We start from the raw sequence: 57,671 nt of genomic DNA on the forward strand, positions 1-57,671 counted from the left end.
ACGTCAACCCCAGCTTTACCGCCATCACCCAGTACAGTTCCGACGAAGTGCAGGGGCACAAGCTGTCGGAACTGCCCGCACTGGAGAACCTCAGCGATCTGCTGTTTGATGCGCACTCAAGCCTGAGCAAAGGCAATAGCTGGCAAGGCGAATTCAAAAGCCGGCGCAAAAACCTGGAGCCCTACTGGGGCCAGATGTCGATCTCCAAGGTCTATGGCGACAACCGCGAACTGACCCATTACATCGGCATTTACGAAGACATCACCGACTCCAAACTGGCACAGCAGCGCATCGAGCGTCTGGCCTACACCGACAACCTGACCAATCTGGGCAACCGCCCGGCGTTCATTCGCAACCTCGATGAGCGCTTCGCCCGCAACAGCACCACCCAGGTATGCCTGCTGCTGGTAGACATCGACAACTTCAAGCGCATCAATGACAGCCTCGGCCACCAGACTGGCGACAAACTGCTGATCAGCCTGGCCAGGCGGTTGCGCAACAGCCTCAACCCCAGCGACAACCTGGCGCGCTTCGCCAGTAACGAATTCGCCGTACTGCTCGATGACACGGGCCTGGAGACCGGGCAGAAAATCGCCAGCCAGCTGCTGATGACCCTCGACAAGCCGATGTTCGTCGACAACCAGCTAATCAGCGTTACGGGCTCGGTTGGCGTCGCCTGCTCGCCCTTGCACGGGCGCGACCCGCAAACCCTGATGCGCAACGCCGGGCTGGCACTGCACAAGGCCAAAGCCAACGGCAAGCACCAGGTGCAAGTGTTCACCGAAGCCCTGAACGCCGAAGCCAGCTACAAACTCTTCGTCGAAAACAATCTGCGCCGGGCCCTGACGCAAAATGAACTCGACGTGTTCTACCAGCCCAAACTCTGCCTGCGCAGCGGCCGGCTGCTGGGCATGGAAGCCCTGCTGCGCTGGAACCACCCGGAAAAAGGCATGATCCGCCCTGACCAGTTCATCAGCGTGGCCGAGGAAACCGGGTTGATCATTCCGATTGGCAAATGGGTCGCGCGCCAGGCCTGCCGCATGAGCAAACAGCTGGCCGGCGAAGGCCTGGGCAACCTGCAGGTGGCAATCAATTTGTCGCCCAAGCAGTTTTCCGACCCGGATCTGGTGGCCTCGATTGCCAGCATCCTCAAGGAAGAACGGCTGCCCGCCTCGCTGCTGGAGCTCGAACTGACCGAAGGCCTGCTGCTGGAAGCCACCGATGACACGCGCCTGCAACTCGATCAGCTCAAAAAGCTCGGCCTGACCCTGGCCATGGACGATTTTGGCACCGGTTATTCATCGCTCAGCTACCTGAAAAAATTCCCGATCGACATCCTCAAGATCGACCGCAGCTTTATCAATGACATCCCGGACAACCAGAACGACATGGAGATCACCTCTGCCGTGATCGCCATGGCCCACAACCTCAAACTCAAAGTGGTTGCCGAAGGCATCGAAACCGCTGCACAGTTGGCGTTCCTGCGCCGCCATCGTTGCGATGTGGGCCAGGGTTACCTGTTCGACCGCCCGATCCCCGGCAGCGAACTGGTGACCCGACTCAAACGCTATCCGCGTGGCCCCCTGGCCTGACAACGACGTAACACTGGGGCAAACTGCAGATCTTAATTCCTACAATCTGACTGAGAGGACTTGCAACATGGTCTTGCGCTCGGAAATCCTGGTGAATAAAAACGTGCTACCTACTCAAGAACAGGCCCTGCCGGGCCGCGAAACGCCAATGGTGTTGCCGGACTACCACTTCGTACACAAAGACACCCCGCTGCTGGGCCCCTTTATCGGCAATGTCGGCTTTGCCATTTTCGGCCTGGGTTGTTTCTGGGGCGCAGAACGCAAGTTCTGGCAGCGTGAAGGCGTAGTCAGCACCGTCGTGGGCTACGCCGGCGGCTTCACCCCGAACCCGACCTACGAAGAAGTCTGCTCGGGCCTGACCGGCCATACCGAAGTGGTTCTGGTGGTCTACGACCAGGACAAAGTCAGCTACGCAGAACTGTTGAAAATGTTCTGGGAGCTGCACAACCCGACCCAGGGCATGCGCCAGGGCAACGACATCGGTACCCAGTACCGGTCGGTTATCTACTGCACCACACCGGAACAGCTGGATGAGGCACTGGCCAGCAAAGCCGCATTCCAGGCCGAGCTGACCAAAGCTGGCCTGGGCACCATCACCACCGAAATCGACCAGGCCCCTACGGTCTACTTCGCCGAGGCCTATCACCAGCAATACCTGGCGAAAAACCCGGAAGGCTACTGCGGTATCGGTGGCACCGGCGTGACCTGCCCGATTTGAGGTGACACAAACAACATCGCGAGCAAGCTCGCTCCTACAGGTTTAGTTGATACCTGTAGGAGCGAGCTTGCTCGCGATTGGTTTTGCCTGATGCCAATTACTCTGCGATCAACCATTCCATCTGAAAGCCGCCCTGGGTCTGCCCCAGATGCTTGGCCAGCCACGGCATCAACTCACGCAGCTCTTCTTCCAGCCCCCACGGCGGATTGGCAATGGCCAGGCCGGAGCCATTGAGGCTGCCAGGGGTGTCCAGAGGGTGCACGAACAACTCGACCTGAAGCAATTTCGGCGCACCTGAACCTGCCAGGTCCTGATAGAAGCGACGCAACTGGCGCTTGTCCTTGATCGGGTACCAGATCGCCACCACGGTTTGACGCATACGGCTGATCGCATCTTTCAGCGATTCGGCGCAGCGCTTCATCTCATCGAGCTTTTCAAACGGCGGGTCGATCAGCATCAGTCCGCGCTTCTCGGCCACTGGCAGCAGTGCCCGCGGCACATGCCAGCCTTCACCCAGATGCACCGCCACCCGCCGATCGCCTTTCATGTTGTCTTTGAGCAACACACCGTCTTCCGGGTGCTTCTCGTTCAGCAACACGCGATCCTGGGAACGGGTCAAACACCGCGCCAGCTCAGGCGAACCCGGGTAGTAGCGCAACTCGCCATCCGGGTTCATTTTGTTCAGCACCTGCATGTAATCGGCAGTCACCGCCGGCAAATTCTTCTTGCCCCACAACCGCGCAATCCCTTCCAGGTACTCACCCGTGCGATTGGCCTGGTCGCCCTTGAGGTCGTACAAGCCGATCCCGGCGTGGGTATCGAGGTAGGCAAAAGGTTGATCTTTACGCGACATCAGGGCGATGAGGCGGGTCAAGACAATGTGTTTAAAGACGTCGGCGTGGTTGCCGGCGTGGAAGGCGTGACGATAGTTCATGGTTGCTCCTGCGCAGGGGGCGAAGTTTACCCTGTGCAGCGAATAACGTCAGGGGTTAAGCCCGTGGCCGCGCCAAACGGTGCAGCCAGGCAGGGCCAGCGGTGCCGCGCAAAGCAAAAAAAAAGGCCCGCCTCCAAAGGAGACGGGCCTTTTCTCAAGGCCGGCAGAGCTGGCCCTGGCTCAAAACACTTAGCTGTTTTGCTGGAAATCTTTCTCGGCAGCGTCGAAGCGCTCGATCATCTTCTTGCTTGGGCCTTTGCCCATGGAGCTGACCAGCACAATGGCAATGCTGGCAAAGATGAAGCCCGGGATGATTTCGTACAGACCGAACAGGGAGAACTGCTTCCACACGATCACAGTGACTGCACCCACCAGAATACCGGCCAGCGCGCCATTGCGAGTCATGCCTTTCCACAGTACCGAGATCAGTACCACTGGACCGAAAGCAGCACCGAAGCCTGCCCAAGCATAGCTAACCAGGCCCAGAACGCGGTTCTCGGGGTTGGCAGCCAGCGCGATTGCGATCAACGCAACGGCCAGCACCATCAGACGACCGACCCACACCAGCTCTTTCTGGGAAGCATTCTTGCGCAGGAAAGATTTGTAGAAGTCCTCGGTCAGGGCGCTGGAGCACACCAGCAGCTGGCAGCTCAAGGTACTCATCACGGCCGCCAGAATGGCCGACAGCAGGACACCGGCAATCCAGGGGTTGAACAGCAGCTTGGCCAGTTCGATGAACACACGCTCAGGGTTTTCATTCACAGGACCTGCCACTTCCGGGTGTGCCGAGAAGTAAGCAATACCAAAGAAGCCCACGGCGACGGTACCGGCCAGGCACAGGATCATCCAGGTCATGGAAATGCGACGCGCCTTGGCGATCGACTTCACCGAATCGGCGGCCATGAAACGCGCCAGAATGTGCGGTTGACCGAAGTAACCCAGACCCCAGCCCATCAGCGAGATGATGCCGATGAAGGAAGTGCCCTTGAGCATGTCGAAGTTGCTTGGATCGTTGGCTTCGATTGCCAGGAAGGTGGTATCAACGCCACCCGTGGCCAGCAGCACGATGATCGGCGTCAGGATCAGCGCGAAGATCATAAGGGTTGCTTGTACGGTGTCTGTCCAGCTGACCGCCAGAAAACCACCGACGAAGGTGTAAGCGATGGTCGCTGCAGCACCGGCCCACAGCGCAGTCTCGTAAGACATGCCGAAGGTGCTTTCAAACAGGCGGGCACCGGCCACGATGCCGGACGCGCAGTAGATGGTGAAGAACACCAGAATCACGATTGCCGAGATAATCCGCAACAGTCCGCTTTGGTCTTCAAAACGGCTGGAGAAGTAATCCGGCAGGGTCAGCGCATCACCGTTGTGCTCGGTCTGCACCCGCAGACGGCCGGCAACAAACAGCCAGTTCAGGTAGGCACCGGTCACCAGACCGATGGCAATCCAGCTTTCCGACAGCCCGGACATATAGATCGCGCCCGGCAAACCCATCAACAACCAGCCGCTCATGTCGGAGGCGCCAGCGGACAATGCAGTCACTACGCTGCCCAGGCTACGGCCACCGAGAATATAGTCAGAAAGGTTGTTGGTGGAGCGATAGGCCATAAAGCCGATCAGCACCATTGCCGAGATATAGATCACGAACGTGATCAGGGTTGGGTTACTTACAATCATTGAGTTAAGCCCTGGCATTGTTTTTATGTTTAGCGGCGGTCTGGCCGTACGCTCACAAACGTCCTGTCTGAGACGATTAACCTGGCCGCGCATTTATGACTGATGTTTCCCCAGAAAATCCACCAGCCGATGAACCAATCTGTATTTCGAGGTTGCACCTTAACCGCGGATGCTATGCAACAAAGCAAATAAGGTGCAACCAGTTTTTGCCGTCCTAGTTGCACCTTGTCGCATTTTCAACTCAATTGAGCTTTTTTGCTCCTTTTCGGAGCAAGAAGTCCCTGTTACTGCCTAAATACAACCCACCCTGCAGGAGCGAGCTTGCTCGCGAGTTTTTCCTCACAAGCCCTCAAGATCTCGCGAGCAAGCTCGCTCCTACATTCGGGTTAGACACACCGCCGATTTTTTCCGACAGAAAACGGGTTGCACTAGGTTGCACCTGCTTCAGCGCAGCGCTAATCTTGCCGCCAGCTGCTGCCACGCAAATGTGGCACCCATGAGGATAAAAATATGGCTACCACCACCCTTGGGGTCAAACTCGACGACCCAACCCGCGAGCGCCTCAAAGCCGCCGCGACCTCGATTGATCGCACGCCACACTGGCTGATCAAGCAGGCAATCTTCAATTACCTGGAAAAACTCGAGGGTGGTGCAACCCTGAATGAGTTGAGCGGCATCCCTGGCATTACCAGCGATGACGCCGACGACGCGCACGCCGATCACGCGCATCAGTGCTTCCTGGAGTTCGCAGAAAGCATCCTGCCGCAATCCGTGTTGCGCGCAGCCATCACCTCGGCCTACCGCCGTCCGGAACCGGAAGTGGTACCCATGCTGCTGGAGCAGGCCCGCCTGCCCGCGCCAATGGCTGAAGCGACCCAGACCCTGGCGGCCTCGATTGCCGAAAAACTGCGCAATCAGAAGAGCGCCGGTGGCCGTGCCGGGATCGTCCAGGGCCTGCTGCAAGAGTTTTCCCTGTCGTCCCAGGAAGGCGTGGCACTGATGTGTCTGGCCGAAGCGCTGCTGCGGATCCCGGACAAAGGCACCCGTGACGCCCTGATCCGCGACAAGATCAGCACCGGCAACTGGCACCCGCACCTGGGCAACAGTCCGTCGCTGTTCGTTAACGCCGCGACCTGGGGCTTGCTGCTGACCGGCAAGCTGGTCTCGACCCATAACGAAGCAGGCCTGACCTCCTCCCTGAGCCGCATCATTGGCAAAAGCGGCGAGCCGATGATCCGCAAGGGCGTCGACATGGCCATGCGCCTGATGGGCGAACAGTTTGTAACCGGCGAAACCATCGCCGAAGCCCTGGCCAACGCCACGCGCTTTGAAGCCAAAGGCTTCCGCTATTCCTACGACATGCTCGGCGAAGCGGCCCTGACCGCCCATGACGCGCAAAAGTACCTCGCGTCTTACGAGCAGGCCATCCACTCGATCGGCAAAGCCTCCAACGGTCGCGGCATTTACGAAGGCCCGGGCATTTCGATCAAGCTGTCGGCCCTGCACCCGCGCTACAGCCGCGCCCAGTACGAACGCGTAATGGACGAGCTGTACCCGATCCTGCTGTCGCTGACCCTGCTGGCCAAACAATATGACATCGGCCTCAACATCGACGCCGAAGAAGCCGACCGTCTTGAACTGTCGCTCGACCTGCTGGAGCGTCTGTGCTTCGAGCCGCAACTGAGCGGCTGGAACGGTATCGGGTTCGTGATCCAGGCTTACCAGAAGCGTTGCCCGTACGTGATCGACTACGTGATCGACCTGGCACGCCGCAGCCGTCACCGCCTGATGATCCGCCTGGTAAAAGGCGCGTACTGGGACAGCGAAATCAAGCGCGCCCAGGTCGAAGGCCTGGAAGGCTATCCGGTCTACACCCGCAAGGTGTACACCGACGTTTCCTACATTGCTTGCGCGAAAAAACTGCTGGCCGTACCTGAGGCCATCTACCCGCAGTTCGCCACGCACAACGCCCACACCCTGTCGGCCATCTACCACCTCGCCGGTCAGAACTACTACCCGGGTCAGTACGAGTTCCAGTGCCTGCACGGCATGGGCGAACCTCTGTACGAGCAAGTGGTAGGCAAGGTTTCCGAAGGCAAGCTGAACCGTCCGTGCCGCGTGTACGCACCGGTCGGCACCCACGAAACCCTGCTGGCGTACCTGGTACGTCGCCTGCTGGAAAACGGCGCGAACACCTCGTTCGTCAACCGCATCGCCGACCACTCGATTTCAATCCACCAGTTGGTGGCCGATCCAGTGAGCCAGATCGAGCAGATGGCGACCGCGGAAGGCGGCTTCGGCTTGCCGCACCCGCGCATCCCGCTGCCGCGTGACCTGTACGGTAGCGAACGCGCCAACTCCAGCGGCATCGACATGGCCAACGAACACCGTCTGGCGTCGCTGTCCTGCGCCCTGCTGGCCTCGGCCCATAACGACTGGAAAGCCGCGCCAATGCTCGGCTGCCCGTCGAGCAACGAAGTGGCTGCAGCGGTACTCAACCCGTCCGACCTGCGTGACATCGTCGGTTACGTGCAAGAAGCCACGATTGAAGACGCCGACAACGCCATCCAGTGTGCCCTGAGCACAGCCCCGATCTGGCAGGCCACCCCGCCCGCCGAGCGCGCGGCGATTCTGGAGCGTGCTGCCGACCTGATGGAAGCCGAGATCCAGCCACTGATGGGCCTGCTGGCCCGTGAAGCCGGCAAGACCTTCGCCAACGCCATCGCCGAAGTCCGTGAAGCGGTCGACTTCCTGCGTTACTACGCAGTGCAGGCACGCAACGATCTAACCAACGACGCCCACCGCCCGCTGGGCCCGGTGGTCTGCATCAGCCCGTGGAACTTCCCGCTGGCCATCTTCAGCGGCCAGGTGGCTGCAGCGCTGGCTGCCGGCAACCCGGTACTGGCCAAGCCTGCGGAACAAACGCCGCTGGTGGCTGCCCAGGCGGTACGCATTCTGCTCGAAGCCGGTATTCCCGAGGGCGTGCTGCAATTGCTGCCGGGCCGTGGCGAAACCGTAGGTGCCCGTCTGGTCGGTGACGATCGGGTCAAGGGTGTGATGTTCACCGGCTCCACCGAAGTCGCACGCTTGCTGCAACGCAACGTGGCCGGCCGCCTGGATGCCCAGGGCCGTCCAATCCCGCTGATCGCCGAAACCGGCGGCCAGAACGCCATGATCGTCGACTCCTCGGCACTCACCGAACAAGTGGTCATCGACGTGGTGTCCTCGGCCTTCGACAGCGCCGGTCAGCGTTGCTCTGCCCTGCGCGTACTGTGCCTGCAGGAAGACTCGGCAGACCGCGTCATCGAAATGCTCAAAGGTGCCATGGCCGAATCGCGCATGGGCAACCCGGAACGTCTGAACGTGGACATTGGCCCGGTGATCGACGCCGAAGCCAAGGCCGGAATCGAACAGCACATCCAGGGCATGCGTGATAAAGGGCGCAATGTCTACCAGATGGCCATTGCCGACATCGAAGAGTGCAAACGCGGCACCTTCGTGATGCCGACCCTGATTGAGCTGGAAAGCTTTGACGAGCTGGAACGCGAAATCTTCGGCCCGGTCCTGCACGTGGTGCGCTACAAGCGCAAAGACATCGACCAGCTGATCGCACAGATCAACGCTTCGGGTTACGGTCTGACGCTGGGCGTGCACACCCGTATCGACGAAACCATCGCCAAGGTGGTCAACAACGTCAATGCCGGTAACGTCTACGTCAACCGCAACATCGTAGGCGCCGTGGTCGGCGTGCAACCCTTTGGCGGTGAAGGCCTGTCCGGCACCGGCCCGAAAGCCGGCGGCCCGCTGTACCTGTACCGCCTGCTGTCGACCCGTCCGGCCAACGCGATCGAACAATCGTTCGCCAAAGTCGACGCCATCACCGTACCGGACACCCAGGCCCGCGAAGCGCTGAGCAAACCGCTGCACGCCCTGCAAGCCTGGGCCAGCAGCAACCAACAAGCGGCGCTGGCTGAACTGTGCGCCGAGTACGAGGCTCACTCGCAAAGCGGCATCACCCGCCTGCTCAACGGCCCGACCGGCGAACGCAACAGCTACGCCATCCTGCCGCGCGAGCACGTACTGTGCCTGGCCGAAGTTGAAACTGACCTGCTGACCCAGCTGGCTGCGGTCCTGGCCGTAGGCAGCTCGGCAGTCCTGCCGGAAAGCGAACTGGCCAAAGCACTGGTTGCACGCCTGCCAAAAGAAGTGAAGGCGCGCATTACCCTGGTGCCTGACTGGACCAAGGACGATGTCATCTTCGACGCCGTTGTCCATCACGGCGACTGCGATCAGCTGCGTGACGTCTGCCAGCAAGTGGCAAAACGTCCGGGCGCCATCGTCGGCGTACAGGGTCTGTCCCAAGGCGAAACCAGCATCGCCCTGGAACGCCTGGTGATCGAGCGCGCACTGAGCGTCAACACCGCTGCCGCTGGCGGTAACGCAAGCTTGATGACAATCGGCTGATAGCAGGCTGAAACGCGAAAACCGGACGCCCTCACAGGGGTCCGGTTTTTTTATGTCTGCATAAACCTGCGGGTGGCCGTTCAGGCCCGGACGGCGAACACGATATAAACCACCAGCGCCATGCACATCCCGCCCAAGAGCGTCCACAGCACATCGCCGCTGCTGAAACCGTGATTACCCAGGCCCTGCGGGTCATCGGCCAATATATTGATTGCGCGCTGGGCGCCGATGAACAGGAACAGGCTACCTGCCATCAGCACGGCATCCACCACCAACACAAAAACCGTGTCCGAAGGACGATCAAAGAATAAAGACAGCAGAATGCAAATCATGACCACCAGCATGATCAGCAACCCTCTGGCCTCGCAATACCAGAAATACCCCCGCCCCCTGATATCCAGGCTTCGCTGGATGTTGTCAAACAGCTCGAGAATGAAAAAGGGCCAGAACAGGCCGCGCATGAGCGGCATGATAGGGGCCCCGCCAATACCTTTGAAGCACGCCCAGTTGCGGTAAGACCAATAGAAAATGTACCCGCCACCGGTCAGAAGATATAACAGTACAAACTTGGTAACTGACACGACGTACAGCGGGTACGGGCCGTCAAACAGTGCCCGCTTTCCATCCGGCGCACACGTGTTATGCGCAGTGGTGGGTTTCATGACTGTGCCACTCCTTAATAAAAAAGAGATGTACAGATACAACCCGCCCAGCCAAAAAAATGCAGGACTTTTCCATTTCTTCCGTATGCAAGTTCCTCTGAGCCGGATGTAAAAGATTTATCAGCTCCTGCCCGCCTCAACCCCTGGCGCAATCATGCCCGGCAAAACCTTTTTGACAGCCCGCCAAGAACGCAGGTTAGAATCGCTGGCACGCAGACTGCATAAGCCGTTTGCGCCCTGTCTTGTAGGTTTCCTGGAGTACTGCCTTTGAATGCGACGACCATCAACAGCCTGTTCTTGATCGGCGCGTTGCTGGTAGGTGCAAGCATTCTGGTGAGCTCACTGTCCTCGCGTCTGGGCATCCCGATTCTGGTCATCATCCTTGCGGTGGGCATGACAGCGGGGGTCGATGGCGGCGGGATTATTTTCGACAATTACCCCACTGCGTATCTGGTAGGCAACCTCGCCCTGGCGGTGATCCTGCTCGACGGCGGCCTGCGCACCCGGGTCTCGAGTTTCCGGGTGGCGTTATGGCCCGCACTCTCGCTGGCCACGGTCGGGGTAATGATCACCACCGGCCTGACCGGCATGATGGCGGCCTGGCTGTTCAACCTGAACATGATTCAAGGCCTGTTGATCGGCGCCATTGTCGGCTCCACCGATGCGGCTGCAGTGTTCTCGCTACTGGGCGGCAAAGGCCTGAACGAACGGGTCTCGGCCAGTCTCGAAATCGAGTCCGGCAGCAACGACCCGATGGCGGTGTTCCTCACCGTGACCCTGATCGACATGCTCGCCAGCGGCGAAACCAGCCTGCACTGGAGCCTGCTGCTCAACTTGCTGCGCGAATTCGCCATCGGCGGCGCGGTGGGCCTGGCGGGTGGCTGGCTGCTGCTGCAAATGGTCAACCGCATCCATCTGGCCAACGGCCTGTACCCGATTCTGGTGGTAGCGGGCGGGCTGGTGGTCTTCGCCCTGACCAACGCCCTGCATGGCAGCGGCTTCCTCGCGGTTTACCTGTGCGGCCTGGTGATCGGCAACAGCCCGATTCGCAGCCGCCACGGCATTTTGCACATGCTCGACGGCATGGCCTGGCTGGCCCAGATCGGCATGTTCCTGGTACTGGGTTTGCTGGTCACCCCCCACGACTTGCTGCCCATCGCGGTACCGGCCCTGGCTCTGGCATTGTGGATGATTCTGTTCGCACGCCCGCTGTCGGTGATGGTCGGCCTGCTGCCCTTCAAGGCCTTCCACGGGCGCGAAAAAGCCTTTATCTCCTGGGTTGGCCTGCGCGGCGCGGTACCCATCATTCTGGCGGTGTTCCCGCTGATGGCCGGCTTGCCCAATGCACAGCTGTATTTCAACCTGGCGTTCTTTATCGTACTGGTGTCCCTTCTGGTGCAAGGCACCAGCCTGCCCTGGGTCGCCAAACTGCTGAAGGTCACGGTTCCGCCGGATCTGGCTCCCGTGTCCCGCGCAGCGCTTGAGGTCCACCCCACCAGTGAGTGGGAACTGTTCGTTTACCGGCTCGACGCACAAAACTGGTGCATCGGTGCCGCCCTGCGGGAACTGAAAATGCCGGAGGGCACCCGTATCGCTGCCCTGTTCCGCGATCAGAAACTGCTCCATCCGTCGGGCAGTACCACCCTCGAAATCGGCGATCTGCTCTGTGTGATCGGTCACGAACACAACTTGCCGGCCCTGGGCAAGCTGTTCAGCCTGCCGCCGACCCGAGGCCTGGATCTGCGTTTCTTCGGCGACTTTGTGCTCGAAGGCGACGCCCGGCTGGGTGCGGTGTCGGCGCTGTACGGTCTCAAGCTCGACGGCATCGATCCCGACCTGCCCCTCAGCAGCTTCATTGCCCAGAAAGTCGGCGGCGCTCCGGTGGTCGGCGACCAGGTGGAGTGGAACAACACCATTTGGACAGTGGCCGTCATGGACGGGAACAAGATAGGCAAAGTAGGCGTCAGATTCCCCGAAGGAAGTGCCCCGGGACCGGGGTTGTTCCTCTAAACTCCAACTTTTCGCCCCTTGTCTGACCGGTATCTATGCCAACTCTGCGCACGTTTTTCGCAACAGTCCTGCTCGGCCTGAGCCTTAGTGTCGGGATGCTCCAGGCCGCCGAGCCGCCCTCCGCCGAGGCGGTACAGCAAAGCCTGGACAAAATAGCTGATCGCAAACTGCCAGAGGCCGACCAGAAAGCCTTGCAGACGGTGCTGCAGCAGACCCTCAGTCTGCTGGCCAACAAAGCCGATTACGAACAGCGCCTGAACGATGTCAAAGAACTGCTGGCCAATGCACCGCGCCAAACCACTGAAAACCAGCGGGAACTGGCGCGGCTCAAGGCCACCAAACCCCTGCCGGTAGCCCAGCGCTACAGTGGCCTGAGCGTGCCGCAGCTGGAGCAGATGCTGGCGGACCGCACCACACAACAGGGCGAGCTGCAAAAGGCCCTGGCCAGCGCCAACAGCCAGAGCATCGCGGCGCAAACCCGGCCGGAGCGGGCCCAGGCTGAAATCAGCAACAGCCAGACCCGCATCCAGGAAATCAGTAACATCCTTAAACTCGGTCGCGACAATGGCAAATTGCTCAACGCCGACCAGCGCAACCAGCTAAACGCCGAATCCGCTTCGCTCACCGCATTGATTGCCCTGCGCCGTCAGGAACTGGCGGGCAACAGCCAGCTGCAAGACCTGAGCGGTAGCCAGCATGATCTATTGCTGGAAAAAACCACGCGTCAGGATCAGGAAATCCAGGAGCTGCAAACCCTGATCAACCAGAAACGTCTGGCCTACTCCCAGCAGACCGTGACCGAACAGTCCATCGAAGCGCAAAAATCAGGCAGCAGCAGCCTGCTGGCGACCGAAAGCGCGATCAACCTCAAGCTCTCGGACTACCTGTTACGCAGCACCGACCGTCTCAACGAAGTCACCCAACAGAACCTCGAAACCAAGCAACTGCTCGATAGCGTCACCCAGAGCGATCAGGCGCTGGATGAACAGATCAGCGTGCTCAAAGGCAGCCTGTTGCTGTCCAAGATTCTCTACAAACAAAAGCAGGCCCTGCCCCGCCTGCAGAAAATGGACAAAAACCTGGCGGATGAAATTGCCGATATTCGCCTGTATCAGTTCGAGATCAATCAGCAGCGCGAGATGATCAGCAACCCGACGACCTACGTCGACAACCTGCTGTCGACTCAACCTGCCGATCAGGTAACCCCGCAACTGCGTAAAACCCTGCTGGAGCTGGTCAACACCCGCGGCGACCTGCTGGACCGCCTGAACCGCGAATTGAGCTCGCTGCTCAACGAGTCGATCACCCTGCAACTCAACCAGAAGCAACTGCTCAGCACCTCCCAGAGCCTGCGCGCCACACTCGATGAGCAGATGTTCTGGATCCCCAGCAATAAACCGCTGGACCTGGAATGGCTGCAAGGTGCGCCACGGCAACTGGAGCGGCAGGTCATTACCCTGCCCTGGACTTCAAGCTTCAGCGAAGTCGCCGAGGGTTTGTCCAAGCGCCCGCTGCTGTTCCTGCCATTTTTGCTGCTGATGGTGGCCTTGCTGTGGAAGCGCAGGTACCTGTACGGCAAGCTGAATAAAATCCACCAGGACATCGGTCACTTCAAACGCGACAGTCAATGGCACACGCCACTGGCGATCCTGATCAACATCCTGCTGGCGATGCCGGTCTCCCTGGCGCTGGCCCTGTGCGGTTATGCCCTGCAGATTGATGCCCGGGGAATGAACAGCAACACCGGCGCGGCCCTGATTCAAATGGCCGAAGCCTGGTTGGTGTTCTACACCGCGTACCGCATCCTGGCCCCCGGCGGCGTGGCCGAGCTGCATTTCCGCTGGGAAAAACCGCTGGTTGAATTCCTCCAGAACTGGATCCGCAAGCTCGGCTTTGTGGTGCTGGCACTGGTGGCCGTGGTCGCCTTTGCCGAACAACAACCGGCCGCACTGGCCGAAGACGTGCTGGGCATTCTCGTGGTCCTGAGCTGCTACGCCGCCATGGCCTGGCTGCTGATGCGCCTGTTACTCAACGACAAGACCGAGAAAAAAGCCTATCGGCTGCGCAAATTCCTCGGTTTTCTGTTTGCCATCCTGCCCATCGCCCTGTTTGTGGCCGTGTGCTTTGGCTATTACTACACCGCCCTCAAACTCAGCGACCGCCTGATCAACACCCTGTACCTGCTGATGCTGTGGATGGTGGTCGAGGCCGCCTTCGTTCGCGGTCTGGCCGTGGCGGCGCGACGCCTGGCCTATCAGCGTGCGCTGGCAAAACGCCAGGCCGCCAAGGAAGCCGGCGAAGGCAATGACATCATCATTGAAGAACCGACCCTGGACATCGAACAGGTCAATCAGCAGTCGCTACGCCTGATTCGCCTGGCCTTGCTCGCGGCCTTTATCGGCGTGCTGTATTGGGTGTGGGCCGACCTGATCTCGGTCTTTTCCTACCTCGACAACATCACCCTCTACGAGTACACCAGCGGCACCGGTGCCAACATGAGCATGGTGCCCATCAGTATTGGCGATATGGTCGGTGCGCTGATCATCATCGGCATCAGCATTGCACTGGCGCGCAACCTGCCCGGCCTGCTTGAAGTACTGGTGCTGTCGCGGCTCGATCTGGGCCAGGGTAGCGCCTATGCCACCACCACCTTGCTGACCTACGTGATCATCGGCATCGGCTTTGTGTCGACCCTGTCGACCCTCGGCGTGAGCTGGGACAAGTTGCAATGGCTGGTGGCCGCACTCTCGGTGGGCCTGGGGTTCGGCATGCAGGAAATCTTCGCCAACTTTATCTCCGGCATCATGATCCTGTTCGAGCGCCCGGTGCGCATTGGCGACACCATCACCATCGGCAACCTGTCGGGCACCGTGAGCAAGATTCGCATCCGTGCGACCACCATCACCGACTTCGACCGCAAGGACATCATCGTCCCGAACAAGACCTTCATCACCGGGCAACTGATCAACTGGTCGCTGACCGACACCATCACCCGCGTCACCCTCAAGCTCGGTGTCGACTACGGCTCAGACCTGGATCTGGTGAAACACCTGCTGCTCAAGGCCGCCCAGGAAAACCCGCGAGTGCTCAAAGAGCCGGAGCCTCACGTGTACTTCCTCAATTTCGGCGCCAGCACCCTGGACCACGAACTGCGCATGCACGTGCGGGACCTGGGTGACCGCAACCCGGTAATCGACGAAGTGAACCGCTTTATCAACCGCGAGTTCAAGAACCATCACATCAACATCTCGTTCCAGCAGATGGAGGTGTACCTGAAAAACCTCCAGGGCCAGGAGTACAAACTGGTACCGGTCGGGCCGGAAGCACCGCCCGAGCCGCCACCGCCGCAAAAGCCGCAACTGGGCAAGCTGGACTGATCACTGCCCCCTGCAGGAGCGAGCTTTTCCATATAGCCGCACAGAGCTCGCTCCTACAGACGACACGCCCCCCATTTCTCACTGGAGACGGTCATTGAAAGCCCTCGACGAACTGACCTTCGATAACCGTTTCGCCCGCCTGGGTGACGCCTTTTCGACCCATGTGCTGCCAGAACCCATCGACGCGCCACGCCTGGTAGTTGCCAGCGATGCGGCCATGGCCCTGCTCGACCTTGATCCGGCTGTCGCCCAGGACCCGGTATTCGCCCGGCTGTTTGGCGGCCACACCCTGTGGGCCGACGCCGAACCCCGCGCCATGGTCTATTCCGGCCACCAGTTCGGTTCCTACAACCCGCGCCTGGGTGACGGTCGCGGGCTGCTGCTGGGCGAGGTATACAACCAGGCCGGCGAGCATTGGGACTTGCACCTCAAAGGCGCCGGCATGACACCCTGGTCGCGTATGGGCGATGGCCGCGCCGTGCTGCGTTCATCGATCCGCGAATTCCTCGCCAGCGAAGCGCTGCATGCACTGGGCATCCCGAGCAGCCGTGCCCTGTGCGTGATCGGTTCCGACACCCCGGTGTGGCGCGAGAAACAGGAGCGCGCGGCCATGGTCCTGCGTCTGGCGCAGAGCCACATACGCTTCGGGCATTTCGAGTATTTCTACTACACCAAGCAACCCGAGCAGCAGAAGCAGCTAGGCGAACACGTCCTGGCGCTGCACTTCCCCGAGTGCCTGGAGCAGCCGGAGCCGTATCTGGCGATGTTCCGCGAGATTGTCGAGCGCAACGCCGAACTGATTGCCAAATGGCAGGCCTACGGCTTTTGCCACGGGGTGATGAACACCGACAACATGTCGATTCTGGGCATCACCTTCGACTTCGGCCCGTTCGCCTTCCTCGACGACTTCGATGCCAACTTCATCTGCAACCATTCCGACCATGAAGGGCGTTACTCCTTCAGCAACCAGGTGCCCATCGGCCAATGGAACCTCAGTGCACTGGCCCAGGCGCTGACGCCGTTCATCAGTGTCGAAGCACTGCGAGAAACCCTGGGCCTGTTCCTGCCGCTGTACCAGGCCCATTACACCGACCTGATGCGCCGCCGCCTGGGTCTGACCAGCGCTGAAGAGGGTGATCAAAAACTGATCGAAACCCTGCTGCAGCGCATGCAAGGCAGCGCCATCGACTACAGCTTGTTCTTCCGTCGTCTGGGCGATGAGCCCGCTGCACAGGCCGTAGCCCGGCTGCGTGACGAGTTTGTCGACCTCAAGGGCTTTGACGAGTGGGCGGCGCAGTATGTTGACCGGGTGGCGCGTGACGGCGTGAACGATCAACACGCCCGGCGTGAGCGCATGCACGGGGTGAATCCGCTGTACATCCTGCGCAACTATCTGGCGCAAAAGGCCATCGATGCGGCTGAAGCGGGGGACTACAGCGAAGTACGGCGCCTGCACCAGGTGCTGACCCAACCGTTCACCGAACAACCGGGCATGCAGGGTTATGCCGAACGCCCGCCCGAATGGGGCAAGCATCTGGAGATCAGTTGTTCGTCATGAAATCCATGGGAATGCCCCTGCCCCCGGATTGTGTGCAGATAGATCATGGCCAGTGGCGTGCCAGAACATCATCTGCTGAACTGCACCTTCCAAAGACATGCACATGACCTGTGGCAGCTGGCTTGCCAGCGATTGGTTGGCACCTGCAACCATCCCGATTCCGGAGTATTTGAAATGACAGACCCGCTACTCATCCCCTGCCCCCACTGCAACGGCCTGAACCGCATTCCCGCTGCACGCGTGGGCGAACAGCCAAAGTGCGGACGCTGCAAAAACGAGATTCTGCTCACCCGGCCTTTCGACTTGAAGCAAGCCGACTACAGCAGTCAGATCAAGGGCGATCTGCCGTTATTGGTGGATGTGTGGGCTGAGTGGTGCGGGCCGTGCAAGGCGTTTGCGCCCGTATTTGAACAGGCCGCCAGCCAGTTGCTGGGGAAATGCCGTCTGGCCAAACTCGACAGCGAAGCCAATCAGCAATTGGCCACGCAACTGGGGATTCGCTCGATCCCCAGTCTGATCCTGTACAAAAACGGCCAGGAGGTTGCCCGTCAAAGCGGCGCCTTCCCCTTGCAGCAACTCAAGGCTTGGCTGCAAAGCCACGGCATCAGCGCTTAAGCGTTCTGGTCCAGGTAGTCGTGCAACTCGACAAATTGCTGGGTCAGTTTGTGTCGCGGATCAAAGTAGACCAGCGGTTGACTGGCCTGATGGGATTCGCGCATACGCACTGAGTTGCTCAGGTACACCGGCAGCACGGGCAAGCCTTCAGCAATCAGCTCATCGAGCATTTGCTGGGGCAGGCTGGCACGGGCCTGGAACTGGTTGACCACTATGCCTTCGACCAGCAAGTCTGGATTGTGGTCTTCTTTCAACTCTTCGATTTCCGCCAGCAGGCCGTACAGGGCCTGACGCGAAAAGCTGTCACAGTCGAAAGGGATCAGTACCCGATCGCAGGCGATCAGCGCCGATACGGCATAGAAATTCAAGGCTGGCGGAGTATCGACATAAATCCGGTCATAGTCTTCGGCCAGTTCATCGAGCAACTTTCGCAACTTGTTGATCTTGTGCTTGGCTTCCAGCTTTGGTTGCAGGTCAGCCAGTTCGCAAGTGGCGGTAATGACATGCAAGTTGTCGAACGGGGTTTCGTAAATATCGACCCGGTTTTTCTTGCTGCCCACACCGGCTGACAAACTGTGCTTAAAGAAGTCGGCGATCCCCATGGGGATGTCCTCGCCCGTGAGCCCGGTAAGGTATTGAGTGGAGTTGGCCTGAGCATCCAGGTCCACCAATAGTGTGCGATAGCCCTCACTGGCGCTGACTGCAGCCAGGTTGCAGGCGATGCTGGACTTGCCCACACCACCCTTTTGATTGAACACCACGCGACGCATTTCAAAACCTCCGTGTATCAATAAGTGCCCGAGTGTAGATGTCATTTGTGACGCTTCGCTACCTTGCAGCGAAATGAGCTACGACTCCAGCGAACATATCTCTGTTTTGGAAGTCATAAACACTATCCCTGGCTCAATAATGGCAAAAAGACAGCTTCTCTCCCTAACTGCGGAAAAAACCCTGCCCAAACTGCAAGGGATGTTTGCTACGAGCCAACTGCACCGGGATAATGCTGCCACTCTGTAATAGGTGCCGCATTGATCGCTGCCTACCTTCGCATCAAGGAAGCCCGCAAGGGCGGGATAGACCTCCAGTGATTAATTTCAATATTGCCGCATGGCGCGCCTGGGCTCCGGGCCTCGACAGCGTGGCCGATTGGCAGGCCTGGAGCCAGCAACCCCGCCTGCTCGACGCCAGCAATAGCGCCCCCGACGTCTCGTTTCTACCCGCCATGCAGCGCCGTCGCCTCAGCCGTCTGGCACGCATGGCGTTCAGCGTCGGCTGGCCCCTGGCAGAAGGTCTCGAAGCCTTGCCACTGGTGTTTGTCTCGCGTCACGGCGAAACCCCGCGCACCTTCGACATTCTCAGCGACCTTGGCGCGGGGCAGCCGCTGTCGCCCACTCAGTTTAGCCTCTCGGTGCACAACGCCGTGATTGGCCTGTGGTCGATCATGCGTGGCGAGACCAGCGAAATGACAGCCGTCGCCGCTGCCGGCGACGGCCTGGAACACGGCCTGATCGAAGCCTGCGCACTGCTGCATGAGGGCGCCCCCGCCGTATTGCTGGTGATCACCGAAGAGCAGCCTCCCGAGGCCTATGCCCGCTGGATCGACGATGTACCCTTTCCCTATGCCGTGGGCCTGCTGCTGACGCCGGGCGAACAATGGCAGGTGTCACTCAGCGCCGCCCCTCCCGGCGCCCCTCGAACCCGCTGGCCCCACGCCCTGGAACTGTTGCGTCACCTGCTCGCCGGGCACACCTCGTTCCAACACGCCTGGAAAAGCCGTGTCTGGAACTGGCATCGCACTCCGTGAGCCCGCGCAGCGACGGATATTACTGGCGCCTGTTTGCCACCGCGGTGAGCTTCACGCTGTTCGGGCTCGGCGGCCTGAGCCTGCGCCTGGTGGTATTCCCGCTTCTGAGTTGCCTGCCCGGCGATGCCGTGCGCCACCGGCAACGTGCGCGTTACACCGTCAGCCGACTGTTCTGGCTGTTTATCCGCTTTATGACGCGCACCGGCGTGCTGAGCTATGAAGTCCATGGCGCAGAGCGCCTGGGCCGGCCCGGGCAGATGATCATTGCCAACCATCCGTCGCTTATTGACGTGGTGTTTTTGATCGGCCTTATGCGCGACACCAACTGCGTGGTCAAACAAAGCCTGTGGCAAAACCCGTTCACCCGCAGCCCGGTGCGGGCCACGCAATACATCAGCAATGACGGCAGTGTCGACATGCTCGACAACGCCGCCGGGGCGCTCAAAGAAGGCCAGACCCTGATTATTTTCCCGGAAGGGACGCGCACCCGGCCCGGCCACGCACCTGCCTTTCATCGCGGCGCCGCCGCCATTGCGCTGCGGGGTGCGAAGATCCTCACCCCGGTGGTGATAACGGTCAATCCAACCTCGCTGACCAAGGCTGAACCCTGGTATCGGATCCCCAAGCGACGCATGCACTTCAGCTTTCGGGTCGGGGCCGATATAGATCCACAAACCTTTGCCGCACTTGGCCCGCCGCCCAAAGCGTCGCGCCTGCTAAACGACTTCGTGCATAACTATTTCATTAAGGAGCTCGCCATAGATGAGCGATCTGAACCGTGACATCAAACAGCTGATCATTGACGCCCTGGGTCTGGAAGACATCAGCGTCAGCGATATTGGCGACGAGCAAACCCTGTTTGGCGAAGGCCTGGGGCTGGACTCGGTCGACGCCCTGGAACTGGGCCTGGCGATTCAAAAAACCTACGGCATCAAAATAGACGCCGACGCCAAAGACACGCGCAATCACTTTTCCAACGTGGCCAGCCTTGCGGCTTTTGTCACCGCCAAACAGGCTGCCTGAGACCGAACCATGCAAACCCGTGAAGACATTTTCAATACCCTGCGCGACTCCCTGGTCGAACTCTTTGAACTCGAGCCCGAGCGCGTCACCCTGGACGCCAACCTGTACCAGGACCTGGAAATCGACAGCATCGACGCCGTTGACCTGATCGACCATATCAAGCGCAAAACCGGCAAAAAGATCGCGGCCGAGGAATTCAAATCGGTGCGTACCGTCAACGACGTGGTTGAAGCGGTTTACCGTCTGGTTCACCCGGACGCATGAGGCGACTGATTGCCCCGGCACTGCTGCTGGCCGGCCTGCTGTACCCCTTTGCGGTGTATTTCGGCATGGCCCGTTTCGCCCCGTGGCAGTTTGCGCTGCTGCTCGGCGGCCTGTGGCTGGCACGCGCTCTGACCGGCGGACGACGCCCGGCCGATCTGTGGATGGCCGCTCTGGCACTGGTGTTCTGCGGGTTGCTGGCGCTGTTCAACAGCCCGCTTCTGCTGCGCTGGTACCCGGTACTGATCAGCACGTTCATGCTCAGCCTGTTCGGCCTGAGCCTGAAGTTCGGCCCGCCGGTGATCGAGCGTCTGGCGCGACTGCGCGAACCGGAACTGCCCGCCATCGCAATTCATTACACACGACAGGTGACCAAAGTCTGGTGCCTGTTTTTTCTGTTCAACGGGTTAGTCGCAGCCGGCCTGACCCTGTGGGCACCGCTGAGCTGGTGGACGTTGTACAACGGCCTGATCGCCTACGGGTTGATGGGCCTGTTGTTTGCCATTGAATGGCTGGTACGACAAAAAGTAAGAGGCAGGGCATGAACTGGATAAAACTTGAGCAGCTATTGCTCAAGGGGCACAGCGGCCGAGCGGTCAGTTTCGACCCGGCACTGGATCACGACACCCTGCGCGGGCAGGCATTGAGCCTGGCGGGCGGGCTGCAACAGCGCGGCGTGCAACGTATTGCGCTGCACCTGGAAGATGCCGCCGAGCTGGCGGTCGCCCTGCTCGGTGCCTGGCGGGCCGGCGTCAGCGTACTGCTGCCCGCCGACCTGCAAGCGCAAACCCGGCAACGCTGGGACCCGCAGGTTGACCTGTGGATAACCCAAAGCAGCGAACTGCAGGCCCTTTATGCAAACCCCCTGCCCGGCGCCGGGCTCGATCTCGATGCCTGCCGGCTGAGCCTGTGTACTTCGGGCTCCAGCGGTGAACCCAAGCGCATCGACAAAACCCTGCGCCAGATGGCCAATGAAGTTGAGGCCCTGGAGCAACTGTGGGGCAACGAGCTGGGCGAGGCCTGCATCATCGCCAGCGTCGCTGCCCAGCATATCTATGGCCTGTTGTTCCGGGTGCTCTGGCCGCTGTGTGCCGGCCGCAGCTTTGTGCGCCAGCAACTGGCGTTCCCCGAAGACATGCAGCGCGTCAGCCGCGAGCACCCGGCATTTGCCTGGATTGCCAGCCCTGCGCTGCTCAAGCGCATGGGCGACAACCTCGACTGGCCGGCGCTGAGCCCGGTGCGCCGGGTATTTTCCTCTGGCGGTGCCTTGCCGGCCGAAGCCGCCCAAGCCTTGCACCAGCGCCTGGGCCAATGGCCTACGGAAATTTTCGGCAGCTCCGAAACCGGCGGCATTGCCTGGCGTCAGGGCCCGGGCCTGTGGCAACCCTTTGCCGATGTACAACTCAGCCAGGGCGAAGACGGGGCCCTGTGCATTGCCTCGGCTTACTTGCCCCCAGGCCATGTCGAACATAGCGCCGATGCGGTACGCATCGAAGCCGACGGGCGCTTTGAATTGCTCGCACGCCTGGACCGCATCGTCAAACTCGAAGAAAAACGCATCTCCCTGCCAATGCTGGAACAGGCACTGGAGGCACACGACTGGGTGCTTGAAGCTCGGTTGGGTGTAGTGCGGGAAAACCGGGCGTCACTCGGCGCCTTGCTGGTCCTGAGCGACAGCGGCCTGTTTGCCTTGCGTGAACATGGCCGGCGCACGCTGACCCAGACCCTGCGCCAGCACCTGAGCCAGCACTGCGAAGCCCTGGCCTTGCCGCGCCGCTGGCGCTTGCTGCGCCAGTTGCCGCTCACCAGCCAGGGTAAACTGGCCCAGGCGCAGGTCGATGCACTGTTATTGGCACCACGGCCCAAACAGCCTGAAGTCCTGAGTCAGAACCAGCTCGATGGTGTTTGGACCCTGAGACTGGCGGTGCCCCCGGACCTGGCATTCTTTAGCGGTCACTTCCCCACAACCCCGGTGCTGCCGGGCGTGGTGCAAATAGACTGGGCCATCAGTCTGGGCCAGCAACTGCTCGACCTGCCACCGCGATTTGGCGGGATGGAAGTCCTCAAGTTCCAGCAACTGGTGCGCCCCGGCGACGAGATTGAGCTGACCCTGGGTTTCGACCCGCAGCGCAGTAAATTGCACTTTGCCTATCGCCATGGCGACGCCGCCTGCTCCAGCGGGCGCATTGTCTGGGCCGCCAATGACAACCTCGGTGGGAGCAGCGACATCAAGGAGCCGCCCCATGCATAACCCCTGCGCCGTGATCCCGGTTTACAACCACGAAACTGCCGTGCCTGACGTGGTCCAAGCGCTGCTCGCTGCCGGCTTGCCCTGCGTACTGGTGGACGATGCCAGCAGCCCCGCGTGCGGTGCTGTCCTGGAACAACTGGCGCAAGGCCCGGGCATCCATCTGATCCGCCTGGCGATCAACCAGGGCAAGGGCGGCGCAGTCATGGCCGGCCTGCGCGAAGCCGAGCGCCTGGGCTTTAGCCACGCCCTGCAGGTGGACGCCGATGGCCAGCACGACCTGCGTGATGTGGCGACCTTTATCCAGGTCTCGCAACTCAATCCCGAAGCGCTGATTTGCGGGTATCCGCAATATGACGCCAGCGTGCCCAAAGGCCGTTTGTACGCGCGTTACCTGACCCATGTCTGGGTGTGGATCAACAGCCTGTCGCTGCAAATTCCCGACTCGATGTGCGGTTTCCGGGTCTACCCGCTGACCCCGACCCTAGCCCTGATCAACTCGGCCAGACTGGGCAGGCGCATGGACTTCGACCCAGAAATCCTGGTGCGTCTGGCGTGGCGCAATCAACCGATGCGCTGGCTGCCGACCAAGGTCCATTACCCGCAAGACGGCCTGTCGCACTTTCGCCTGTTCCATGACAACGCATTGATCAGCGCCATGCACACCCGGCTGTTCTTCGGCATGCTCCTGCGTTTTCCGGTCATTCTCTGGAGGCGCTGGCAGGCATGAGCGAAGCACAACAGCATTGGGCCGAGCACAAGGAGCGCGGCAGTTTCTGGCTGATGAAACTCACCGCCTTCGGCATCAAATTGCTCGGCCGCCGCCTGCTGGCCCCGGTGCTGTACGGCATCGTGCTGTACTTCTTTGTCTTCGGCCGCAGCGCCCGCCGCAGCATCTGGTGCTACCAGCAGCGGCTGGCCGACTGGAGCGGCCAGACCGCCCCGGGCCCTTCCCACAGGCGGGTATTCGGGCAATTCATGGCCTTCGCCGACGCCCTGCTGGACAAGCTCGACATGTGGAATGGCCGCCTGAAGATTGCCGACATCGAAATCGTCGACCCGGCCGGCCTGCGCGATCAACTGCGCGGCGAACGCGGGCAAATGCTGGTGGGGGCGCATCTGGGCAACCTTGAGGTCTGCCGCGCGCTCGCCGAGCTGGGCGAAAAGGTCACCATGAACGTGCTGGTGCACACCAAGCACGCCGAGCAATTCAACCGCCTGCTGGGGGAAGCCGGGGCCACCAACCTGCGACTGATCCAGGTCAGCGAACTCAACCCGGCGGTCATGCTGCAACTGAGTCAGCGTCTGGAAAACGGCGAGTGGCTGGCGATCGCCGGTGACCGCGTACCGCTGCATGGCGGGCGCAATGTGCGGGTCGATTTTCTGGGCCACCCGGCGCCCTTCCCCCAGGGCCCATGGCTACTGGCCGGACTGCTCAAGTGCCCGGTCAATTTACTGTTTTGCCTGAAACGCGAAGGCCGTTACCGGGTCATCCTCGAACCCTTCGCCGACGCCGTGCAGTGGCGGCGCAGCGACCGCGAGCAGGTCATCGCCGACTGGACGACACGCTACGCCGAACGCCTGGGCCATTACTGCCTGGAAGCGCCACAACAGTGGTTCAACTTTTACCCTTTCTGGAAAACCGATGACGACGCAACCCCATGAGCCAGTAACCTTCGGCCAAACCCCGTTGCGCATTGAAGACGTGCTGGCGCTGGCCAATCGTCAGGTGCCGACCCGCCTGCAAGACGACGCCGAGTATCGCGAGCGCATCGCCAAAGGCGCGCGTTTTCTCGATTCGTTGCTGGACAAGGAAGGCGTGATCTACGGCGTGACCACCGGTTACGGCGACTCATGCGTGGTGGCGGTGCCGCTGGAGCATGTCGAAGCGCTGCCCCGTCACCTCTATACCTTCCATGGCTGCGGGCTGGGCAAACTGCTCGATGCCCAGGCCACCCGCGCCGTGCTGGCGGCGCGTCTGCAGTCGCTGTGCCATGGCGTCTCCGGGGTACGGATCGAGCTGCTGGAGCGGCTGCAGGCTTTCATCGCCCACGACATCCTGCCGCTGATCCCGGAAGAGGGCTCGGTCGGCGCCAGCGGTGATCTGACCCCGCTGTCCTACGTCGCCGCGACCCTGTCCGGCGAGCGCGAAGTGCTGTTCAACGGTGAACGCCGCCTGGCCGCTGACGTCCACCGCGAACTGGGCTGGACCCCGCTGGTACTGCGACCCAAGGAAGCGCTGGCGCTGATGAACGGCACCGCGGTGATGACCGGCCTGGCGTGCCTGGCCTATGCCCGCGCCGATTACCTGCTCAAACTGGCGACCCGCATCACCGCTCTCAACGTGGTCGCGCTGCAGGGCAACCCCGAGCATTTCGACGAACGCCTGTTCGCTGCCAAGCCGCATCCGGGGCAAATGCAGGTCGCCGCATGGATTCGCCAGGACCTGGCCATCGACGCCCCGACCGCGCCCTTGCATCGCCTGCAAGACCGCTACTCGCTGCGTTGTGCGCCCCACGTCCTGGGGGTGCTGGCCGACAGCCTGAACTGGCTGCGCGGGTTTATCGAGATCGAACTCAACAGTGCCAACGACAACCCCATCATCGACGCCGAAGAAGAGCGCGTGCTCCACGGCGGTCACTTCTACGGCGGCCATATCGCCTTCGCCATGGACAGCCTCAAGACCCTGGTCGCCAACGTCGCCGACCTGCTGGACCGCCAGCTCGCGCTGCTGGTGGACGTTCGCTACAACCACGGCCTGCCGAGTAACCTGTCGGGTGCGACAGCGCAACGGGCGATGCTCAACCATGGTTTCAAGGCCGTACAGATCGGCACCAGCGCCTGGACCGCCGAGGCCTTGAAAAACACCATGCCGGCCAGCGTGTTCTCACGCTCCACCGAGTGCCACAACCAGGACAAAGTGAGCATGGGCACCATCGCCGCCCGCGATGCGATCCGCGTGCTGGAGCTGACCGAACAAGTGGCCGCCGCAACCTTGCTCGCCGCCAATCAGGGCGTGTGGCTGCGCAGTCGTGCCGAAGATGCCCGCCCGCTGCCGCCTGCGCTGGCCGCGATGCACACCGAACTGAGCAAAGACTTCCCGCCCGTGGTTGAAGACCGCGCCCTCGAAGCCGAACTGCGCCTGTGCCTGGCCCGGATCGCCCAACAACACTGGAGGCTGCATGCGTAGCAAAGGCGTTCTGCACGTTGACACTGAAATTCTGGTGCCGTTTTTCGACATCGATACCATGCACGTGGTGTGGCACGGGCATTACGTCAAATACCTGGAAGTGGCGCGCTGCGCGCTGCTGGACCACATCGGCCACAACTACACCCACATGCTCAACGCGGGCTACGCCTGGCCGGTGATCGACATGCAGCTGCGTTATGTGCGCGGCGCCACCTTTGGCCAGCGGATCAATGTACGCGCCAGCCTGGTGGAGTGGGAGAACCGCTTGAAGATCAACTATCTGATCAGCGACCTGGCCAGCGGCGAACGCCTGACCCGGGCCAGCACCGTGCAAGTGGCGGTGGAAATTGCCAGCCGCGAAATGCAACTGGCGTCGCCCGCCTGCTTTACCGAAGCCGTCGCCAGGGTGCTGCCATGAGCCCGAAATCCTGTAGCAGCGAGCTGGCTCGCGAGATGTCTGGCCGCTTTAAAAAGCTCGCTGCTACAGGGTTTGTGCTGATGTTTTTATGTTCATCAGCCCAGGCCTTCGACCTGCAACAACTCAGCACACAGCTGGCCAGGCCACAGGTTATCCACGGCGATTTCATCCAGGAAAAACACCTGCGCGCCCTGCCCAAACCACTGATCAGCACCGGTACTTTTGTACTGGCCAAGGACCACGGCCTGCTCTGGCAACTCAAGACCCCGTTGCAACAGGACTACCGCATCACCGCCCAGGGCATAGCCCGGCGCAACGCTTCTGAATGGCAAATGCTCCCCGGCAAGAGCGCCGGAGCCGAGCAGAACCGGCTGTTCCTCGCCGTCCTGCAGGGCGACAGCAGCGGCCTGCAGCGCGACTTCGAGCTGCAACTGCAAGGCGAAGCCAGCCACTGGCAACTGACCCTGACCCCGCGTTCAGTGCTGCTCAAACAGATCTTCACCCGGATCAATATCGACGGCGGCGAACTGGTGCAACGCATCGAGCTGCAAGAAACCCAGGGCGACAGCACCTTGCTCAAGCTGCAAAACAGCGTCAGCAATCAACCCTTGAGCGATGCGGAGCAGCACGACTTTGCCCAGTGAACGCTGGTTGCCCCGTGGCTTTCTGATCCTGCTGCTGGCCGTGCTCGCACTGGCCGCCTGGCAATGGCGTCACGGCGCTCCGCTGTCGGCCAACCTGATGGAACTGGTGCCCGGTGAATCGCCGGACGCCCTGGAACTGAGCGCCGAACAGCGCATGCAAGAACCGCTGAACCGCGAGATGCTGGTACTGGTGGGCAGCGCCGATCGCCAGCAGGCAATCGCCACTGCCCGGCAACTGGGCGAAGTCTGGCAAGCCAGCGGCCTGTTCGAGAAGGTGCAGTGGAACCTGCAAGCCGACCTGCCGGCCCTGCGCCAACAACTGCTGCGCGGACGTCTGGCGATGCTGGCCGAAGCTGATCGTACGCAACTGATCCAGCATCCCGATGCGTTCATCCAGCAGCGGGTGCAGTCGCTGTTCGACCCCTTTACCGGGTTCAGTCTGGTGCCGAGCCAGGACGACTGGCTGGGCCTGACCGGACGCATTCAGAACAGTCAGCCGGCCCGTGGCAGCGTGCAGCTGGATATTGGTAGCGGAGCCCTGATCGCCGATGCCGACGGCAAAAGCTGGGTGCTGCTGCGGGCGCGCACCCTGGGCAATGCCTTTGACATGCAGCTGCCGCTGCAAGTGGCCGGGCTGCTCGAACAAAGCCGCCAGCAAGCGGCCAGCCACGATGTGCAATTGCTGGCCGCCAGCGGCCTGCTGTATGCGGCCAGCGGGCAACAGCAAGCGAGCCGCGAAATCACCTGGGTCGGCGGCGGTGCCACCCTGGGCATCCTTCTGCTGTTGCTGTTGGCCTTTCGCCGCTGGCGAGTATTGCTGGCCTTTGTCCCGGTGTTGGTGGGCATGCTGTTTGGCGCCGTGGCCTGCGTCGCCTGGTTTGGCAGCATGCACGTAATGACACTGGTGCTGGGCTCCAGCCTGATCGGGGTGGCAGTGGATTACCCGCTGCACTACCTGTCCAAAAGCTGGAGCCTGAAACCCTGGCGCAGCTGGCCCGCCTTGCGCCTGACCTTGCCCGGGTTGAGCCTGAGCCTGGCCACCAGCTGCATCGGTTATCTGGCCCTGGCCTTTACCCCGTTCCCGGCCCTCACCCAAATCGCCATTTTCTCCGCCGCCGGCCTGGTCGGGGCTTATCTGAGCGCCGTGTGCTTGCTGCCCGCCTTGCTCAAGGGTGTCGAACTGCGCCCGGCGCAATGGCCGCTGAGCATTGCGCAAACCCTGCTGGATATCCGTGAAGCCTTGCTCAGAAAGATTCCCACCCCGGCATTGCTGGCCCTGTTGCTGGCGTTTTGCGCCGCCGGGTTGTGGCAACTGACCAGCAAGAACGACATCCGCCAATGGGTCGGCGCACCGCCGCAGTTAATGGCCGAAGCCCAGGCCATTGCGCGAATCACCGGCTACCAGCCCACCAGTCAGTTTTTTCTGGTGCGCGCCGACAATCAACAGCAGTTGCTGGAGCGCCAGGCCGCCCTCAGTGAGCGCCTCGATCAGTTGGTCAACATGGGCAAACTGCAGGGCTATCTGGCGCTCAACCAACTGGTCAACCAGCCTGGCGCGCAACAGCAACTGCGGGCCGCCCTGGATCAACTGCCACACCACTGGCAGCCGCTGCTGGAACTCGGCGTCAGCGAGGCTGCCCTGCAAAATGAGCTGGCCCAACTCCAGGCCTTGCCCGAGCAGCAGATTGACGATGCCTTGAGCGGGCCGCTGGCCGAACCGTGGCGCCCGCTGTGGCTGGGTAACAACCCCGAGGGCGTGGCCGCGATGGTCAGCCTGCAAGGGTTGAACAATGCCAGTCTGCTGCGGGTGCAGGCGCAGGACCTGCCCGGTGTGCAACTGGTGGACCGGCTGGGGGATTTGAACCGGGTGTTCGCCGCCACCCAAATCAGCGCCGCCGAATTGAAGCTGCTGTCCTGCGTCCTGATCGTGCTGCTGTTGATCGCGCCATTCGGTTTTCGCGGCGCGCTGCGCATCGTCGCCCTGCCGTTGCTGGCCGCGCTGTGCAGCCTGGCCAGCCTTGGCTGGCTGGGTCAGCCGCTGACCCTGTTCAGCCTGTTCGGTTTATTGCTGGTGACGGCCATCAGCGTCGATTACGCCATTCTGATGCGCGAGCAGATTGGTGGCGCTGCGGTCAGTTTGCTTGGCACCTTGCTGGCGGCACTGACTACCTGGCTGTCATTCGGCCTGCTGGCCGTATCCAGCACCCCGGCGGTGAGCAACTTCGGGCTGTCGGTGAGCCTGGGGCTGGCGTTCAGCTTCATCCTCGCGCCATGGGCCGGGAAGCAGGAGCACAAGCCATGCTGACCCTGCTGTTCTGGCTGATGGCCCTGGCCCTGTTTGCCGGGGCCACCCGGCTGGGCCGCCACTTCGGGGTGATCCCGATTGTCAGCCAGTTATTGTTGGCGTCCATCGGTTTGCCGCTGCTGATGCTGCTGTGGGTCGAACCCCACTGGCAGCTAAGCGGCGCGCAGCTGGTCACGCCAGGGTGGCTGAAAACCCTGTACAGCCTGAGTTTCGCCCTGTTGCTGGGGCATATCCTGAGTGATGTGATTGACCTGCGCATCGACCGCCAGAGCCTGAAAATCGCCCTGCCCAGTTTTGCCATTCCCTTTGTCTGCGGGCTGGCCTGCGCGGTGTGGCTGCTGCCCGCACAACCCTGGCTGAGCTCGCTGGCGGTGGGCCTGGTGTTTGCGATCACCGCCATCCCGGTGCTGTATCTGTATCTGCGCCATATCGACTACCCGCCCGCCGCTGCCCGCCGCCTGGTACAAAGCGCGATCCTGATCGACCTGACCTGCTGGAGCCTGTTCGGCCTGGCCCAGGGCAGCCTCAACCTCAGCAGCCTGCTCCTGCCGCTGGCGGGCGCCCTGCTGCCGTTGTTGCTGCGCGGACTGCGGATTCGCCAACCCCTGTGTTACAGCCTGGGTTTTCTCGCCCTGCTGGTGGTAGCCGAGCATTACCGGCTCAATGCGCTGGTTTTCGGCGTCGGTTACCTGTTGTGCATGGCGTGGCTCAAAGTCCCGCTGGTGATGCCGTTGAAAGCCGCCTGGCTGGAAAGCCTGCAAACCCGCCTGGCGGTGCCGTTGATCCTCACCTTCGGCATTGTGCAGATCAACCTGCACAGCGCCCTGAACAGCATCAGCGCCTTGCAGATAGCGGCACTGTTGCTGCTGCCGATGGCCAGCAAGCTGCTGGGCAACTGGCTGGGTTTGAGCTGGGCCACGCCTTCGTTTACCGGCGCCAGCAAGTGGCGTGAAAGCCTGCTGCTGAATATTCGCGGCTTGAGTGAAATCGTCTTTCTCAACCTGCTGCTGCAACAACAGCTCATCAGCCCCGCACTGTACTTCGCGCTGATGCTGATGGGCCTGATCGCCACGCTGTTACCGGCGCTGGCGGGCATCAACAAAACCCCTGTGAAGTCTGCCGTCCCCCCCGGCAAGGAGCCCGTGTGTCAGTAATAGATATGGAACGTCGTCAGGTCGTGGTGATTGGTGCCGGGCCGTCCGGTGCAATCGCGGCGGCCTTGCTCAAACGCAAAGGGCACGATGTATTGATCGTCGAGCGCCAGCACTTCCCGCGCTTTTCCATTGGTGAAAGCCTGCTGTCGCACTGCCTGGATTTCATCGAGGAAGCCGGCATGCTCGAGGCGGTGCAAGCCGCCGGTTTTCAACTGAAGAACGGCGCCGCCTTCGCCTGGGGCGAGCAGTACAGCGCCTTCGATTTTGGCGACACCTTCAGCAACGGCAAGCCGACCACGTTCCAGGTCCAGCGGGCCGATTTCGACAAGCTGCTGGCTGACCAGGCTGCACTGCAAGGCGTCGAAATCCGCTATGGCGAAACCGTGACCGCAGTGGATATCGAGCGCAGCAAGCCGCTGCTGGATGTGGTGCGCGAAGACGCCAGCAGCTACCGGATCGAGGCCGACTTTATCCTCGACGCCAGCGGTTACGGACGAGTTCTGCCGCGCCTGCTCGATCTCGAAGCGCCCTCCGGTTTCCCGGTGCGCCAGGCGGTGTTCACCCATGTCGAGGACCGGATTGACTGCACGGGTTTCGAGCGCGAAAAAATCCTCATCACCACCCACCCGACCCAGCGCGATATCTGGTTCTGGACCATCCCCTTCAGCAATGGCCGAAGTTCGGTGGGCGTGGTGGCGGCGGCGGAACACTTTGTGGGACGCAGCCAGAACCCCGACCAGTGCCTGCGCAGTTTTATCGAGCAAACCCCAAGCCTGGGCCGGGTACTGGCCAATGCCGTGTGGGACACCCCGGCACGCACCCTCGGCGGTTACTCGGCCAACGTCAAAACCCTGCACGGGCCGGGTTTTGCCTTGCTGGGCAATGCCGCCGAGTTCCTCGACCCGGTGTTCTCTTCGGGCGTGACCATTGCCATGCGCTCGGCCAGCATGGCCGCCGCAGTGCTGCACCGCCAGCTACAAGGCGAAGCCGTAGACTGGCAAACCGAGTTTGCCGAACCGCTCAAACGTGGAGTCGACACCTTCCGCTGCTACGTCGAAGGCTGGTACGCCGGCACTTTCCAGGACGTGATCTTCCACCCCGACAGCTCGCCACAAATACGGCGCATGATCAGCGCGATTCTGGCCGGCTATGCCTGGGATGAAAGCAACCCCTTTGTCAGCGAACCCCGGCGCCGCCTGCGCATGCTGTCGGACATCTGCGCCACGGAGACCCCATGAAACCTCTGAGCGATACCTACGTCGAAGAAACCCGTTTCGGGTTTTGGTTTTTACGCAGTCACACCTGGCAGCATCACGTACTGCGCGTGGCCATCAACGACCTGCGCAGTCTGTTCAGCGCTGAGCTGCCAACGGCGCCGGTCATCCTCGATGCCGGTTGCGGGCAGGGCAAGTCGTTCCAGTACCTGCAACAAACCTTCGCCCCCAGGCGCCTGATCGGCCTCGACGCCGACCCGCTGAGCCTGACCCTGAGCCGCGAAGAAGCGCGGCGTCAGGGCATCGACATTGAACTGATCGGCAGCGACTGCGCCGAACTTGAAATCGCGGACGCCAGCGTCGACATCCTGTTTTGCCATCAGACTTTCCATCACCTGGTGCAACAGGATCGCGCACTGGCCGAGTTTTATCGGGTGCTCAAGCCCGGCGGCTATTTGCTGTTTGCCGAATCTACCGAGGCTTACATCGATACCTGGGTGATTCGCTGGCTGTTCCGCCACCCGATGCACGTGCAGAAAAGTGCCGCGCAGTATCTGGAGATGATCCGCGATCAGGGCTTCGAGTTTACAGCGCAGAACGTGTCATACCCGTATCTGTGGTGGAGCCGCTCCAAAGACTTCGGGCTGCTGGAACGCCTGGGCCTGCGTCGCGCGAAACCGGTGGGCGAGCGCGAGGAAACCCTGGTCAACCTGGTGGCCCGTAAACCTGCAGGACCTGCGCAGTGAGCCTGGCGATGCACAAAACCTGCAGGAGCGAGCTTGCTCGCGAGATTTTTAAAAAGATCAAACAGCTCGCTCCTGCAGGTTTGCTGGCGTGCCTGCTATTGGGCGGCTGCGCGAGCCTGCCACTGCCCGAACAGACCCCGACCCTGGCGCTGCCGATGCAATTGCATATTCAGCGCGAACAGGCCGACCAGCGCCAGGACTGGCTGCTGGTGATTCAACAGCAAGGCGCAGGCTTGCGCTGGTCGTTGATGGACCCGCTGGGGATTCCCCTGGCGCGTCAGGTGTTGCAGGACGGAAGCTGGCATGCCGACGGTTTGCTGCCTCCCAACCCCGAGGCCCGGGAGCTGTTTGCCGCCCTGCTGTTTGCACTTACGCCCCAGGCCGAACTGGCGGCCAATTATCCACAGGCAGAATCGGCGGCCGACGCGCGGTTTCTGAAACCACGCTGGCAAGTCCATTATCGACAGCCACAGGTATTGCGCATTGATATCAAGGGCGATGTGCATTACGCCATCAGCCCGCTGGAGGCGGCACCATGACCGCGTATCTGAATGCCTTGGGCATCATCTGCTCCCTGGGCCGCAGCCCCGATGAAGTGGCGCGCCGGCTGTTTGCCGGTGACTGCTCGGGCATACAGCGCGCCAGCGGCCTGGTACCCGGACGCAAGGTGTCGGTGGCCGGTGTGCAGGGCGAACTGGCGGCGATCCCGGCGCAATTGAGTGCGCACGCCAGCCGCAATAACCAGTTGCTGCTCGAAGCGGCATTGCAGATTCGCGAGCCCATTGAACAGGCAATCCGCACCTGGGGCCGTGACCGCATCGCCATTGTGCTGGGCACCAGCACCTCGGGGATCGATGAAGCCAGCCAGGGTATTGCCCACTACTTGCAGCATCGGCAGTTCCCCGAAGATTACGACTATCAGCAACAAGAACTGGGGGCGCCGGCCAGTTTCCTGGCTGACTGGCTGAATGTCAGCGGCCCGGCCTATGTCATTTCTACCGCCTGCACCTCCAGCGCCCGGGCCCTGATGAGCGCCCAGCGCCTGCTGGACATGAACCTGTGTGACGCGGTGCTGTGCGGCGGTGTGGACAGTTTGTGCAAGCTGACCCTCAATGGTTTTTCGGCCCTTGAAGCGGTGTCCGATGAACGCTGCAACCCGTTCTCGGCAAACCGCTGCGGAATCAATATTGGCGAAGCCGGCGTACTGTTCTTGATGAGCCGTCAGCCCGCCGCAGAACATTCGATTGCCCTGCTCGGTGCCGGCGCCAGCTCGGACGCGCACCATATCTCGGCCCCCGAGCCCACTGGCCGGGGTGCGGTGCAGGCCATGCACAAGGCTTTGCACCGGGCCAGTCTGCAAGCCGGTCAGATCGGTTACCTGAACCTGCATGGCACTGCCACCCGGCACAATGACGCCATGGAAAGCCACGCCGTGGCCCAGGTGTTCCCCCAGGCGGTGCCATGCTCGTCGACCAAGCCCATGACCGGCCATACGCTGGGTGCAGCAGGCGCACTGGAAGCTGCGTTTTGCTGGTTGAGCCTGACCCGCGGCAACCTGCTGCCACCCCATGTCTGGGACGGCCAGGGTGATCCGCAACTTCCGGTACTGAATTGGGTGACGCCCGGCCAGACCCTGGCATCTACACAACAGCGCTGCCTGATGAGCAACTCGTTTGCTTTCGGTGGCAATAACGTCAGCCTGATTATCGGAGACGCCCCATGATTGCTTGGCCGCTCGCCGAATTGCTGCCCCACGCCGGCGACATGATCCTGATCGATCAGGTGCTGGAGTTTGACCAGGAACAGATTCATACCCGTCTCACCGTGCGCCCCGGCGGCTTGTTCAACCGTGAAGACGGCAGCCTCCCGGCATGGGTGGGCATCGAGTTGATGGCGCAAAGCGTGGCGGCCTATGCCGGTTGCCGCGCCCGCAGTGAAGGCAACCCCGTCGAGCTGGGCTTTTTGCTCGGCACGCGCAAATTTGAATGCAATGTCGAACACTTTCCGGCGGGCGCCGAGTTGCAGATTCACGCCCTGCGCTCACTGGAAGACGACAACGGCATGGGGGTTTTCGAGTGTCATCTCACCGCCCCCGGCATTCATGCCAGCGCCCGCCTGAACGTGTTCCGTCCACCCCAGGCACAAAACTATCTTGCTCAAGCCTCACGGGAGACCCGCCATGACTGAGTCCATTCTGGTTACCGGTTCCAGCCGTGGCATCGGCCGCGCCATCGCCCTGCGCCTGGCCCGGGCCGGTTTCGATCTGGTGCTGCACTGCCGCAGTGGCCGCAGCGAAGCCGACGCCGTGATGGCCGAGGTCCAGGCCCTGGGGCGCACTGCCCGGGTACTGCAATTTGACGTCTCGGATCGCGCCCGCTGCCGGGAAATTCTTGAAGCCGACGTAGAAGCCTTTGGCGCCTATTACGGCGTGGTGCTCAATGCCGGCCTGACCCGCGATGGCGCCTTCCCGGCGTTGAGTGAAGACGACTGGGACGAGGTGATGCGCACCAACCTGGACGGTTTTTACAACGTGCTGCACCCGGTGATGATGCCGATGATTCGCCGCCGCAAGGCCGGGCGCATTGTGTGCATTACCTCGGTGTCGGGCCTGATCGGCAATCGCGGGCAGGTCAACTACAGCGCCTCCAAGGCCGGTCTGATCGGTGCCGCCAAAGCGCTGGCCATCGAACTGGGCAAACGCAAGATCACCGTTAACTGCGTCGCTCCGGGCCTGATCGACACCGCCATGCTCGACGAAAACGTCCCCGTGGAAGAACTGATGAAAATGATCCCCGCACAACGCATGGGCACCCCGGAAGAAGTGGCGGGCGCGGTCAACTTTTTGATGTCCGGCGAAGCCGGCTACATCACCCGCCAGGTCCTGGCGGTCAATGGAGGCCTGTGCTGATGAAGCGCGTTGTCGTCACCGGCATGGCCGGCATCACCTCGCTGGGCAGTGACTGGGCCAGTATCGAAGCCAATTTTTTAGCCGGTCGCAGCGGCATCCGGCGTATGGACGAGTGGGACCGGTTCACCGAGCTCAACACCCGTCTGGCCGGCCCCATCGATGACTTTGTGGTGCCAAAGCACTGGACCCGCAAACAACTGCGCAGCATGGGCCGGGTCTCGCGCCTGGCGGTTGGCGCCGCCGAACTGGCCTTGCAGGACGCCGGCTTGCTGGGCAACCCGATCATTCGTGACGGACGCATGGGCGTGGCCTGCGGCTCGTCCACCGGCAGCACCGACGAGATCAAGGCCTTTGGCAACATGCTGCTCAACTCGGTGGCCGACGGTCTGAACGCCAACAGCTACGTGCGCATGATGCCCCACACCACCGCGGCCAATATCAGCATCTTTTTTGGTCTCACCGGGCGCCTGATCCCCACCTCCAGCGCCTGCACCAGTGGCAGCCAGGGCATCGGCTATGCCTACGAATCGATCAAGTTCGGACGCTTGCCCCTGATGCTCGCCGGCGGTGCCGAAGAACTCTGCCCCACCGAAGCCATGGTGTTTGACGCGCTGTACGCCACCAGCCTGAAAAACGACGCACCGCACACCAGCCCGCGCCCCTACGACCAGGACCGGGACGGCCTGGTGATCGGCGAAGGCGGCGGCATGCTGGTGCTCGAAGAGCTGGAACACGCCCTGGCCCGTGGCGCCCATATCCATGCCGAGATCGTCGGTTTCGGCAGCAATGCCGACGGCCAGCACACCACCCGCCCGGAAGTCAGCACCATGCGCCGGGCCATGGAGCTGGCGCTGGAAGACGCAGGCATCGCCGCGCAGGCCATCGGCTATGTCAACGGACACGGCACCGCCACCGAACAGGGCGACATTGCCGAAACCCTGGCCACCAGTGAATTGTTCGGCAAGCACATGCCCATCAGCTCGCAGAAGAGTTTTCTGGGCCACACCCTGGGTGCCTGCGGGGCGCTGGAATCGTGGTTCTGTATCGAAATGATGAACCGCGACCGCTATGTACCGACGCTCAACCTGGACCAGGTCGACCCGCGCTGCGGCGAGCTGGATTATCTGCGGGGCGGGTTTCGCGCGATGCGCAACGATTACGTGATGAACAACAACTTTGCCTTTGGCGGGGTCAACACATCGTTGATCTTGCGCCGCTGGTCGTAACGCTTCTGGAGCCAATGGAATGTCTTACCTGCTACGCGTAACCCTGATCGCCCTCGCCCTGCTGAGCACCGTGTCGTGCAGCAGCAAACCCATGCAGACCCCCGACCGCACACTGCACGCTTCGATTCATGCCGACCGGGCGCAGATGCAGCAGGCGATCGTCAAATCCCTGGTGGGCCGTGGCTGGACAGTGCAAAAAATCACCCCTGACCTGGTGCAGGCGCAAATCACCGTGCGCGAGCAATACCACGCCGAAATCGACATCCCCTACAGCGCCAGCCACTACCAGATCATTTACCGCAACAGCAGCGGTCTGGACTACAAGGACGGCAAGATCCACAAAAACTACATCCGCTGGGTGCGCCTGCTGGACCGCGACATCGTGCGCGATCTCAAGGACAAGCAGAACGAGCGCACGGCGCAACAGCTGTCGGAAGCGGCTGCAAAGTGACAATCAACCCCTGTAGGAGCTCGCTCCTACAGGGGTTGGTTAACGGTTTTACGCGTCAGCAGTTCGGCAAATGCCGTGGCCATCGGCGAGCTTTGGCCCTTGCGCTGCACCAGCCACACGGCTGTATGGGCGTCGGCATCCAGCAGCGGTCGATACACCACCCCCTTGATCCGCATGTGCTGGAACGACGCAGGTAGCACCGATACGCCCAGCCCTGCCGAGACCAGGCCAATGATGGTCATGGCCTCACCCGCTTCCTGGGAAAAATGCGGGCTGAAACCCGCCTGGCGGGCCAGGCTCATCAGCTGTGCATACAATCCGCTGCCGTAACTGCGCGGGAAAAATACAAAAGGCTCTTCGGCCAGGGCCGCCAGCTGCAAACCTTCTTCGCTGCCTGCAGCCAGCGGGTGATCGGCCTGGATCACAGCCACCAGAGGCTCGCTGAACAGTTCCACCACCGTCAATGACTCCGGCAACGCCAGCGGGCGGATCATCCCGACCTCGATGGACTCGTCCACCAACCCTTCGGCCACTTCGCGGCTGCTCATTTCCTTGAGGTTTAAATGCACCGCCGGGAACGCCTGGCGAAAGGCAAAAATGGCCTGGGGAATGCTCGAGCTGAATGGCGCCGATGAGGTAAAGCCGATCTTCAGTTCCCCCAGCTCCCCCAGCTGTGCGCGCCGGGCCACGTCGGCTGCCTTGTCGACCTGGGCCAGCACCAGCCGCGCCTCCTCCAGAAACAACCGGCCCGCTTCACTGAGCTCGACCCGACGGTTGGTCCGGTCGAACAGGCGAGCCCCCAGCTCTTGCTCCAGGGCCTGTATTTGCTGGCTCAGGGGCGGCTGGGAAATACCCAGCAACTGGGCCGCGCGACCAAAGTGCAGTTCTTCGGCAACAGCGATGAAGTAACGTAAATGACGCAATTCCATAGGAACCCCATTGAGTCGTAAAACCTATCAAACAGGTCGAACAATATATTGGAAAGAATCGTTAGCCACCTATATTCTTTTGCCATTGCCGCTCGGCTTTATGTTTGTCTGAGGTCCCCGTGAAAACTGCTGTCGCCCCTCTCGCCCACGAAATCCCGCCGCCCGCGCAGGATGATATGGGCACGCAACTGAATGACATTTTCATCGAGAAAGGCACACCGCTGTTTATGCGCACGGTGCTGGCACTGTTCTCCGGGGGCTTCGCCACCTTTGCCTTGCTGTATTGCGTGCAGCCGATGATGCCGGTGCTGTCCCATGAATACGGGATCAACGCGGCGCAGAGCAGTCTGATCCTGTCGGTAGCCACAGGGATGCTGGCCATAGGTTTGCTGATCACCGGGCCCATTTCCGATACGTTCGGACGTAAACCGGTGATGGTGTTTGCATTGTTTTCGGCGGCTGCGTTTACCCTCCTCAGCGCGCTGATGCCCACCTGGGAAGGTGTGCTGATCACCCGGGCGCTGGTGGGCTTGTCACTGAGCGGACTGGCTGCCGTGGCCATGACCTATTTGAGTGAAGAAATTCACCCGCAGCACATCGGTCTGGCGATGGGTCTGTACATTGGCGGCAATGCCATTGGTGGCATGAGCGGACGCCTGATCAGCGGCGTGTTGATCGACTTTGTGAGCTGGCATACAGCGATGCTGGTGATTGGCGGCCTGGCACTGGTGGCCGCCCTGGTGTTTGTGAAGATCCTGCCCGAGTCGCGCAACTTCCGCCCCCGCACCATGAACCCGCGCAGCCTGCTGGACGGGTTCACCATGCACTTTCGCGATGCCGGCCTGCCATGGCTGTTTCTTGAGGCGTTCTTGCTGATGGGCAGCTTCGTGACGCTGTTCAACTACATCGGTTATCGCTTGCTGGCAGAGCCGTACAACATGAATCAGGCGCTGGTGGGCTTGCTGTCAGTGGTGTACCTGTCCGGTATTTACAGCTCGGCGCAAATTGGCGCGCTGGCCGACAAGCTGGGGCGGCGCAGGGTGTTGTGGGCCGTGATCGTGCTGATGCTGGCCGGGATCGCACTGACCATGTTCGAGCCTGTGGCGCTGGTGATCATCGGCATGTTGCTGTTCACCTTCGGCTTCTTCGGCGCGCATTCGGTGGCCAGCAGCTGGATCGGCCGGCGCGCCACCAAAGCCAAGGGCCAGGCGTCGTCGTTGTACCTGTTCAGTTACTACGCCGGATCGAGCATCGCCGGGACCGCCGGCGGTTTCTTCTGGCATTACGCCGGGTGGAACGGCATTGGTTCGTTTATCGTCGCGCTGCTGGTGATTGCCTTGTTGGTGGCGCTGCACCTGGCCCGATTGCCGGTGCTGCCGAGGAACGTGAAGAACATTTGATCCAGGGCCTCGCGCAAGCCAAAAAAAACCCGGCACTGGCCGGGTTTTTTTATAAGGCTTGAGCTTACTCGTGATACTGGCCCGAGAACTCGTGCACGGCGCTGATAAAGGCACCCGCATGTTCCGGTTTCACTTCCGGGGTAATGCCATGCCCCAGGTTGAATACATGGCCCGAACCCTTGCCGTAGCTGGCCAGGATGCGCTTGACCTCGGTGCGGATTGCCTCGGGGTTGGCGTAAAGCACAGTCGGGTCCATGTTGCCTTGCAGCGCAACCTTGTTACCGACGCGCTGACGGGCTTCACCCAGGTCGCAGGTCCAGTCCAGGCCCAGGGCATCAGCGCCGGCATCGGCAATGCTTTCGAGCCACAGGCCGCCATTTTTGGTGAACAGGATCACCGGTACTTTGCGCCCTTCATGCTCGCGGATAAGACCGCTGACGATTTTGCGCATGTAGGCCAGGGAAAATTCCTGATAAGCCGCAGACGACAGGTTACCGCCCCAGGTATCGAAGATTTGTACGGCCTGTGCGCCGGCCAGAATCTGGCCGTTGAGGTAGGACGTAACCGACTGCGCGAGCTTGTCGAGCAACAGGTGCATGGCATGGGGGGTGTCGTAGAGCATGGCCTTGGTTTTGCGGAAGTCTTTCGACGAGCCGCCTTCAACCATGTAGGTGGCCAGGGTCCACGGGCTGCCGGAGAAGCCGATCAGCGGCACACGACCGTTAAGCTCGCGGCGGATGGTGCTGACCGCGTTCATCACGTAGCCGAGGTCTTTTTGCGGGTCCGGGATCGGCAGGGCTTCGATGTCAGCCAGGGTGCTGACCACCTTTTTGAAGCGCGGGCCTTCGCCGGTTTCAAAGTACAGGCCCTGGCCCATGGCGTCAGGGATGGTCAGGATATCGGAGAAAAGGATGGCCGCATCCAGCTGAGGGAAGCGGTCCAGAGGCTGCATGGTGACTTCACAGGCGAACTCGGCGTTCTTGCACAGGCTCATGAAATCGCCGGCCTTGGCACGGCTCGCGCGGTACTCCGGCAGATAGCGACCGGCCTGACGCATCATCCAGACAGGCGTGACATCTACGGGTTGCTTGAGCAAAGCGCGAAGGAAACGGTCATTCTTGAGATCAGTCATGTCTGCATCCGGAAAAAAAGTGGGGGCATTTTCTCAGAGACGGACGCAAAAGGCACGGCAAGAGCCGTGCCTTTTATCTATCGAGGCGATTTGTCGCGGGGATTTTGATTTGGCGCAGCCCACAAACCTCATTCTGGAATGAGGTTTGTGTGGGCGCTGGCTTGCCGGCGATGCTGACAACTCGGTCTTTGATCAAGACCGAGGTGATGCTGTCGCTGGCAAGCCAGCTCCTACATTTTGATCATGTTTCAAAAATTACAACCGCATCACACGCCCAGGTAATCCATGATCCCTTCAGCCGCGGTGCGGCCTTCGAAGATCGCGGTGACCACTAGGTCGGAGCCGCGCACCATGTCACCACCGGCAAAGATCTTCGGGTGGCTGGTCTGGTGCTTGAACTGCGACTGCTCGGGCGCAATGACACGGCCCTGACTGTCGGTCTGGATCTCGAACTGCTCAAACCATGACGCCGGGCTCGGACGGAAACCAAAGGCGATGATCACGGCGTCCGCCGGGATGATCTCTTCAGAACCCGGGATCGGCTCCGGGCTGCGACGGCCGCGGGCATCGGGTTCGCCGAGACGGGTCTCGACCACCTTCACGCCTTCAACCCGGCCTTCGCCGACAATGGCAATCGGCTGGCGGTTGTAGAGGAATTTCACGCCTTCTTCCTTGGCGTTCTTCACCTCTTTGCGCGAGCCGGGCATGTTGGCTTCGTCACGACGATAGGCACAGGTCACCGACTTGGCACCCTGACGGATCGAAGTACGGTTGCAGTCCATGGCCGTGTCGCCACCACCGAGCACCACAATCTTTTTGCCTTTCATGTCGACGAAGTCTTCCGGCGACTTTTCAAAGCCCAGGTTGCGGTTGACGTTGGCAATCAGGAAGTCCAGCGCGTCATGCACACCCGGCAAATCCTCACCGGCAAAGCCGCCCTTCATGTAGGTGTAAGTGCCCATGCCCATGAATACCGCGTCGTACTCGGCCAGCAGCTGCTCCATGCTGATGTCCTTGCCGATTTCGGTATTGAGACGGAACTCGATACCCATGCCGGTGAAAACTTCGCGACGGTGGCTCAGCACGGTTTTTTCGAGCTTGAACTCCGGGATGCCGAAGGTCAGCAGACCGCCGATTTCCGGGTTTTTATCGAAGACCACCGGGGTCACGCCACCACGCACCAGCACGTCGGCACAGCCCAGACCCGCAGGCCCTGCACCGATGATCGCCACACGCTTGCCGGTCGGCACCACCCGCGACATGTCCGGGCGCCAGCCCATGGCAAAGGCGGTATCGGTGATGTACTTCTCCACCGAGCCGATGGTGACCGCGCCAAAACCGTCGTTGAGGGTGCAGGCACCCTCGCACAGACGGTCTTGCGGGCACACCCGGCCGCACACTTCGGGCAGGGTGTTGGTCTGGTGCGACAGCTCGGCGGCGGCGAGGATGTTGCCCTCGGCCACCAGCTTGAGCCAGTTGGGAATGAAGTTATGCACCGGGCATTTCCATTCACAGTACGGGTTACCGCAACCCAGGCAGCGGTGGGCCTGCTCGGCCGACTGCTGGGGTTTGAAAGGTTCGTAGATTTCCACGAACTCTTTTTTGCGTTGACGTAACAGTTTCTTCTTCGGATCTTTGCGCCCGACATCGATAAATTGGAAGTCGTTACTCAGACGTTCAGCCATCTTCAAAACCTCTTTACGACAGCTGCAAGCTTCAAGCTTACAGCTGCAAGAACACGTTTACCGGAACACCCCTGACTGCTTCGAGCTTGCGGCCTGAAGCTTGCCGCCTGCCGCTGCGTCGTCACTGCGGACTACCCAAAGTACTGGCCAGCAGAGATTTCAAGCTCGCCGCCTTGGGTTTGACGAGCCAGAAACGACGCAGGTAATCATCGAGGTTTTCCGAGAGGTTGCGGCCCCACTCGCTGTTGGTTTCCTGAACGTATTCGTCCAGCACGTGTTGCAGATGGTTGCGGTAGGCCTCCATCGCTTCGCCACTGATACGTTGGATTTCCACCAGTTCGTGGTTAACCCGGTCGACAAAGCTGTTGTCCTGATCCAGCACGTAGGCGAAACCGCCGGTCATGCCCGAGCCGAAGTTGTAACCGGTTTTGCCCAGTACGCAGACGAAGCCGCCAGTCATGTATTCGCAGCAGTGATCGCCCGTGCCTTCAACCACGGTGTGGGCACCGGAGTTACGCACGGCGAAACGCTCGCCCGCCGTGCCCGCCGCAAACAGCTTGCCGCCGGTGGCGCCGTACAGGCAGGTGTTGCCGATAATCGCGCTGTCCTGGGTTTTGTAGACGCTGCCTGCAGGCGGCACTATCACCAGCTTGCCGCCGGTCATGCCTTTGCCCACGTAGTCGTTGGCATCGCCTTCGAGGTACAGGTTCAGGCCGCCGGCGTTCCACACACCAAAGCTCTGGCCTGCAGTGCCTTTGAAGCGGAACGTGATCGGCGCCTTGGCCATGCCCTGGTTGCCGTGGGCACGGGCGATTTCACCCGAGATCCGGGCACCGATCGAGCGGTCACAGTTACAGATGTCCAGGGCGAACTCCGCGCCGCTCAGGTCGTTGATGGCCGAAGTGGCCATGTCGACCATCTTCTCGGCCAGCAGGCCTTTGTCGAACGGCGGGTTGCGCTCTACCTGACAGAACTGCGGCTTGTCGGCCGGGATATGGTCGCTGCCCAGCAGTGGCGTCAGGTCGAGGTGGTGCTGCTTGGCGGTTTCGCCCTGCAGGATTTCCAGCAGGTCAGTACGCCCGATCAGCTCTTCGAGGGTGCGCACACCGAGTCTGGCCAGCCACTCGCGGGTTTCTTCAGCCACGTAGGTGAAGAAGTTGACCACCATGTCGACCGTGCCGATGTAGTGGTTTTTACGCAGCGATTCGTTCTGGGTCGCCACGCCGGTGGCGCAGTTGTTGAGGTGGCAAATACGCAGGTATTTGCAGCCCAGGGCAATCATTGGCGCGGTGCCGAAGCCGAAGCTTTCAGCGCCGAGGATCGCGGCCTTGATCACGTCGAGGCCGGTTTTCAGGCCGCCGTCGGTTTGTACCCGCACCTTGCCGCGCAGGTCGTTGCCGCGCAGGGTCTGGTGGGTTTCAGCCAGGCCCAGCTCCCACGGCGCGCCCGCGTATTTGATCGAAGTCAGGGGCGATGCACCGGTGCCGCCGTCATAACCGGAGATCGTAATCAGGTCGGCATAGGCCTTGGCCACGCCTGCGGCGATGGTGCCGACGCCCGCTTCCGCCACCAGCTTGACCGAAACCAGCGCCTTGGGATTGACCTGTTTGAGGTCAAAAATCAGCTGCGACAAGTCTTCGATGGAGTAGATGTCGTGGTGCGGCGGTGGCGAGATCAGGGTCACGCCGGGTACTGCGTAACGCAGTTTGGCGATCAGACCGTTGACCTTGCCGCCCGGCAGTTGCCCGCCCTCGCCCGGCTTGGCGCCCTGGGCCACCTTGATCTGCAGCACTTCGGCGTTGACCAGGTATTCCGGGGTCACACCGAAACGGCCGGTGGCCACCTGTTTGATTTTCGAGCTTTTGATGGTGCCGTAACGCGCCGGGTCTTCGCCGCCTTCACCGGAGTTGGAGCGTGCGCCCAAACGGTTCATGGCTTCGGCCAGGGCTTCGTGGGCCTCCGGCGACAGTGCGCCAAGGGAGATGCCCGCCGAGTCGAAACGCTTGAGGATCGACTCCAGGGGTTCGATCTGGTCAATGGACAGCGGCGTGTCGAGGGTTTTGACCTTGAACAGATCGCGGATCATCGACACCGGGCGTTTGTCGACCAGTGCCGTGTATTCCTTGAACTTGCTGTAGTCGCCCTGCTGTACAGCCGCCTGCAGGGTGGCAACCACGTCCGGGTTGTAGGCGTGGTATTCGCCACCGTGCACGTACTTGAGCAAACCGCCTTGCTGAATCGGCTTGCGTGCGCTCCAGGCTTCGGCAGCCAGCAATTTTTGCTCGGCTTCAAGGTCAACGAAACGTGCGCCCTTGATCCGGCTTGGTACGCCGCGGAAGCTCAGGTCGCAGATTTCTTCAGACAAGCCAATGGCCTCGAACAGCTGCGCTCCGCGGTACGAGGCAATGGTCGAGATGCCCATCTTCGAGAGGATCTTGAGCAGGCCCTTGGTGATGCCCTTACGGTAGTTTTTGAAGACTTCGTAAAGGTCACCCAGCACTTCGCCGGTGCGGATCAGATCACCCAGCACTTCGTAGGCCAGGAACGGGTAGACCGCCGAAGCGCCGAAGCCGATCAGCACCGCGAAGTGATGCGGGTCGCGGGCAGTAGCGGTTTCTACCAGGATGTTGCTGTCGCAGCGCAGACCTTTTTCGGTCAGGCGGTGGTGCACGGCGCCCACAGCCAGCGAGGCGTGAACCGGCAGCTTGCCCGGCGCGATATGGCGGTCGGTCAGGACAATTTGCGTACGGCCGGCACGGGCGGCTTCTTCAGCCTGATCGGCAATGTTGCGCACCGCCGCTTCCAGGCCAACCGACTGGTCGTAGTTGAGGTCGATGATCTGACGCTCAAAGCCCGGCAGGTCGAGGTTCATCAGCGAGCGCCATTTGGCAGGCGAGATAACCGGTGAACTGAGGATCACGCGCGAAGCGTGCTCTGGCGATTCCTGGAAGATGTTGCGCTCGGCACCGAGGCAGATTTCCAGCGACATGACGATGGCTTCACGCAGCGGATCGATCGGCGGGTTGGTGACCTGCGCGAACTGCTGACGGAAGTAGTCGTATGGCGTGCGCACTCGCTGGGACAGCACCGCCATTGGCGTGTCGTCCCCCATCGAGCCCACGGCTTCGTAGCCCTGTTCGCCCAATGGACGCAGCACCTGATCGCGCTCTTCGAACGTGACCTGGTACATCTTCATGTATTGCTTGAGCTGGTCAACGTCGTAAAACGCCGAACCATGGTCATTGTCGTCGATGGTGGCCTGAATGCGCAGGGCATTCTTGCGCAGCCACTGCTTGTACGGGTGGCGCGACTTCAAGCGGTTGTCGATGGAGTCGGTGTCCAGCACCTGGCCAGTTTCGGTGTCAACGGCGAGGATCTGCCCAGGGCCTACACGGCCTTTGGCAATCACGTCCTGTGGCTGGTAGTTCCACACGCCGATTTCCGAGGCGATGGTGATATAGCCGTTGGTGGTGGTGACCCAGCGCGCCGGGCGCAGGCCGTTGCGGTCGAGCAGGCAGACAGCGTAACGACCATCGGTCATTACCACGCCCGCCGGGCCGTCCCACGGCTCCATGTGCATCGAGTTGTACTCATAGAACGCCCGCAGGTCGGGGTCCATGGTTTCAACGTTCTGCCACGCCGGTGGAATCAGCATGCGCACGCCACGGAACAGGTCAATGCCACCGGTGACCATCAGCTCCAGCATGTTGTCCATGCTGGAGGAGTCAGAACCCACGCGGTTGACCAGCGGGCCGAGCTCGTCGAGGTCGCCGATCAGGTCGTTGGCGAACTTGGTGCGACGGGCCAGGGCCCAGTTGCGGTTGCCGGTGATGGTGTTGATCTCGCCGTTGTGGGCGAGAAAGCGGAATGGCTGGGCCAGTGGCCATTTCGGCAGGGTGTTGGTCGAAAAGCGCTGGTGGAACACGCAGATCGCGGTTTGCAGGCGCTCATCGCTCAGGTCCGGATAGAAGGCGGTGAGATCCGCCGGCATCATCAGGCCTTTATAAATGATGGTCTTGTGGGAAAAGCTGCAGATGTAGTGGTCGGTATCAGCGGCGTTGGCCACCGACGATCGACGACGGGCGCTGAACAGCTTGATCGCCATGTCCTGATCGCTCAGGCCGGCACCGGCAATGAACACTTGCTCGATCTGCGGCAGACGATCCAGGGCCAGACGGCCCAGCACGCTGGTATCGATCGGCACTTTGCGCCAGCCCACCAGTTGCAGGCCCGCCGCGAGGATTTCGCGGTTCATGTTGTTACGGGCCGCTTCAGCCTTGATCGGGTCCTGGTTGAAAAACACCATGCCGACCGCGTACTGCTTGGGCAAATCACTGCCGAACTGTTCTTTGGCCACGGCACGCAAGAACAGATCAGGTTTTTGAATCAGCAGGCCACAACCGTCACCGGTCTTGCCGTCTGCGTTGATCCCACCGCGGTGGGTCATGCAGGTCAGGGCCTCAATGGCGGTTTGCAGAAGGGTATGACTGGGCTCGCCCTGCATATGGGCAATCAGGCCGAAACCACAGTTATCCTTGAATTCATCGGGGTGGTACAGACCTGCTTTCATAGACACTTTCTCACCAGGCTGCCCCATAAAGGGGCAAATTTCTTTTAATTCAACCACTTGGTCCCCGCGCTGAACGTACGCCAGCTTGGCAGGGCAAAAGGGTGGTCATTCTACACACCGACGTAAGAGCTCACAAATTAAGCGGCGAATTGCCGTAAATTCATGTCGCATTTATGAAGGTTTAAAGCGATTGCCTGTGCTAGTCAAAACATTTTTGATGTTGACCGCCACACGGCGCAGACACCACAAGGCATACGGCCTATTTAGCCGCATGCTCAAGCTGGAATTTTGATGTACGAGAACGGCGGCCTGGGTAAGGCCGCCGGAGCATCAGCGAGCTGCTGCCAGTTCTTGTTGGACGCTGGCGACAGTGCGAGGCCAAGGTTTACCAGCCTGAATCTTCGCTGGCAAGTTCTTGATTGCCGCAGTTGCTGCGGCATGGTTCGGGAAATTGCCGTAGGTGACGACAAACAGGGGCTTGCCGTTGAGCGATTTCTTGAAGTAGCGGGCTTGGCCACCTATTTCTTTGACGACGTTTTGTGCAGAGGCTTCGGAGCTGGTGCCGACAATCTGCACTACGTAGTTAGTTGCTGGCTGGCTGGAATACCAGCTACCGCCCGGTGCCGCCTTGGCCAGTGTGACCGGCTTCTCGGCCGGTTTCACCACAGGCTTTGGAGCCGGGGCCGGAGCAGGTTTGGCAACCGGAGCAGGTGCAGGTTTGGCTGCTGCCACGGCCGGTGCCGGCGCAGGACGCGGTGCTGCCACTGGTGCCGGGCCCGATGCCACGCCTGGAGGCGGCGCAGTGGTGGTTACGGTTGGCGGCTGGGCCACGCCACCGTCGACTGCAGGTACGCCGCCGTCATCGCCTTCAGCAATGCCGCCAGCGGCTTCAGCCAGAGGCCCGCGCATGACCGGCTGCGATTGACCCACCAGCGGCAATGGCATTGGCTGCGAAGAACCGGCGAAATCTATCGACGGATTGGCGCCGCCATTCGGCGTGGCCTGGCCCAATTGTGTCTGCTCAGCAGCGGGTGCGGTTGGTGCTTTGCTGCGACCCGGAATCAGAATGGCAGCGGCTACTGCCACCACCACTACGGCACCAATGGCCAATACGTGTTTCTTAGGCATGTTGAACCCCATACTTGGACGTTTGACCGCAGAACGGCTAGCAATCATGGCTTCGATCATTGCATCGCGGGCGACCTGATTGATGATGCCAGGCCAGCCTTCGGAGCTCTCGTGTATATCTGAGATCTGTTGTGCGCTAAAGAGTTCGATTCCACGCCCGGCACCTTCAAGGCGTTGCGCCAGGTACTCGCGGGTTTCTTCCTCGGTATAGGGCTGCAGCTCGATCACATGGAAGCGCTCTTCATCAGCGCTCAACTGCTCAAGCCCGTCAATCATTGACGGCTCGCCAAACAGGAAGACATGCGGCCGGCCTTCCGGCGCACCCGCCGCCAGGGCCAGCAGGGCCTCAAGAGCAGACTCGTCGAGCTGCTCGGCGTCGTCGACCAGCAGGTAGACTTCCTGCCCGGTCAGCGCCAGCTGTACCACTTGCGCCAGAATCGCGCCCACATCGGCCCGGGCAGCGTTCAGGGTCTGCGCCACCTGGCGCAAGATGCCAGCAGCGTCACCGGCACCCCGTGCCGACACCACCACGCTCTGTACTGACTGCTTGTTGGTGCTGGCGACCAGTGCCTGACGCAGCAAGGTCTTGCCGCTGCCCTCAGGCCCGGTCACCACCAACAGCAACTGGCTGTAGCGGGCAAGGTGGTGCAATTGCCCCAGCACCGGCTTGCGCTGGGCAGGGAAAAACTTGAACCCCGGCACCCGTGGTGCAAAGGGGTCATGGTTCAGCTGGAAGTGACCGAGGAACGCCTCGTCGGCATGCAAACTAGTCATCAGGATCTTATTAACCTTTAAGCTGAGCCAGTGCGCGGTAATCCGCACCCAGCGTGGCTTGTAGAACCTCTTGTGGATAATCGTCAGTCACTGTGGCTTCGCCAAGACGGCGCAACAGCACCAGTCGCATACGACCGTCGATCACTTTTTTATCAACTGCCATGTGTTGCATGAAGTCGGCTTCGCTCATGTCGGCAGGCGGCACAACCGGCAAACCTGCACGCTGGAACAAACGGATACCGCGATCACGCTCGGCCTGGTCGATCCAGCCTAGACGGAAAGACATTTCCAGCGCCATCACCGTACCTGTCGCAACCGCCTCGCCATGCAGCCACACGCCATAGCCCATATGGGTTTCGATGGCGTGGCCAAAGGTGTGTCCAAGATTGAGGGTGGCACGCACACCCGACTCGCGTTCATCGGCGCCGACCACTTCGGCCTTGGCCGAGCACGAACGCTGAATGGCGGCAGTCAGGGCAACCTGATCGAGGCCACGCAGGGCGTCCATGTTGTCTTCCAGCCAGGTCAGGAAAGGCTCGTCGCAAATCAACCCGTACTTGATGACTTCCGCCAGCCCTGCGGACAATTCGCGGGGCGCAAGGGTATTGAGGGTTTGCGTATCGATCAGCACCAGATTGGGCTGATAGAAGGCACCGACCATGTTCTTGCCCAGCGGATGGTTGATCCCGGTTTTGCCGCCCACCGACGAATCAACCTGCGAGAGCAAGGTGGTTGGCACCTGGATAAAGTCGACACCGCGCTGATAGCAAGCGGCGGCAAACCCGGCCATGTCACCAATCACGCCACCACCAAGGGCAATCACCGTGGTGCGCCGGTCATGGCGGGCTGTGAGCAGGCCATCGAAAATCAGCTGCAGGGTTTCCCAGTTTTTGAACGATTCGCCATCGGGCAGGATGATCGGCAGCACCGAATACCCCGCCAGGCTGCGGGTCAGGCGCTCAAGATAGAGGGGAGCCACGGTGGTGTTGGTCACAATCGCCACCTGGCGACCGGCGATGTGCGGAGCCAGCAGCAGCGGCTGATCCAACAAACCTTCGCCAATGTGAATCGGGTAGCTACGCTCGCCTAGATCAACCTTCAGTGTTTGCATGAATCCCCGCATTGAAAAAGGACAGCCGGCGCCCTGTCTCACAATTATCAAGTGTGGGTCGCGCCGGGAAGTGACACAACCCTATAGCCTTTGGCCATACCGCTGAAGCAAAACAAGCTTTGTCGGAGCGGGCCTGGCGGCGGCTGCATGAACCTGGTCAAACCTTGTGACCGCGGCACCTGCATCGCTGGCAAGCCAGTTCCCTCAATACCTTTGACTGCCTGACAGCACGCCATGGCCGGCGCCGAGGATAGCGCATTTCGCAACGCACTTTAATGGCCCGGACATGGATACACCGTCAAGGGTGCGATGGTTTTTTGTAACCGCTGTCGAAGCAGCGACTACCGTGGGGCAAGTTGAGCCAGACGTTCGAGAATATTCAGAACCACCATCCGCGGCGGTCGCTCATCGGTTTCGACCACCAGATCGGCGATTTCCCGATAGAGCGGGTCGCGAACAGCCAGCAGGTCCCGCAGAATTTTCTCCGGGTTGGCATTGCGCAGCAGAGGTCGGTTGCGGTCACGCGCGGTACGTGCAACCTGCTGCTCGATGGAGGCATGCAAGTACACCACCCGCCCGCCATTACGCAGCGCAAGCCGGTTTTCCGGGCGCATGACCGCGCCACCACCGGTTGCCAGTACCACGCCATCGGCTTCGCAAAGCTCGGCAATCATCGCCGCTTCACGATCACGAAAGCCCGGTTCGCCTTCTTTATCGAAGATCCACGGGATATTGGCACCGGTGCGCAATTCAATTTCCTTGTCGGAATCTTTGAACGGCAGGTGCAGCTCTTTGGCCAGCAAACGTCCGATGGTGCTTTTTCCAGCCCCCATTGGCCCAACAAGAATCAAATTTCGCACAGAATCAATGACTCACAGCAATCGCCTGGTTGTTCATGATACGCGGAGTCAGGAACACCAGCAGTTCGGATTTTTTTTCCTGGACAACGTCTCTCCGGAAAAGTCGGCCAACATACGGCAGATCGCCAAAAAATGGCACTTTATCTATTACTTTGCTTTGAGTATTTGAGAACACGCCCCCAATCACAATGGTTTCTCCGTCTTTAACCAGCACCTTGGCCTTGACCTCGTTCTTTTTGATCGGCGGCACATCGTTGACCATATTGATGTAGTCAGGCTCGTCCTTGGTCACCACGACTTCCATCAGGACGCTGTTGTCCGGGGTGATTTGCGGCGTCACCTGGAGAGACAAGGAGGCCTCCTTGAATGACACCGAGGTTGCCCCGCTGCCGCTGGTCTGCTGATAGGGAATTTCGGAGCCCTTGAGGATTTTGGCGGTTTCCTTGTCTGAGGTAACGACCTTGGGTTGAGAGATGATTTCACCGTTACCGGTCTTTTCCATGGCGCTGAGTTCCAGATCAAGCAACAGGTTGTTGCTGATGAAGGCGACACCCAACCCCGAGGTATTGCCCCTGACACCGAGATCGACGAAGGGTGAATTCAAGTCTGCAGCCCCGCCTGCTGCATCAATACCTCCTGCGCTCAACCTGCCACCCTGATTGACCGCCCCGCCCCAGCGCACCCCAAGATTCCTTTCAAAGTCCACCCCGGCCTCAACAATACGGGCCTCGATCATGACCTGGCGCACCGGCACATCCAGCTGAGCCACGATGCGCCGCAACTCTTGCAGTTGCTCGCCGGTCTGCAAGGCAATGATGTGATTGGTGCGCTCATCAACCGTGAGCGAGCCTCGCCCCTGGGCGCCGGGCTGAGCAGCGGTCACTGACTGAAACAGGCTGGCAATGTCTGCCGCCCGGGCATGCTTGATCTGCACCAGCTCCCGACGCAACGGTGCATGTTCGGCCAGTTGAGTGCGCAGATCCTGCTCATACTGCTGGCGGGCAGCCATTTCTTCGGCAGGCGCTACCAACAGCACATTGCCCTCAAGGCGTTTGTCGAGATCCTTGCTTTTAAGCACCAGGTCCAGTGCCTGATCCCAGGGGACGTCCTGCAAATTGAGGGTCACACTGCCTTGCACGGCATCACTGACCACCAGATTGAACCCGGTAAAATCTGCCAGCAACTGCAGCACAGTGCGCACTTCGACGCCCTGGAAGTTAAGGGATATGGTTTCGCCCACATAGACCGCCCCGGGCGCTTTTGAGCCTGGGGACTCAAGAGAGCCGGCTGGCACGACCGCCAGTAACTGCTGCGAATTCAGCGCGCTGCATAGCGCCAGTACACACACCGGGAAAGTCCTTTTCATGGCGTAGTTCCGTCAAGACTGCTGTTTTAAAGGGATCGTCAGGGACCGCTCCAGCCAACCGCCCCGACCATCGGAAATAACCTCAAACACCTCAACCCGGGCGTTATTGATCGAGGCAATCTGACCGTTGTTGCGACCTAGGTAATCGCCGATTTTCAACCGATGGACAACACCCTTGGCTCGCAACAAGGCATTGATTTGCAGAGCACTGGAAAGCGTGCCGACCATTTCGAATTGTTCAAGGTCAATGCCTTCCAGAAACTGCCGGGGCCGGTTGCCGTCAAGTTCATCATCGCGCAGAAGACTTGCTTGCCAACTACCGGCGCCAGCTTCTCCTGCAGCCTGAAAAGGGCTGCGCAGAGCCTGGGCCGTGTAGACAAACGGCGGCCGGTCACCAGCCTGCGCAACCGTTACAACCGCATCCCCCCCACGCATCCGGACTTCCTGAAGCCAGGCCTGCAACTGCACAGGGCTTTGCCCGTTGTCGCATCCCGCCAGGGCCACCGCCCACCCCATGACCCATAACCGGGCCAGAACACTCACGGGGCAGATTCCTGATCGTGGGTGCGGTAAGTACTGGCCAGCAGGGTCATGCGCAATTGGCCGTTACCCGCAACACTGAGCGGGGCAAGGGTAAAATCCTGCACCGTAACAATGCGCGGCAAGCCAGCAAGGCCGCTGACGAAAAGACCAAAGTCGTGATAAGCCCCGACCAGCGACAACTGCAATGGCAGCTCGCTATAAAAAGGTTGAAGAACTTCGGGCAACCACTGGATGCGTTCGATCATCAGGCCGCTGGTCAGGCCCAGTAGTGAGATCTGGTCAAGCAGCGCGGGGACTTCTGCCTTGCGGGGCAGTTGCGCCATCAAGTGTCTGAAAGAGCTTTCCAGCACCTGCACTTGCTGCAGGTGAGCATCAAACCCCGAAACATGCGCGGCCATGGACTCAAAACCGGTCTTGAGCACAGTCTCTGTCGCACGTTCCTGCTCGAGCCTGGTGAGCGCAGACTGAATCTGCAGCAGATACCCCGCCAGCAACACAAAACCCACCAACGCCAGCGCCACCAGCGATTTTCGCCGCAGTGACCAGTCACCCGACTGAGCCGGGTTCAACTCGTGCAGCTCAAGGACGCGCAGGCTCTGCAGCCAGTGCGCAGCCATCAGAGCACCCCACCGGCGGGCGCATGCCGGCTGCGTACGGTCATCTGAAATAACCGCTCATTGCCCCCGGTGTGCACCGGCCCCGCTTTCACATCGATCAGTACGGGGGTTTCCAGCCAGTGCGACGCATCCAGGTTGCGCATCAACTCGGCGACCAGTTTATTGGACAGGGCAACCCCCGTGATGACGATGGTGCGCTCGGTCATTTTTACGTCGGTGAAATACACCCCCACCGGCAAGCTGCGGGCCAGTTGCTCGAGGATAATCCCGCTGTCCGAGCGGTTGCCCTGGAGCGTCTCGATCGTTTGCATGCGCTCAAGCAATTGCTCGCGGCGCACCTTCAACTGATCGATTTGCCGGGCCCGCCCATCCAGCTGCACCGTGGCGCTGCGGATCAAGTCATTGCGCGCCAGCTGCCGCTCTACGGCGCGGTCGATGAAGCGATCGATCACCAGCAGGCCACCTGCTGCTGCCACAGCCAGGGCGAGCAGTACAATCAAAAAAACCCGGCTGCGCTTTTCACGCAGCAATGCGCGCCAGGGCAGCAAGTTGATTCTCGCCATTAATCAAACCCCCTCAAGGCCAGACCACAGGCAGTCAACAACAGCGGAGCATCGCAGAACAAGGCTTCAGGCGCGAGTGCAGGATTGAGATCCATGAGCGCAAACGGGTTGGCCACCCGCGTCGGTATACCCGTTTGCGCCTCAACCCGCTGATCCAGCCCCGGGCGCGACGCCCCAGCACCCGCCAACAGGATCGAGACCACCCCAGGGCCACTGCCGGACTCGGCAAACTGCGCAAACCCGCGCTGCAGATGCTCAGCCCCAGCGGTGCTCAAGGCTTCATTGCAAAAATCGGCGGAGCCAAACGGCAGCTCTGCGCAGTGGATCACAAGGCCTTGCCGGACGATGCTTAACCCCGTCGTTGCCGCGGCGAAGTCCAGCACGGCCACTGTGCCCGTCACATCCAAGGGCTGAGTCGGACCAGGGGCCCAGACCGCTCCACGGGCCAGGGCATGGGCCTGAACATCAACCACTCGCGCCTTCAGTCCGGCACCGCTCAACAGTGCCTGGTACCAGGCCAGGGTCTCTTGCCGGCAGGCCACCAGCAATACGCTGACCTGACCCGGGCTGCTGGATACATGCTCTTGAACCTCGAAGTCCAGTGCCGCATCTTCAAGGGCATAGGGCAGATATTGCTCGGCCTCCAACCAGACATGAAGCTCCAGATCTTCCCGGCTCAGCCCCGCTTGCACCTCAAAGGTTTTACCTATGACCAGCGCGTCAGGCACCGCCACGACAGCATCACGGGCCTCTACCCCCGCCCTGCCCAATGCCCCGAGCAGCGCTTGTGCGACACTTTTCGGATCCGCGCCGGTCTGATCATCTGCACCCGGGATCGCCAGCGGTTGAACGGCATATGCCTGCAACCTGAACCTGCCGTGCGCACGGCTCAGTTCGACGATTTTTATCCCGTGCGAACCGATGTCGATTCCCACATATCGCTGGCCGGACTTGTTGAATAATCCGCTCACTGATGTTTTCCCTAATGCAATCCGTGACTTACGGAGGGGTAAAAAATGAGATCCGCTCAAAACCCGTTCTGACATGTGGCCCATGACGCCCATGAGCGAAAAATGCTTATAATGCCGGGCGTTTTTTTCCGTATCGTCGACCCGGCGCACTTGCGCATTACCCTGACGTGCAAACCCATTTCTCAATCTGGAAATCCAAAAGCCTTGATTCGTCTGCTGAAGTTTTTCGGGTGGTCTTTCGTTGCTGTGTTCTGCGGGCTCCTGCTCGTGCTGAGCGGCGCGTTTCTCTATCTTAGTCCTGGCTTGCCGTCCGTAGAGTCGTTGAGAAGCATCCAGTTGCAGATTCCTTTGCGGGTCTTCACCAGCGACGGCAAATTAATCGCAGAGTTCGGCGAAATGCGCCGCTCCCCGATCAAGTTCGCCGACATTCCACCCAATTTCATCAATGCCTTGTTGTCTGCAGAAGATGACAATTTCGCCAATCATTACGGGGTTGATCCCAGCAGCCTGATGCGTGCCGCCACCCAGTTGGTAAAAAGCGGACACATTCAATCGGGTGGCAGCACCATCACGATGCAGGTGGCGAAGAACTATTTCCTCTCCAGCGAGCGCAGCTTTTCGCGCAAAACCAATGAAATCCTGTTGGCTCTGGAGATCGAGCGCGAACTGACCAAGGACGAAATCCTTGAGCTGTACGTGAACAAAATCTACCTGGGCAACCGCGCTTACGGCATCGAGGCCGCGGCGCAGGTGTACTACGGCAAATCGATCCGCGACCTGAGCCTGGCGCAGATGGCCATGATTGCCGGTCTGCCCAAAGCCCCTTCGCGCTTTAACCCGCTGGCCAACCCGGTGCGCAGTAAAGAGCGACGCGACTGGATTCTGGGCCGCATGTACAAGCTCGGGAAAATCGACCAGGCCAGCTACGAAGCCGCAATTGCCGAGCCGGTCAACGCCAGCTACCACGTACCCACTCCGGAAGTCAGCGCACCGTATATCGCCGAGATGGCCCGCGCCGAAATGGTCGGGCGCTATGGCAGCGCTGCCTACACCGAGGGCTACCGCGTCACCACCACCGTGCCGAGCAATCTTCAGGAACTGGCCAACACCGCCGTACATGAAGGCCTGATCGCCTATGACCAGCGCCACGGCTATCGCGGTCCGGAATCCCGCTTGCCGGGCAAAACCCCGGCGGCCTGGGCTCAAGAGCTGGCCAAGCAACGCCCGTTCAGCGGTCTGGAGCCGGCCATCGTGACCCAGGTCGACAAAAACGGCCTGCAAGTTCTGACCCGCACCGGAGAAGGCCACGTGGCCTGGGACAGCATGAAATGGGCGCGCAAGTTCCTCAATACCAACAGCATGGGCCCCATGCCCAAGCAGCCTTCCGATGTGGCGCAAGTCGGCGACCTGATTCGCGTACAGCCACAAGCCGATGGCAGCCTCAAGTTCAGCCAGGTGCCAAACGTACAAGGCGCTCTGGTTTCCCTTGATCCGGACAACGGCGCCATTCGTGCCCTGGTCGGTGGTTTTGCGTTCGAGCAGAGCAACTACAACCGCGCGATGCAGGCCAAGCGCCAACCGGGTTCAAGCTTCAAACCTTTCATCTATAGCGCCGCGCTGGATAACGGCTACACCGCCGCCACCCTGGTCAACGACGCGCCGATCGTGTTTGTCGACGAGTACCTGGACAAAGTCTGGCGCCCGAAGAACGACACCAATACCTTCCTCGGCCCGATCCGTGTGCGTGAGGCGCTGTACAAGTCGCGCAACCTGGTCTCGATCCGCTTGCTGCAAAGCCTGGGCATCGACCGCACCATCGACTACATCAGCAAGTTCGGCTTCAACAAACAGGACCTGCCGCGCAACCTGTCGCTGGCCCTGGGCACGGCAACCCTGACCCCGATGGAGATTGCCACCGGCTGGAGCACCTTCGCCAACGGCGGTTACAAGATCACGCCGTACCTGATCGACAAGATCGAAAGCCGCAACAGCGAAACCCTGTTCGTGGCCAACCCGCCAAGCGTGCCGAAAGACGCCAGCAAAGATGTGCCGAAAGAAGCCGCAGCGCTGACCATCGACACCATCAACGCCGCACCGGGCTTGCCGACGACTGAAACCCAGGCGGTCGCCGAGCGCATCGTTGACGGGCGTACCACTTACATCCTCACCAGCATGTTGCAGGACGTGATCAAGCTCGGCACCGGGCGCCGCGCCCTGGCGCTGGGCCGTACCGATCTGTCGGGCAAAACCGGTACTACCAACGAATCCAAGGATGCGTGGTTCTCCGGGTACAACGCCGATTACGTGACGACCGTGTGGACCGGTTTCGACCAGCCGGAAAGCCTCGGACGTCGCGAGTACGGTGGCACCGTCGCCCTGCCGATCTGGATCACCTACATGGGCGGCGCACTCAAAGGCAAGCCTGCTCACAGCCAGGCCGAACCCGAAGGCATCCTCAGCCTGCGCATAGACCCGGCAAGCGGCCGTATCGCTTCCCCCGGCACCCCTGGCGCCTACTTTGAGCTGTTCAAGAGCGAAGACACACCACCTACCAACAGCGAACTGGGCAATGGCGTAGCGCCAGGCAGTCCGCTGCCGGCAGATGATGGCGCGCCGATCGATCTCTTCTAACGAGATCGCCAGCCGCAAGCGCCCCGTACAGGCGCTTGCGGCCAGCCCAGAGTGGCATTGATCCAGGCCAGCGTTCAAAAAGTCATAAACCTGCATGGCTGCTTGCCTGAAGCCAGGTCAAACGGGCAATTGCCCAACGTCGCCAGCTGATAGTGGTCCAGTGCGCAAGATTGCGTGCTGCCTGAGCGCATC

General features: G+C 60.9%; 45 protein-coding genes and 1 pseudogene (1 of these 46 cut by a window edge). 30 read left to right on the top strand and 16 right to left on the bottom strand.

The genetic code is table 11. The annotated features are described in order from the left end of the window. Positions 1-1,592, top strand: the 3' portion of a protein-coding gene (locus JQ845_RS09935; protein WP_003438895.1) for a sensor domain-containing phosphodiesterase. 1,105 nt of this gene lie to the left of the window's left edge; 1,592 of the gene's 2,697 nt are visible here — the last part of the coding sequence; its start codon lies beyond the left edge, outside the window; its stop codon occupies positions 1,590-1,592. A 67-nt stretch (positions 1,593-1,659) separates the two neighbouring features. Further along, the gene (msrA, locus tag JQ845_RS09940) at positions 1,660-2,310 is read left to right on the top strand and encodes a peptide-methionine (S)-S-oxide reductase MsrA (RefSeq protein ID WP_003438892.1); all 651 of its coding nucleotides are present in this window, start codon (positions 1,660-1,662) and stop codon (positions 2,308-2,310) included. A gap of 97 nt (positions 2,311-2,407) precedes the next feature. On the opposite strand, the gene JQ845_RS09945 is transcribed toward msrA, so the two are convergent. Both JQ845_RS09945 and putP read right to left on the bottom strand, forming a co-directional pair. After that, positions 2,408-3,244 carry a 23S rRNA (adenine(2030)-N(6))-methyltransferase RlmJ gene (locus JQ845_RS09945; RefSeq protein ID WP_003438881.1) on the bottom strand — a complete coding sequence of 279 codons (837 nt, stop codon included), beginning with the start codon at positions 3,242-3,244 and terminating at the stop codon, positions 2,408-2,410. A 189-nt stretch (positions 3,245-3,433) separates the two neighbouring features. After that, complete coding sequence (gene putP / locus JQ845_RS09950) at positions 3,434-4,921, bottom strand: sodium/proline symporter PutP (RefSeq protein ID WP_003438880.1); 1,488 nt, start codon at positions 4,919-4,921, stop codon at positions 3,434-3,436. A 510-nt stretch (positions 4,922-5,431) separates the two neighbouring features. Between putP and putA the strand changes: the two genes are divergently transcribed. Further along, positions 5,432-9,385: a trifunctional transcriptional regulator/proline dehydrogenase/L-glutamate gamma-semialdehyde dehydrogenase gene (gene putA / locus JQ845_RS09955; protein ID WP_160626313.1), complete on the top strand. Its 3,954-nt coding sequence runs from the start codon at positions 5,432-5,434 to the stop codon at positions 9,383-9,385. 80 nt (positions 9,386-9,465) lie between these two features. On the opposite strand, the gene JQ845_RS09960 is transcribed toward putA, so the two are convergent. Then, positions 9,466-10,047: a hypothetical protein gene (locus JQ845_RS09960; protein ID WP_010656271.1), complete on the bottom strand. Its 582-nt coding sequence runs from the start codon at positions 10,045-10,047 to the stop codon at positions 9,466-9,468. Positions 10,048-10,314: 267 nt separating this feature from the next. On the opposite strand from JQ845_RS09960, the gene JQ845_RS09965 reads away from it, so the two are divergent. From JQ845_RS09965 to trxC, 4 genes are all read left to right on the top strand, one after another. Then, positions 10,315-12,057, top strand: a complete 1,743-nt coding sequence (locus JQ845_RS09965) for a potassium/proton antiporter (RefSeq protein WP_003438877.1) — start codon at positions 10,315-10,317, stop codon at positions 12,055-12,057. Positions 12,058-12,092: 35 nt separating this feature from the next. Further along, on the top strand, positions 12,093-15,434 hold the full coding sequence (mscK, locus tag JQ845_RS09970; RefSeq protein ID WP_203008939.1) for a mechanosensitive channel MscK: 3,342 nt from the start codon (positions 12,093-12,095) through the stop codon (positions 15,432-15,434). A 94-nt stretch (positions 15,435-15,528) separates the two neighbouring features. After that, positions 15,529-16,992 carry a protein adenylyltransferase SelO gene (gene selO / locus JQ845_RS09975; RefSeq protein ID WP_010656272.1) on the top strand — a complete coding sequence of 488 codons (1,464 nt, stop codon included), beginning with the start codon at positions 15,529-15,531 and terminating at the stop codon, positions 16,990-16,992. Between the two features lie 174 nt (positions 16,993-17,166). Further along, positions 17,167-17,607 carry a thioredoxin TrxC gene (gene trxC / locus JQ845_RS09980; protein ID WP_003438874.1) on the top strand — a complete coding sequence of 147 codons (441 nt, stop codon included), beginning with the start codon at positions 17,167-17,169 and terminating at the stop codon, positions 17,605-17,607. On the opposite strand, the gene JQ845_RS09985 is transcribed toward trxC, so the two are convergent. Further along, positions 17,604-18,377, bottom strand: coding sequence for a ParA family protein (locus JQ845_RS09985; protein ID WP_003438872.1), 774 nt, complete (start codon positions 18,375-18,377; stop codon positions 17,604-17,606). The two genes, trxC and JQ845_RS09985, sit on opposite strands and share 4 nt — an antisense overlap. A 314-nt stretch (positions 18,378-18,691) precedes the next feature. Between JQ845_RS09985 and JQ845_RS09990 the strand changes: the two genes are divergently transcribed. From JQ845_RS09990 to JQ845_RS10090, 21 genes are read left to right on the top strand one after another with little or no spacing between them, the layout of a single operon-like run. Next, entirely contained in the window at positions 18,692-19,411 is a 720-nt protein-coding gene (locus tag JQ845_RS09990) for a beta-ketoacyl synthase chain length factor (protein ID WP_202211095.1), read from the top strand. Further along, the gene (locus tag JQ845_RS09995) at positions 19,387-20,193 is read left to right on the top strand and encodes a lysophospholipid acyltransferase family protein (protein WP_202211325.1); all 807 of its coding nucleotides are present in this window, start codon (positions 19,387-19,389) and stop codon (positions 20,191-20,193) included. Before JQ845_RS09990 ends, JQ845_RS09995 begins: the two co-directional genes overlap by 25 nt. Beyond that, positions 20,174-20,434, top strand: coding sequence for a phosphopantetheine-binding protein (locus JQ845_RS10000; RefSeq protein ID WP_003438866.1), 261 nt, complete (start codon positions 20,174-20,176; stop codon positions 20,432-20,434). Before JQ845_RS09995 ends, JQ845_RS10000 begins: the two co-directional genes overlap by 20 nt. Positions 20,435-20,443: 9 nt before the next feature. Beyond that, positions 20,444-20,698, top strand: a complete 255-nt coding sequence (locus JQ845_RS10005) for an acyl carrier protein (protein WP_161719299.1) — start codon at positions 20,444-20,446, stop codon at positions 20,696-20,698. Further along, complete coding sequence (locus JQ845_RS10010) at positions 20,695-21,240, top strand: COG4648 family protein (RefSeq protein ID WP_202211097.1); 546 nt, start codon at positions 20,695-20,697, stop codon at positions 21,238-21,240. The genes JQ845_RS10005 and JQ845_RS10010 overlap by 4 nt, the downstream gene beginning before the upstream one ends. Next, positions 21,237-22,946: an AMP-binding protein gene (locus JQ845_RS10015; RefSeq protein WP_203008940.1), complete on the top strand. Its 1,710-nt coding sequence runs from the start codon at positions 21,237-21,239 to the stop codon at positions 22,944-22,946. The genes JQ845_RS10010 and JQ845_RS10015 overlap by 4 nt, the downstream gene beginning before the upstream one ends. After that, positions 22,939-23,673 carry a glycosyltransferase family 2 protein gene (locus JQ845_RS10020; protein WP_203008941.1) on the top strand — a complete coding sequence of 245 codons (735 nt, stop codon included), beginning with the start codon at positions 22,939-22,941 and terminating at the stop codon, positions 23,671-23,673. Before JQ845_RS10015 ends, JQ845_RS10020 begins: the two co-directional genes overlap by 8 nt. Then, positions 23,670-24,608 carry an LpxL/LpxP family acyltransferase gene (locus tag JQ845_RS10025; RefSeq protein WP_003438853.1) on the top strand — a complete coding sequence of 313 codons (939 nt, stop codon included), beginning with the start codon at positions 23,670-23,672 and terminating at the stop codon, positions 24,606-24,608. The genes JQ845_RS10020 and JQ845_RS10025 overlap by 4 nt, the downstream gene beginning before the upstream one ends. Further along, positions 24,589-26,133, top strand: coding sequence for an HAL/PAL/TAL family ammonia-lyase (locus JQ845_RS10030; RefSeq protein ID WP_010656277.1), 1,545 nt, complete (start codon positions 24,589-24,591; stop codon positions 26,131-26,133). Before JQ845_RS10025 ends, JQ845_RS10030 begins: the two co-directional genes overlap by 20 nt. Beyond that, positions 26,126-26,551 carry an acyl-CoA thioesterase gene (locus tag JQ845_RS10035; protein ID WP_203008942.1) on the top strand — a complete coding sequence of 142 codons (426 nt, stop codon included), beginning with the start codon at positions 26,126-26,128 and terminating at the stop codon, positions 26,549-26,551. The genes JQ845_RS10030 and JQ845_RS10035 overlap by 8 nt, the downstream gene beginning before the upstream one ends. Then, on the top strand, positions 26,548-27,195 hold the full coding sequence (locus JQ845_RS10040) for an outer membrane lipoprotein carrier protein LolA (protein ID WP_161719293.1): 648 nt from the start codon (positions 26,548-26,550) through the stop codon (positions 27,193-27,195). Before JQ845_RS10035 ends, JQ845_RS10040 begins: the two co-directional genes overlap by 4 nt. Next, positions 27,185-29,500 (top strand): MMPL family transporter, encoded by a 2,316-nt coding sequence (locus JQ845_RS10045; protein ID WP_203008943.1) that lies wholly within the window; start codon positions 27,185-27,187, stop codon positions 29,498-29,500. Before JQ845_RS10040 ends, JQ845_RS10045 begins: the two co-directional genes overlap by 11 nt. Next, entirely contained in the window at positions 29,494-30,654 is a 1,161-nt protein-coding gene (locus JQ845_RS10050; RefSeq protein ID WP_127195716.1) for a sodium:proton antiporter, read from the top strand. Before JQ845_RS10045 ends, JQ845_RS10050 begins: the two co-directional genes overlap by 7 nt. Before the next feature lie 5 nt (positions 30,655-30,659). Then, positions 30,660-31,892 (top strand): NAD(P)/FAD-dependent oxidoreductase, encoded by a 1,233-nt coding sequence (locus tag JQ845_RS10055; protein ID WP_165439537.1) that lies wholly within the window; start codon positions 30,660-30,662, stop codon positions 31,890-31,892. Continuing rightward, positions 31,889-32,614, top strand: a complete 726-nt coding sequence (locus JQ845_RS10060; protein ID WP_003438837.1) for a class I SAM-dependent methyltransferase — start codon at positions 31,889-31,891, stop codon at positions 32,612-32,614. The genes JQ845_RS10055 and JQ845_RS10060 overlap by 4 nt, the downstream gene beginning before the upstream one ends. Next, the gene (locus JQ845_RS10065; RefSeq protein WP_003438836.1) at positions 32,611-33,153 is read left to right on the top strand and encodes a DUF3261 domain-containing protein; all 543 of its coding nucleotides are present in this window, start codon (positions 32,611-32,613) and stop codon (positions 33,151-33,153) included. Before JQ845_RS10060 ends, JQ845_RS10065 begins: the two co-directional genes overlap by 4 nt. Next, complete coding sequence (locus JQ845_RS10070; RefSeq protein ID WP_127195713.1) at positions 33,150-34,337, top strand: beta-ketoacyl-[acyl-carrier-protein] synthase family protein; 1,188 nt, start codon at positions 33,150-33,152, stop codon at positions 34,335-34,337. Before JQ845_RS10065 ends, JQ845_RS10070 begins: the two co-directional genes overlap by 4 nt. Beyond that, entirely contained in the window at positions 34,334-34,801 is a 468-nt protein-coding gene (locus JQ845_RS10075) for a hotdog family protein (RefSeq protein WP_003438831.1), read from the top strand. Before JQ845_RS10070 ends, JQ845_RS10075 begins: the two co-directional genes overlap by 4 nt. Next, positions 34,794-35,522 (top strand): 3-oxoacyl-ACP reductase FabG, encoded by a 729-nt coding sequence (gene fabG, locus JQ845_RS10080; protein ID WP_003438827.1) that lies wholly within the window; start codon positions 34,794-34,796, stop codon positions 35,520-35,522. The genes JQ845_RS10075 and fabG overlap by 8 nt, the downstream gene beginning before the upstream one ends. Further along, positions 35,522-36,748 carry a beta-ketoacyl-ACP synthase gene (locus JQ845_RS10085; RefSeq protein WP_203008944.1) on the top strand — a complete coding sequence of 409 codons (1,227 nt, stop codon included), beginning with the start codon at positions 35,522-35,524 and terminating at the stop codon, positions 36,746-36,748. Before fabG ends, JQ845_RS10085 begins: the two co-directional genes overlap by 1 nt. Positions 36,749-36,767: 19 nt before the next feature. After that, a complete protein-coding gene (locus tag JQ845_RS10090; RefSeq protein ID WP_003438824.1) occupies positions 36,768-37,199 on the top strand; it encodes a hypothetical protein in 432 nt (143 codons plus the stop codon). Positions 37,200-37,225: 26 nt separating this feature from the next. Here the strand turns inward: JQ845_RS10090 and JQ845_RS10095 are convergent, their stop codons facing one another. Continuing rightward, positions 37,226-38,128, bottom strand: a complete 903-nt coding sequence (locus tag JQ845_RS10095; protein ID WP_003438822.1) for a LysR family transcriptional regulator — start codon at positions 38,126-38,128, stop codon at positions 37,226-37,228. A gap of 176 nt (positions 38,129-38,304) precedes the next feature. On the opposite strand from JQ845_RS10095, the gene JQ845_RS10100 reads away from it, so the two are divergent. After that, a complete protein-coding gene (locus tag JQ845_RS10100) occupies positions 38,305-39,528 on the top strand; it encodes an MFS transporter (protein WP_236010205.1) in 1,224 nt (407 codons plus the stop codon). Between the two features lie 64 nt (positions 39,529-39,592). Here the strand turns inward: JQ845_RS10100 and hemE are convergent, their stop codons facing one another. The 11 genes and pseudogenes from hemE to pilM form a co-directional block, all read right to left on the bottom strand. Beyond that, on the bottom strand, positions 39,593-40,660 hold the full coding sequence (gene hemE, locus JQ845_RS10105) for a uroporphyrinogen decarboxylase (protein ID WP_060695964.1): 1,068 nt from the start codon (positions 40,658-40,660) through the stop codon (positions 39,593-39,595). Between the two features lie 266 nt (positions 40,661-40,926). Continuing rightward, complete coding sequence (locus JQ845_RS10110; protein ID WP_003438817.1) at positions 40,927-42,345, bottom strand: FAD-dependent oxidoreductase; 1,419 nt, start codon at positions 42,343-42,345, stop codon at positions 40,927-40,929. Between the two features lie 121 nt (positions 42,346-42,466). Next, the gene (gene gltB / locus JQ845_RS10115; protein WP_010656285.1) at positions 42,467-46,915 is read right to left on the bottom strand and encodes a glutamate synthase large subunit; all 4,449 of its coding nucleotides are present in this window, start codon (positions 46,913-46,915) and stop codon (positions 42,467-42,469) included. A 330-nt stretch (positions 46,916-47,245) separates the two neighbouring features. Then, the gene (locus JQ845_RS10120) at positions 47,246-48,817 is read right to left on the bottom strand and encodes an AAA family ATPase (protein WP_203008946.1); all 1,572 of its coding nucleotides are present in this window, start codon (positions 48,815-48,817) and stop codon (positions 47,246-47,248) included. Positions 48,818-48,827: 10 nt separating this feature from the next. Next, positions 48,828-49,928: a 3-dehydroquinate synthase gene (gene aroB, locus JQ845_RS10125; protein ID WP_003438810.1), complete on the bottom strand. Its 1,101-nt coding sequence runs from the start codon at positions 49,926-49,928 to the stop codon at positions 48,828-48,830. Between the two features lie 341 nt (positions 49,929-50,269). Further along, the gene (gene aroK, locus JQ845_RS10130; protein WP_003438807.1) at positions 50,270-50,788 is read right to left on the bottom strand and encodes a shikimate kinase AroK; all 519 of its coding nucleotides are present in this window, start codon (positions 50,786-50,788) and stop codon (positions 50,270-50,272) included. A 4-nt stretch (positions 50,789-50,792) separates the two neighbouring features. Beyond that, positions 50,793-52,031: pseudogene (locus JQ845_RS10135) on the bottom strand (type IV pilus secretin PilQ); the annotation flags it as partial. Between the two features lie 135 nt (positions 52,032-52,166). Beyond that, a complete protein-coding gene (locus JQ845_RS10140) occupies positions 52,167-52,697 on the bottom strand; it encodes a pilus assembly protein PilP (protein WP_203008948.1) in 531 nt (176 codons plus the stop codon). Beyond that, on the bottom strand, positions 52,694-53,314 hold the full coding sequence (locus tag JQ845_RS10145) for a type IV pilus inner membrane component PilO (RefSeq protein ID WP_203008949.1): 621 nt from the start codon (positions 53,312-53,314) through the stop codon (positions 52,694-52,696). Before JQ845_RS10145 ends, JQ845_RS10140 begins: the two co-directional genes overlap by 4 nt. Further along, positions 53,314-53,877, bottom strand: a complete 564-nt coding sequence (locus JQ845_RS10150; protein WP_003438796.1) for a PilN domain-containing protein — start codon at positions 53,875-53,877, stop codon at positions 53,314-53,316. The genes JQ845_RS10145 and JQ845_RS10150 overlap by 1 nt, the downstream gene beginning before the upstream one ends. Then, positions 53,877-54,848: a type IV pilus biogenesis protein PilM gene (gene pilM / locus JQ845_RS10155; RefSeq protein WP_203008950.1), complete on the bottom strand. Its 972-nt coding sequence runs from the start codon at positions 54,846-54,848 to the stop codon at positions 53,877-53,879. The genes JQ845_RS10150 and pilM overlap by 1 nt, the downstream gene beginning before the upstream one ends. Positions 54,849-55,055: 207 nt before the next feature. Here pilM and JQ845_RS10160 point away from each other — a divergent pair, with 207 nt between their 5' ends. Then, positions 55,056-57,479, top strand: coding sequence for a penicillin-binding protein 1A (locus tag JQ845_RS10160; RefSeq protein ID WP_369826397.1), 2,424 nt, complete (start codon positions 55,056-55,058; stop codon positions 57,477-57,479). Positions 57,480-57,671: the final 192 nt, after the last annotated feature.

The organism is Pseudomonas paraversuta (genome assembly GCF_904063065.1).
Taxonomy (GTDB): Bacteria; Pseudomonadota; Gammaproteobacteria; order Pseudomonadales; family Pseudomonadaceae; genus Aquipseudomonas; species Aquipseudomonas paraversuta.

What these genes read in the sequence shown, in the direction of transcription:
- JQ845_RS10005 (WP_161719299.1), top strand. Translation starts at nt 20,444, where the DNA reads ATGCAAACCCGTGAAGACATTTTCAATACCCTGCGCGACTCCCTGGTC.
- JQ845_RS10030 (WP_010656277.1), top strand. Translation starts at nt 24,589, where the DNA reads ATGACGACGCAACCCCATGAGCCAGTAACCTTCGGCCAAACCCCGTTG.
- JQ845_RS10015 (WP_203008940.1), top strand. Translation starts at nt 21,237, where the DNA reads ATGAACTGGATAAAACTTGAGCAGCTATTGCTCAAGGGGCACAGCGGC.
- JQ845_RS10120 (WP_203008946.1), bottom strand. Translation starts at nt 48,817, where the DNA reads ATGACTAGTTTGCATGCCGACGAGGCGTTCCTCGGTCACTTCCAGCTG.
- JQ845_RS10035 (WP_203008942.1), top strand. Translation starts at nt 26,126, where the DNA reads ATGCGTAGCAAAGGCGTTCTGCACGTTGACACTGAAATTCTGGTGCCG.
- JQ845_RS10025 (WP_003438853.1), top strand. Translation starts at nt 23,670, where the DNA reads ATGAGCGAAGCACAACAGCATTGGGCCGAGCACAAGGAGCGCGGCAGT.
- JQ845_RS09945 (WP_003438881.1), bottom strand. Translation starts at nt 3,244, where the DNA reads ATGAACTATCGTCACGCCTTCCACGCCGGCAACCACGCCGACGTCTTT.
- JQ845_RS10020 (WP_203008941.1), top strand. Translation starts at nt 22,939, where the DNA reads ATGCATAACCCCTGCGCCGTGATCCCGGTTTACAACCACGAAACTGCC.
- JQ845_RS10075 (WP_003438831.1), top strand. Translation starts at nt 34,334, where the DNA reads ATGATTGCTTGGCCGCTCGCCGAATTGCTGCCCCACGCCGGCGACATG.
- JQ845_RS09960 (WP_010656271.1), bottom strand. Translation starts at nt 10,047, where the DNA reads ATGAAACCCACCACTGCGCATAACACGTGTGCGCCGGATGGAAAGCGG.
- putP (WP_003438880.1), bottom strand. Translation starts at nt 4,921, where the DNA reads ATGATTGTAAGTAACCCAACCCTGATCACGTTCGTGATCTATATCTCG.
- JQ845_RS10085 (WP_203008944.1), top strand. Translation starts at nt 35,522, where the DNA reads ATGAAGCGCGTTGTCGTCACCGGCATGGCCGGCATCACCTCGCTGGGC.
- hemE (WP_060695964.1), bottom strand. Translation starts at nt 40,660, where the DNA reads ATGACTGATCTCAAGAATGACCGTTTCCTTCGCGCTTTGCTCAAGCAA.
- JQ845_RS10095 (WP_003438822.1), bottom strand. Translation starts at nt 38,128, where the DNA reads ATGGAATTGCGTCATTTACGTTACTTCATCGCTGTTGCCGAAGAACTG.
- aroB (WP_003438810.1), bottom strand. Translation starts at nt 49,928, where the DNA reads ATGCAAACACTGAAGGTTGATCTAGGCGAGCGTAGCTACCCGATTCAC.
- trxC (WP_003438874.1), top strand. Translation starts at nt 17,167, where the DNA reads ATGACAGACCCGCTACTCATCCCCTGCCCCCACTGCAACGGCCTGAAC.
- JQ845_RS09985 (WP_003438872.1), bottom strand. Translation starts at nt 18,377, where the DNA reads ATGCGTCGCGTGGTGTTCAATCAAAAGGGTGGTGTGGGCAAGTCCAGC.
- msrA (WP_003438892.1), top strand. Translation starts at nt 1,660, where the DNA reads ATGGTCTTGCGCTCGGAAATCCTGGTGAATAAAAACGTGCTACCTACT.
- fabG (WP_003438827.1), top strand. Translation starts at nt 34,794, where the DNA reads ATGACTGAGTCCATTCTGGTTACCGGTTCCAGCCGTGGCATCGGCCGC.
- putA (WP_160626313.1), top strand. Translation starts at nt 5,432, where the DNA reads ATGGCTACCACCACCCTTGGGGTCAAACTCGACGACCCAACCCGCGAG.
- JQ845_RS10060 (WP_003438837.1), top strand. Translation starts at nt 31,889, where the DNA reads ATGAAACCTCTGAGCGATACCTACGTCGAAGAAACCCGTTTCGGGTTT.
- JQ845_RS10090 (WP_003438824.1), top strand. Translation starts at nt 36,768, where the DNA reads ATGTCTTACCTGCTACGCGTAACCCTGATCGCCCTCGCCCTGCTGAGC.
- gltB (WP_010656285.1), bottom strand. Translation starts at nt 46,915, where the DNA reads ATGAAAGCAGGTCTGTACCACCCCGATGAATTCAAGGATAACTGTGGT.
- JQ845_RS10070 (WP_127195713.1), top strand. Translation starts at nt 33,150, where the DNA reads ATGACCGCGTATCTGAATGCCTTGGGCATCATCTGCTCCCTGGGCCGC.
- JQ845_RS10110 (WP_003438817.1), bottom strand. Translation starts at nt 42,345, where the DNA reads ATGGCTGAACGTCTGAGTAACGACTTCCAATTTATCGATGTCGGGCGC.
- JQ845_RS10010 (WP_202211097.1), top strand. Translation starts at nt 20,695, where the DNA reads ATGAGGCGACTGATTGCCCCGGCACTGCTGCTGGCCGGCCTGCTGTAC.
- mscK (WP_203008939.1), top strand. Translation starts at nt 12,093, where the DNA reads ATGCCAACTCTGCGCACGTTTTTCGCAACAGTCCTGCTCGGCCTGAGC.
- JQ845_RS10040 (WP_161719293.1), top strand. Translation starts at nt 26,548, where the DNA reads ATGAGCCCGAAATCCTGTAGCAGCGAGCTGGCTCGCGAGATGTCTGGC.
- JQ845_RS10100 (WP_236010205.1), top strand. Translation starts at nt 38,305, where the DNA reads ATGGGCACGCAACTGAATGACATTTTCATCGAGAAAGGCACACCGCTG.
- JQ845_RS10055 (WP_165439537.1), top strand. Translation starts at nt 30,660, where the DNA reads ATGGAACGTCGTCAGGTCGTGGTGATTGGTGCCGGGCCGTCCGGTGCA.
- JQ845_RS10000 (WP_003438866.1), top strand. Translation starts at nt 20,174, where the DNA reads ATGAGCGATCTGAACCGTGACATCAAACAGCTGATCATTGACGCCCTG.
- JQ845_RS10150 (WP_003438796.1), bottom strand. Translation starts at nt 53,877, where the DNA reads ATGGCGAGAATCAACTTGCTGCCCTGGCGCGCATTGCTGCGTGAAAAG.
- JQ845_RS10145 (WP_203008949.1), bottom strand. Translation starts at nt 53,314, where the DNA reads ATGGCTGCGCACTGGCTGCAGAGCCTGCGCGTCCTTGAGCTGCACGAG.
- JQ845_RS10050 (WP_127195716.1), top strand. Translation starts at nt 29,494, where the DNA reads ATGCTGACCCTGCTGTTCTGGCTGATGGCCCTGGCCCTGTTTGCCGGG.